52 protein-coding genes, 2 tRNA genes and 1 pseudogene (2 of these 55 only partly in view) are annotated in these 55,401 nt (G+C 67.7%); 35 read left to right on the top strand and 20 right to left on the bottom strand.

Translation table 11 applies throughout. From position 1 onward, the window contains the following. From xsc to CLV01_RS09270, 4 genes are all read left to right on the top strand, one after another. A protein-coding gene (gene xsc, locus CLV01_RS09285; RefSeq protein ID WP_099734480.1) for a sulfoacetaldehyde acetyltransferase crosses the window boundary here: on the top strand, positions 1-1,401 show its 3' portion. Its footprint begins 411 nt before the window's first position; 1,401 of the gene's 1,812 nt are visible here — the last part of the coding sequence; its start codon lies beyond the left edge, outside the window; its stop codon occupies positions 1,399-1,401. Between the two features lie 223 nt (positions 1,402-1,624). Beyond that, a complete protein-coding gene (locus CLV01_RS09280) occupies positions 1,625-2,599 on the top strand; it encodes a bifunctional enoyl-CoA hydratase/phosphate acetyltransferase (protein ID WP_099734481.1) in 975 nt (324 codons plus the stop codon). Then, positions 2,596-3,642, top strand: a complete 1,047-nt coding sequence (locus CLV01_RS09275) for a YeiH family protein (protein WP_013803832.1) — start codon at positions 2,596-2,598, stop codon at positions 3,640-3,642. Before CLV01_RS09280 ends, CLV01_RS09275 begins: the two co-directional genes overlap by 4 nt. A 242-nt stretch (positions 3,643-3,884) precedes the next feature. Continuing rightward, positions 3,885-4,094 (top strand): hypothetical protein, encoded by a 210-nt coding sequence (locus tag CLV01_RS09270; RefSeq protein ID WP_012203914.1) that lies wholly within the window; start codon positions 3,885-3,887, stop codon positions 4,092-4,094. 19 nt (positions 4,095-4,113) lie between these two features. Here CLV01_RS09270 and CLV01_RS09265 read toward each other — a convergent pair whose 3' ends face one another. Beyond that, positions 4,114-5,007 carry a LysR family transcriptional regulator gene (locus CLV01_RS09265; protein ID WP_099734482.1) on the bottom strand — a complete coding sequence of 298 codons (894 nt, stop codon included), beginning with the start codon at positions 5,005-5,007 and terminating at the stop codon, positions 4,114-4,116. A gap of 101 nt (positions 5,008-5,108) precedes the next feature. Here CLV01_RS09265 and CLV01_RS09260 point away from each other — a divergent pair, with 101 nt between their 5' ends. Further along, positions 5,109-6,095 carry an NAD-dependent epimerase/dehydratase family protein gene (locus tag CLV01_RS09260; protein WP_099734483.1) on the top strand — a complete coding sequence of 329 codons (987 nt, stop codon included), beginning with the start codon at positions 5,109-5,111 and terminating at the stop codon, positions 6,093-6,095. Between the two features lie 46 nt (positions 6,096-6,141). On the opposite strand, the gene CLV01_RS09255 is transcribed toward CLV01_RS09260, so the two are convergent. The 5 genes from CLV01_RS09255 to CLV01_RS09235 form a co-directional block, all read right to left on the bottom strand. Beyond that, a tRNA-Gln gene (locus CLV01_RS09255) sits at positions 6,142-6,218 on the bottom strand. 76 nt (positions 6,219-6,294) lie between these two features. After that, the gene (locus CLV01_RS09250) at positions 6,295-7,305 is read right to left on the bottom strand and encodes a CobW family GTP-binding protein (protein ID WP_099734484.1); all 1,011 of its coding nucleotides are present in this window, start codon (positions 7,303-7,305) and stop codon (positions 6,295-6,297) included. Beyond that, positions 7,302-8,966: an amidohydrolase gene (locus tag CLV01_RS09245; RefSeq protein ID WP_099734485.1), complete on the bottom strand. Its 1,665-nt coding sequence runs from the start codon at positions 8,964-8,966 to the stop codon at positions 7,302-7,304. Before CLV01_RS09245 ends, CLV01_RS09250 begins: the two co-directional genes overlap by 4 nt. A 13-nt stretch (positions 8,967-8,979) precedes the next feature. Next, positions 8,980-10,362 (bottom strand): sodium:solute symporter family protein, encoded by a 1,383-nt coding sequence (locus CLV01_RS09240; protein ID WP_013803838.1) that lies wholly within the window; start codon positions 10,360-10,362, stop codon positions 8,980-8,982. Between the two features lie 13 nt (positions 10,363-10,375). Further along, positions 10,376-10,582 carry a DUF3311 domain-containing protein gene (locus CLV01_RS09235; protein WP_034390877.1) on the bottom strand — a complete coding sequence of 69 codons (207 nt, stop codon included), beginning with the start codon at positions 10,580-10,582 and terminating at the stop codon, positions 10,376-10,378. A gap of 142 nt (positions 10,583-10,724) precedes the next feature. Between CLV01_RS09235 and CLV01_RS09230 the strand changes: the two genes are divergently transcribed. Further along, a complete protein-coding gene (locus tag CLV01_RS09230; RefSeq protein WP_012203907.1) occupies positions 10,725-11,636 on the top strand; it encodes a LysR family transcriptional regulator in 912 nt (303 codons plus the stop codon). Positions 11,637-11,653: 17 nt separating this feature from the next. On the opposite strand, the gene CLV01_RS09225 is transcribed toward CLV01_RS09230, so the two are convergent. After that, complete coding sequence (locus CLV01_RS09225; protein WP_063327993.1) at positions 11,654-12,556, bottom strand: LysR family transcriptional regulator; 903 nt, start codon at positions 12,554-12,556, stop codon at positions 11,654-11,656. 156 nt (positions 12,557-12,712) lie between these two features. Here CLV01_RS09225 and pdxA point away from each other — a divergent pair, with 156 nt between their 5' ends. Continuing rightward, the gene (pdxA, locus tag CLV01_RS09220) at positions 12,713-14,425 is read left to right on the top strand and encodes a 4-hydroxythreonine-4-phosphate dehydrogenase PdxA (protein WP_099734486.1); all 1,713 of its coding nucleotides are present in this window, start codon (positions 12,713-12,715) and stop codon (positions 14,423-14,425) included. A 410-nt stretch (positions 14,426-14,835) separates the two neighbouring features. Here the strand turns inward: pdxA and CLV01_RS28640 are convergent, their stop codons facing one another. After that, positions 14,836-15,135 carry a hypothetical protein gene (locus CLV01_RS28640; protein ID WP_143290084.1) on the bottom strand — a complete coding sequence of 100 codons (300 nt, stop codon included), beginning with the start codon at positions 15,133-15,135 and terminating at the stop codon, positions 14,836-14,838. Between the two features lie 408 nt (positions 15,136-15,543). Here CLV01_RS28640 and CLV01_RS09215 point away from each other — a divergent pair, with 408 nt between their 5' ends. From CLV01_RS09215 to CLV01_RS09190, 6 genes are all read left to right on the top strand, one after another. Further along, positions 15,544-17,724, top strand: coding sequence for an SdrD B-like domain-containing protein (locus tag CLV01_RS09215; RefSeq protein ID WP_257221240.1), 2,181 nt, complete (start codon positions 15,544-15,546; stop codon positions 17,722-17,724). Between the two features lie 93 nt (positions 17,725-17,817). Beyond that, positions 17,818-18,429, top strand: coding sequence for a hypothetical protein (locus CLV01_RS09210; RefSeq protein ID WP_099734488.1), 612 nt, complete (start codon positions 17,818-17,820; stop codon positions 18,427-18,429). Beyond that, positions 18,429-19,049 (top strand): hypothetical protein, encoded by a 621-nt coding sequence (locus tag CLV01_RS09205; protein ID WP_013803844.1) that lies wholly within the window; start codon positions 18,429-18,431, stop codon positions 19,047-19,049. Before CLV01_RS09210 ends, CLV01_RS09205 begins: the two co-directional genes overlap by 1 nt. 26 nt (positions 19,050-19,075) lie before the next feature. Beyond that, positions 19,076-19,531 carry a hypothetical protein gene (locus CLV01_RS09200; protein ID WP_012203901.1) on the top strand — a complete coding sequence of 152 codons (456 nt, stop codon included), beginning with the start codon at positions 19,076-19,078 and terminating at the stop codon, positions 19,529-19,531. Next, entirely contained in the window at positions 19,528-20,334 is an 807-nt protein-coding gene (locus tag CLV01_RS09195; RefSeq protein ID WP_099734489.1) for a hypothetical protein, read from the top strand. Before CLV01_RS09200 ends, CLV01_RS09195 begins: the two co-directional genes overlap by 4 nt. Further along, on the top strand, positions 20,334-20,975 hold the full coding sequence (locus CLV01_RS09190; protein ID WP_043824811.1) for a hypothetical protein: 642 nt from the start codon (positions 20,334-20,336) through the stop codon (positions 20,973-20,975). Before CLV01_RS09195 ends, CLV01_RS09190 begins: the two co-directional genes overlap by 1 nt. 24 nt (positions 20,976-20,999) lie before the next feature. On the opposite strand, the gene CLV01_RS09185 is transcribed toward CLV01_RS09190, so the two are convergent. After that, on the bottom strand, positions 21,000-21,350 hold the full coding sequence (locus CLV01_RS09185; protein WP_012203898.1) for a DUF1304 domain-containing protein: 351 nt from the start codon (positions 21,348-21,350) through the stop codon (positions 21,000-21,002). A gap of 100 nt (positions 21,351-21,450) precedes the next feature. After that, positions 21,451-21,828 carry a hypothetical protein gene (locus CLV01_RS09180; RefSeq protein ID WP_012203897.1) on the bottom strand — a complete coding sequence of 126 codons (378 nt, stop codon included), beginning with the start codon at positions 21,826-21,828 and terminating at the stop codon, positions 21,451-21,453. A 403-nt stretch (positions 21,829-22,231) separates the two neighbouring features. On the opposite strand from CLV01_RS09180, the gene CLV01_RS09175 reads away from it, so the two are divergent. From CLV01_RS09175 to CLV01_RS09150, 6 genes are all read left to right on the top strand, one after another. Beyond that, positions 22,232-22,588 carry a PRC-barrel domain-containing protein gene (locus tag CLV01_RS09175; protein ID WP_013803850.1) on the top strand — a complete coding sequence of 119 codons (357 nt, stop codon included), beginning with the start codon at positions 22,232-22,234 and terminating at the stop codon, positions 22,586-22,588. Positions 22,589-22,717: 129 nt separating this feature from the next. Then, a complete protein-coding gene (locus CLV01_RS09170; protein WP_013803851.1) occupies positions 22,718-23,068 on the top strand; it encodes a four-helix bundle copper-binding protein in 351 nt (116 codons plus the stop codon). A gap of 151 nt (positions 23,069-23,219) precedes the next feature. Beyond that, positions 23,220-23,579 (top strand): hypothetical protein, encoded by a 360-nt coding sequence (locus CLV01_RS09165; RefSeq protein WP_099734490.1) that lies wholly within the window; start codon positions 23,220-23,222, stop codon positions 23,577-23,579. Positions 23,580-23,713: 134 nt separating this feature from the next. Beyond that, positions 23,714-23,995, top strand: coding sequence for an H-NS histone family protein (locus CLV01_RS09160; protein WP_012203893.1), 282 nt, complete (start codon positions 23,714-23,716; stop codon positions 23,993-23,995). Positions 23,996-24,260: 265 nt separating this feature from the next. Beyond that, a complete protein-coding gene (locus tag CLV01_RS09155; protein WP_143290085.1) occupies positions 24,261-25,262 on the top strand; it encodes a hypothetical protein in 1,002 nt (333 codons plus the stop codon). Continuing rightward, positions 25,259-26,305, top strand: coding sequence for a hypothetical protein (locus tag CLV01_RS09150; protein ID WP_180288370.1), 1,047 nt, complete (start codon positions 25,259-25,261; stop codon positions 26,303-26,305). The genes CLV01_RS09155 and CLV01_RS09150 overlap by 4 nt, the downstream gene beginning before the upstream one ends. Positions 26,306-26,406: 101 nt before the next feature. On the opposite strand, the gene CLV01_RS09145 is transcribed toward CLV01_RS09150, so the two are convergent. Further along, positions 26,407-26,496, bottom strand: a tRNA-Ser gene (locus CLV01_RS09145). Between the two features lie 33 nt (positions 26,497-26,529). Beyond that, complete coding sequence (serS, locus tag CLV01_RS09140) at positions 26,530-27,846, bottom strand: serine--tRNA ligase (protein ID WP_012203833.1); 1,317 nt, start codon at positions 27,844-27,846, stop codon at positions 26,530-26,532. A 137-nt stretch (positions 27,847-27,983) separates the two neighbouring features. Between serS and CLV01_RS09135 the strand changes: the two genes are divergently transcribed. Next, on the top strand, positions 27,984-28,682 hold the full coding sequence (locus tag CLV01_RS09135; RefSeq protein WP_034390850.1) for a CBS domain-containing protein: 699 nt from the start codon (positions 27,984-27,986) through the stop codon (positions 28,680-28,682). Positions 28,683-28,758: 76 nt separating this feature from the next. On the opposite strand, the pseudogene ispH reads toward CLV01_RS09135, so the two are convergent. After that, positions 28,759-29,756: pseudogene (ispH, locus tag CLV01_RS09130) on the bottom strand (4-hydroxy-3-methylbut-2-enyl diphosphate reductase). Between the two features lies 1 nt (position 29,757). Continuing rightward, entirely contained in the window at positions 29,758-30,228 is a 471-nt protein-coding gene (locus CLV01_RS09125; RefSeq protein WP_012203830.1) for an FKBP-type peptidyl-prolyl cis-trans isomerase, read from the bottom strand. A gap of 97 nt (positions 30,229-30,325) precedes the next feature. Here CLV01_RS09125 and radC point away from each other — a divergent pair, with 97 nt between their 5' ends. From radC to CLV01_RS09100, 5 genes are all read left to right on the top strand, one after another. Continuing rightward, a complete protein-coding gene (gene radC, locus CLV01_RS09120; RefSeq protein ID WP_099734493.1) occupies positions 30,326-31,006 on the top strand; it encodes a RadC family protein in 681 nt (226 codons plus the stop codon). Between the two features lie 49 nt (positions 31,007-31,055). Then, positions 31,056-31,568: a sigma-70 family RNA polymerase sigma factor gene (locus tag CLV01_RS09115; RefSeq protein WP_099734494.1), complete on the top strand. Its 513-nt coding sequence runs from the start codon at positions 31,056-31,058 to the stop codon at positions 31,566-31,568. An 8-nt stretch (positions 31,569-31,576) separates the two neighbouring features. Beyond that, a complete protein-coding gene (locus CLV01_RS09110; RefSeq protein ID WP_099734495.1) occupies positions 31,577-32,569 on the top strand; it encodes a FecR family protein in 993 nt (330 codons plus the stop codon). A gap of 98 nt (positions 32,570-32,667) precedes the next feature. After that, on the top strand, positions 32,668-35,238 hold the full coding sequence (locus CLV01_RS09105; RefSeq protein ID WP_099734496.1) for a TonB-dependent siderophore receptor: 2,571 nt from the start codon (positions 32,668-32,670) through the stop codon (positions 35,236-35,238). Positions 35,239-35,306: 68 nt separating this feature from the next. Beyond that, positions 35,307-35,966 carry a Smr/MutS family protein gene (locus CLV01_RS09100; RefSeq protein ID WP_013803859.1) on the top strand — a complete coding sequence of 220 codons (660 nt, stop codon included), beginning with the start codon at positions 35,307-35,309 and terminating at the stop codon, positions 35,964-35,966. Between the two features lie 30 nt (positions 35,967-35,996). Here CLV01_RS09100 and CLV01_RS09095 read toward each other — a convergent pair whose 3' ends face one another. Further along, positions 35,997-37,280 carry an MFS transporter gene (locus CLV01_RS09095; RefSeq protein WP_099734497.1) on the bottom strand — a complete coding sequence of 428 codons (1,284 nt, stop codon included), beginning with the start codon at positions 37,278-37,280 and terminating at the stop codon, positions 35,997-35,999. A gap of 35 nt (positions 37,281-37,315) precedes the next feature. Continuing rightward, a complete protein-coding gene (locus CLV01_RS09090) occupies positions 37,316-37,789 on the bottom strand; it encodes a MarR family winged helix-turn-helix transcriptional regulator (protein WP_071954544.1) in 474 nt (157 codons plus the stop codon). Between the two features lie 105 nt (positions 37,790-37,894). Here CLV01_RS09090 and CLV01_RS09085 point away from each other — a divergent pair, with 105 nt between their 5' ends. Further along, on the top strand, positions 37,895-38,503 hold the full coding sequence (locus CLV01_RS09085) for a PaaI family thioesterase (protein ID WP_099734498.1): 609 nt from the start codon (positions 37,895-37,897) through the stop codon (positions 38,501-38,503). Positions 38,504-38,575: 72 nt separating this feature from the next. Here CLV01_RS09085 and CLV01_RS09080 read toward each other — a convergent pair whose 3' ends face one another. Next, positions 38,576-40,654: a bifunctional 2',3'-cyclic-nucleotide 2'-phosphodiesterase/3'-nucleotidase gene (locus CLV01_RS09080; RefSeq protein ID WP_043824823.1), complete on the bottom strand. Its 2,079-nt coding sequence runs from the start codon at positions 40,652-40,654 to the stop codon at positions 38,576-38,578. 303 nt (positions 40,655-40,957) lie between these two features. Between CLV01_RS09080 and CLV01_RS09075 the strand changes: the two genes are divergently transcribed. The 3 genes from CLV01_RS09075 (at position 40,958) to CLV01_RS09065 (ending at position 44,045) form a co-directional block, all read left to right on the top strand. Continuing rightward, positions 40,958-42,145 (top strand): IS481 family transposase, encoded by a 1,188-nt coding sequence (locus CLV01_RS09075; protein ID WP_012202886.1) that lies wholly within the window; start codon positions 40,958-40,960, stop codon positions 42,143-42,145. Positions 42,146-42,691: 546 nt separating this feature from the next. Continuing rightward, positions 42,692-43,090, top strand: coding sequence for a hypothetical protein (locus tag CLV01_RS09070; protein ID WP_047325991.1), 399 nt, complete (start codon positions 42,692-42,694; stop codon positions 43,088-43,090). 64 nt (positions 43,091-43,154) lie between these two features. Beyond that, positions 43,155-44,045, top strand: a complete 891-nt coding sequence (locus CLV01_RS09065) for a LysR substrate-binding domain-containing protein (RefSeq protein WP_016450106.1) — start codon at positions 43,155-43,157, stop codon at positions 44,043-44,045. A 364-nt stretch (positions 44,046-44,409) separates the two neighbouring features. Here the strand turns inward: CLV01_RS09065 and CLV01_RS09060 are convergent, their stop codons facing one another. Further along, positions 44,410-45,798, bottom strand: coding sequence for a hypothetical protein (locus CLV01_RS09060; RefSeq protein WP_099734499.1), 1,389 nt, complete (start codon positions 45,796-45,798; stop codon positions 44,410-44,412). A 145-nt stretch (positions 45,799-45,943) separates the two neighbouring features. Between CLV01_RS09060 and CLV01_RS09055 the strand changes: the two genes are divergently transcribed. Next, positions 45,944-46,873, top strand: coding sequence for a LysR family transcriptional regulator (locus tag CLV01_RS09055; RefSeq protein WP_099734500.1), 930 nt, complete (start codon positions 45,944-45,946; stop codon positions 46,871-46,873). A gap of 3 nt (positions 46,874-46,876) precedes the next feature. Beyond that, positions 46,877-47,806 carry a tripartite tricarboxylate transporter substrate binding protein gene (locus CLV01_RS09050; RefSeq protein WP_097203289.1) on the top strand — a complete coding sequence of 310 codons (930 nt, stop codon included), beginning with the start codon at positions 46,877-46,879 and terminating at the stop codon, positions 47,804-47,806. 45 nt (positions 47,807-47,851) lie between these two features. On the opposite strand, the gene CLV01_RS09045 is transcribed toward CLV01_RS09050, so the two are convergent. After that, positions 47,852-48,715 (bottom strand): DMT family transporter, encoded by an 864-nt coding sequence (locus CLV01_RS09045; RefSeq protein ID WP_043825296.1) that lies wholly within the window; start codon positions 48,713-48,715, stop codon positions 47,852-47,854. Positions 48,716-48,837: 122 nt separating this feature from the next. On the opposite strand from CLV01_RS09045, the gene CLV01_RS09040 reads away from it, so the two are divergent. Next, complete coding sequence (locus tag CLV01_RS09040; protein ID WP_099734501.1) at positions 48,838-50,217, top strand: aminotransferase-like domain-containing protein; 1,380 nt, start codon at positions 48,838-48,840, stop codon at positions 50,215-50,217. Here CLV01_RS09040 and CLV01_RS09035 read toward each other — a convergent pair. Further along, positions 50,214-50,801, bottom strand: a complete 588-nt coding sequence (locus CLV01_RS09035) for a TetR/AcrR family transcriptional regulator (RefSeq protein WP_012203814.1) — start codon at positions 50,799-50,801, stop codon at positions 50,214-50,216. The two genes, CLV01_RS09040 and CLV01_RS09035, sit on opposite strands and share 4 nt — an antisense overlap. 95 nt (positions 50,802-50,896) lie before the next feature. On the opposite strand from CLV01_RS09035, the gene CLV01_RS09030 reads away from it, so the two are divergent. The 3 genes from CLV01_RS09030 to CLV01_RS09020 all read left to right on the top strand — a co-directional run. Continuing rightward, positions 50,897-52,093 carry an MFS transporter gene (locus tag CLV01_RS09030; protein ID WP_013803871.1) on the top strand — a complete coding sequence of 399 codons (1,197 nt, stop codon included), beginning with the start codon at positions 50,897-50,899 and terminating at the stop codon, positions 52,091-52,093. A gap of 169 nt (positions 52,094-52,262) precedes the next feature. Then, positions 52,263-54,788 (top strand): TonB-dependent siderophore receptor, encoded by a 2,526-nt coding sequence (locus tag CLV01_RS09025; RefSeq protein WP_099734502.1) that lies wholly within the window; start codon positions 52,263-52,265, stop codon positions 54,786-54,788. A 75-nt stretch (positions 54,789-54,863) separates the two neighbouring features. Further along, on the top strand, positions 54,864-55,401 hold the 5' end (the start) of the coding sequence (locus CLV01_RS09020) for a TonB-dependent receptor (RefSeq protein WP_043796444.1). Its footprint extends 1,631 nt past the window's final position; only the first 538 of its 2,169 coding nucleotides appear in the window; it begins with the start codon at positions 54,864-54,866; its stop codon lies off the right edge, out of view.

Here is a 55,401-nt window from a genome sequence, read left to right as displayed (position 1 = left end):
AAGTACCAGGGCCATGTCTGCAACCCCAAGCGCATGGCCGAGTTCACGGCCCGCTGCTTCGACCGCGCCATCTCCGAGATGGGCCCCACCCAGCTGAACATTCCGCGCGACTATTTCTACGGCGAAGTGCAGTGCGAAATCCCCAAGCCCATGCGCGTGGAGCGCGGCTCGGGCGGCGAAAACAGCCTGCAGGCCGCCACGGAACTGCTGGCCACGGCCAAGTTCCCTGTCATCCTGGCCGGCGGCGGCGTGGTCATGGGCGATGCGGTCGAGGAATGCAGGCAGCTGGCCGAGCGCCTGGGCGCACCCGTGGTCACCGGCTACCTGCGCAATGACGCCTTCCCCGCCAAGCACCCGCTGTGGGCCGGCCCGCTGGGCTACCAGGGCTCCAAGGCCGCGATGAAGCTCATCGCCCAGGCCGACGTGGTGATCGCGCTGGGCTCGCGCATGGGCCCCTTCGGCACCCTGCCCCAGCACGGCATGGACTACTGGCCCAAGAACGCCAAGATCATCCAGGTCGAGGCCGACCACACCAACCTGGGCCTGGTCAAGAAGATCTCGGTGGGCATCCACGGCGACGCCAAGGCCGTGGCACGCGAGCTGGGCCGCCGCCTGCAGGGCCAGACCCTGGCCTGCGACGCCACCAAGGCCGCGCGCGCCGACACCATCGCCACCGAGAAGGCCGCATGGGAGAAGGAGCTGGACGAGTGGACGCATGAGCGCGACCCCTACAGCCTGGACATGATCGAAGAGGCCAGGGGCGAGCGCACGCCCACGGGCGGCCAGTACCTGCACCCGCGCCAGGTGCTGCGCGAGCTGGAGAAGGCCATGCCGCCGCGCGTGATGGTCTCCACCGACATCGGCAACATCAACTCCGTGGCCAACAGCTACCTGCGCTTCGACGAGCCGCGCAGCTTCTTCGCGCCCATGAGCTTCGGCAACTGCGGCTATGCCCTGCCCACCATCATCGGTGCCAAGTGCGCAGCGCCCGACCGTCCGGCCATCGCCTACGCGGGCGACGGCGCCTGGGGCATGAGCATGGTGGAGATCATGACCGCCGTGCGCCATGACATTCCCGTCACGGCCGTGGTCTTCCACAACCGCCAGTGGGGCGCGGAAAAGAAGAACCAGGTGGACTTCTACAACCGCCGCTTCGTGGCCGGCGAGCTGGAAAGCGAAAGCTTCGCGGCGATTGCCAGCGCCATGGGCGCCGAGAGCATCGTGGTCGACCAGATCGAGGACGTGGGCCCGGCGCTGCAAAAGGCCATCGACCTGCAGATGAACCACGGCAAGACCTGCGTGATCGAGGTGATGTGCACGCGCGAACTGGGCGACCCGTTCCGCCGCGATGCGCTGGCCAAGCCCGTGCGCTTCCTCGAAAAGTACAAAGATTTTGTCTGAAGCTGTCTGACACCCCCTGAGGCGCTGCGCGCCTTCCCCCTCTCTACCCGCTGCGCGGGGGAGGGGGACGACACCCTCGGTGCGGGGCGGCCCTTCCTCGGTGTCCCTGGGATGGGCCGCGCCGGTTTCATGCGCCTGGGTGAAGCGCAAGGCCCTCGAAAGCCGATTCCCAGATTCCCTGCGTTGCTCGCGCCGGGCCCTGTACTTTCCCGCAGGAGCTTTCATGGTCCCCCCACTTTCACTCGCCGTGGCCGCCGACGATGCGCCCGCCACGCACCGCCCCCATCTCCAGCACTTGCTCGACCAGGCCAAGGCGCAAGGCCCCATCCCGGTGGCCGTGGCCTATCCCTGTGATGCGGGCTCGCTGCAGGCCGCCATGCAGGCCGCGCAGGCGGGCCTGATCACGCCGCTGCTGGTGGGCCCCGAGGCACGCATCCGGGCGGCGGCCCATTCGGCCGGGCTGGATCTGGCGGGCGCGTCCATCCATTCCACCGCCGACGATCCACGCGCGGCGGCGGCCCAGGCGGCGGCGCTGTGCGGCAGCGGCCAGGCCCGCGCGCTGATGAAGGGCAGCCTGCACAGCGACGAGCTGCTGGGCGCTGCCGTGGCGCGCGAGGCCGGCCTGCGCGGCAGCCGCCGCGCCAGCCATGTGTTCGTGATGGACCTGCCGGGCTTCGAGCGCCCGCTGCTGATGACCGACTGCGTGGTCAACATCTTCCCCACGCTGATGGACAAGCGCGACATCGCGCAGAACGCCATCGACCTGGCCCGTGCCATCGGCATTGCCCGGCCGCGCGTGGCCGTGCTCTCGGCGGTGGAGACGGTCAACCCCGCCATCCCCGGCACCATCGACGCTGCCGCGCTGTGCAAGATGGCCGACCGGGGGCAGATCAGCGGCGCCATCCTCGACGGGCCGCTGGCCTACGACAACGCCATCTCGCTGCGCTCGGCGCATCACAAGGGCATCGTCTCCGATGTGGCCGGCCAGCCCGACGTGCTGTTGGTGCCCAGCCTGGAGGCCGGCAACATGATCTACAAGCAGCTGGTCTACATGGCCGACGCCGAATGCGCGGGCCTGGTGCTGGGCATGCGCGTGCCCATCGTGCTGACCAGCCGCTCGGACTCGGTGGCCAGCCGCATCGCCTCCTGCGCGCTGGCGGTTCTGGCCGATGCGGCGGGCGGCAAGGAGCAGCCATGAGCCAGGTTCAAGCCCCGTTGGCAGCGCAGCCGCCCGTGCCGCGCATGCTGCAATGGTTGAAGCTCCTGCCCGGCACAGGCCTGTCGGGCGTGATTGCGCTGGCAGCCACCTTCGTCTCCACGCTGCACGGCGGGCCGCAGCTGCTGTTCGCGCTGTTCTTCGGCGTGGCCTTCCACTTCCTGAGCCAGGACGCGCGCGCCAAGCCGGGCATCGAGTTCTGTGCACGCGGCGTGCTGCGCCTGGGCGTGGGCCTGCTGGGCGCGCGCATCACGGCCACGCAGATCGCGGGCCTGGGCTGGACCACGGCGCTGATCGTCATCGCCGCCGTGGTCACCACGCTGCTGTGCGGCACGCTGCTGGGCCGGCGCCTGGGCCTCACGCGCCCGCAGGGCGTGCTGTCGGGCGGCGCGGTGGCCATCTGCGGCGCCTCGGCGGCGCTGGCCATCTCGTCGGTGCTGCCGCGCGACAAGGACAGCGACCGCTTCACGCTGACCGTGGTGGTCACGGTCACGGTGCTGTCCACGGCCGCCATGGTGCTGTATCCGCTGGTGGCGCGCGCCCTGCATCTGCCGCCCGAGCTGGCGGGCCTGTTCATCGGCGGCACCATCCACGATGTGGCCCAGGTGGTGGGCGCGGGCTACACCATCGACCAGGCCACGGGGGACTACGCCACCATCGTCAAGCTGTTCCGCGTGTCCATGCTGGCCGTGGTGGTGGTCATGGTCTCGGCCCTGTTCAAGCGCCAGCGCGAGGCTGCGGCCGAGCAGCACCACGGCAAGAAGCCGGGCCTGGTGCCCTGGTTCCTGTGGGTGTTCGTAGCGCTGGTGGCCATCAACTCGCTGGGCTGGGTGCCGCCGGGCCTGCAGCACCAATTGAGCGACCTGTCGCGCAACTGCCTGGTGCTGGCCATTGCGGCCCTGGGCCTGAAGACCTCGTTCCAGCAACTGGCCCAGGCAGGCTGGCGGCCTTTTGCACTGCTGGTGGTGGAGACGCTGTGGATGGCGGCCTTCGTGCTGATAGCCATCGAGTTCGAGATGCGTTGAACCCAAGCGCAATACGGCAGTTTTCCAGGGCCCGCCATGCGCGGGCCCTTTTCATTTTTCATGGAGCCGGCGCATTTGATGTTCGCGCATTGAGGTGATACATTTGCACACAATTTTTTGACGCACATCAACGCCCGACACGAGCCGTGAACGTTCTTCGCAAGCAAGCCGGCAGATTCCGCAGACGCACTGCCATCCAGGTCCTCGCCCTCCTGCGCAGGCAGCAACCCCTGCAAGCTGCCTTGCTGCGGCTGCTTCCGTGCCTGCTGCTGCTGGCCGGCTGCGCCGTGCTGCTGGACTCCCTGGTGCCCATCCCGCTGTGGGCCGTCGCCGGCCTGACGGGGGTCATGGCGGGCTACATCGCCCACAACTGCCAGGCGTTTGTTGCATCCCAGCGCAGGAAATCCATGCTGCGCCATCTCGCGCGCTGCTGCCTGCTGCACGCCCAATGAAACACAGGCGCCCGGGTCTTCAGGCACCGCTGCTGGCATAGGCCGTCAGCGCCTGCGCGACCGCCTTGAACACCACGGCGCAGCGCTCGCTCTTGCGCAGGTCCTCATGCATGGCCACCCAGGTATCGAGCTTCCATGAGAATGCCTGCGGCAGCACCCGCACCAGGCCCGGGTCCCTGGCCGCCAGCGCCGACTGGCAGATGCCGATGCCAAATCCAGCGCGGATGGCGCCCAGCTGCGCCAGGTCGCTGTCCGAGCTCAGCGCCATGGCCTCGCGCGTGAACATCGGAAACTGCTGCTGAAACCTGCGGATGAAGACGTTCTCATGGTCGAAGCCGATCAGCGAATGCCCGGCCAGCTCCTGCAGCGAAGCCGGCACGCCATGCCTGGCCAGATAGCTCTCATGGGCATGCAGCCCCAGTTCGATGGCGCCGATATGGCGGGCCACCAGCGCCTCCTGCTGCGGCCGGAACATGCGCACGGCCACATCGGCCTCGCGGCGCAGCAGGTCATCGACCGCGTTGGACAGCACCAGTTCGATGCGCAGTTCAGGATGGGCCGCGCGCAATTGCGCCAGCACGGGCGGCAGCAGCTCCACGCCCACGACCTCGCTGGCCGTCAGGCGCACCGTGCCGCGCACGCCCGCGCCATGGCTGGCCGCCACGCGTCGCAGCGCGGCAGCCGTCGCGGCCATGCTGGCCGCATAGGGCTGCAATTCATAGGCCGCTTCGGTGGGTGCGAAGCCATCGGACGAACGGGTGAACAGTTGCAGGCCCAGCGCCGACTCCAGCCCGTCGATGTGCCGGCCCACGGTTGGCTGCGCCAAGCCCATGGCCCGGCCCGCCGCTGACAGCGACCCGGACTCCAGCACCTGCAAAAAGCTGCGATACCACTCCCAATGGGGTTCCGACATCACTGATCCATTCATTTATGCATGGACACCAGAAGATTCTAGGCAATTTTCCTTTTGCAGCGTGTTGCGGACACTGGCGTGGTCACCACAGGACCCGCACCATGCCATCCATTGCACTTTTCGGCGCCGCAGGCGCCATCGGCCAGAGCCTGGCCGCCGCGCTCAGACAACAGGGCCGCGCCTATCGCGTGGTCGGCCGCAACGCAGCCAGCCTGCGCCAGACCTTCGGCGCCGATCCCCTGGCCGAGATCGCCACCTGGAACCCGGATGTCGCCGGCTCCATCGAGGCTGCAGCCCACGGCGTGGACACGCTGATCTACCTGGTGGGCGTGAACTACTGGCAGTTTCAATTGCATCCCGAACTGATGCGCAAGACGCTGGAAGGCGCCATTTCCGCGGGCGTGCGCCGCATCGTGCTGATCGGCACCGTCTATCCCTACGGAAAGGCCCGCACCCTGCCCGTGGCGGAAGACCATCCGCGCGAGCCCCATACCTTCAAGGGCCGCATGCGCAAAGCCCAGGAGGACCTGCTGCTGCAAGCCCATGCACAGGGCCGCATCGAGGCCACCGTGCTGCGCCTGCCCGACTTCTACGGCCCCGGAGTGCACAACAGCCTGCTGCACGGCGCCTTCGAGGCGGCGGCCCACGGCGGCCGGGCCGACATGATCGGCCCGCTGGACCGGCCGCACGAGTTTGTCTATGTGCCTGATGTGGGCCCCGTCGTGGCGCGCCTCATCGACACGCCGCAGGCATTCGGCAGGGTCTGGCACCTGGCTGGCGCGGGGGCGACCACGCAGCGCGACATCGTCTCGGAGATCGAACGCCTGAGCGGCAGGCCGTTGAAACTGCGCGTTGCAGGCAAGACCGCGCTGCGCCTGGCCGGCCTGTTCAGCCCCTTGATGCGCGAACTGGCAGAGATGCACTACCTGCTGACCGATCCGCTGATCATGGATGACTCGGCCCTGCACGCCCTGCTGGGCCCCATTGCCAAGACCCCCTACGCCCAGGGCATACGCGCCACGCTGGATGCCGCCAAGGCGGGCGCGGGTTCAGCTGTGAACTCCAGCCCGCAGCAGGCCACGGCCTGAAAACAAAAAAGCCCTGACAGCAGAACTGTCAGGGCCTTTGTCTATCTGGCAGGGGAGGAAGGACTCGAACCCTCGCATGCCGGAATCAAAATCCGGTGCCTTTACCAACTTGGCGACTCCCCTAGAAGACGTAAATTCTAATACGTTTTTTTGGACCGAAATCCAAAATTCAGAAAATTTGGTCCAAAACGTTCTTCAATCATTCCGGCGCCAACGCGGCATCCAGCTGGCCACGAATCGCCTGCTGCCCCGCCGCCGTGAAGCAGCCGATGAAGACAAAGGCGGACCCGGCCACCTGCGCCGCGCCCAGATCCGCCACGCGCAGCCGGCCTCCCACCACATGGATTTCCTGCAAAGGCTGCTGCCCCCGCAGCCGCACGATGCCTTTGGCCCGCAGCAGCGGCACCGGCAGGGTGCGCAGTGCCTGCCTGAGGCGCTGCTTGTCGAATTGCCGGTGCGTGGTGTACGAGAAACTGGTGATTCCTGCCATCCCGGCGAGACCTGCCGTGCCATCCACGGCCCTCTTCCAGGCGCCACCTTCACCCGCAAGCGCACCCAGCAGGCGCTGCGGGTGCTGCGGTTGGCGTGGCAGGGGCACAGCGTCCAGGAAGACGGCCAGGGGAATCTCGCCGCACTGTGCGGTCAGCACCATGGTGTGCGGGGCGATCTCGGCCAGGCGCTGCCTTGCCTTGCCGATCATCGGCGCGCTGGCCAGGTCGGCCTTGGTCAGCACCAGCGCCGTCGCGCCGGCGATCTGGCGGCGGACCATGTCGCCGACCAGCGGGTCGCACAGTTGCTCATCGACGTCCTGGACATCCACCGCCACCAGGATGGCGTTGAGCTGCAGCGCGGGGTCGAGCATGCCGACCTGGGCGATGCGCACGGGGTCGGAGACGCCGCTGGCCTCGATGACCAGCAGGTCCGGGCGGTCGGGCCGCGCGCCCACGGCGGCCAGGGCCTCGGCCAGCCGCCCGCCGATGGAGCAGCAGATGCAGCCGTTTTCCAGCTGCAGCACGTCGCTGCTGCGTGTGCGGATCAGGGCGGCGTCGATGTTGATCTCGCCGAAGTCGTTGACCAGCACGGCCACGCGCAGGCCATCGGCGCGCTCCAGCAGCCGGTTGAGCAAGGTGGTCTTGCCCGCGCCCAGATAGCCGCCCACGACGACCATGGGAATGGGCGCCCGCTGCGCCGCGGCGGCCGGCGTGCTCATGGCTGGGACCCAGGCGCAGGGAAGATGCGCCCGCCCAGCACGGTGCCCCAGATCTTCACGTCCTTGAGGGCGGCGGGCGCCACCGTGCGGGGATCGTCCTCCAGCACGGCGAAGTCCGCCAGCTTGCCGGGCTCGATGCTGCCCACGCGCTGCTCCAGCTTGAGGGTACGGGCCGCGCCCATGGTGATGGCGTGCAGGGCATCGTCCACCGACAGTCGCTCGGCCTCGCCCAGCACGCGGCCTGACGCGGTTTCGCGCTGCACGGCGCACCAGGCGGTGAACAAGGGGTTGATGGGGGTGATGGGCGCATCGGAGTGCATGGAAAAGTCCATGCCCAGGCGTCGCGCCGTGCCCGCCGCATTCATGCGTGACGCCCACTCGATGCCCACGGTCTGCCCGGCATGCGCATCGCCCCAGTAATAGAGGTGGTTGGAGAAGAAGTTGACGCACATTCCCAGGCGCGCGGCGCGCTGCAGCTGGGCGCTGCTGGCCAACTGGCAGTGCTGCAGGGTGTGGCGATGGTCGGCGCGCGGGTGCCTGGCCAGCAGGTCCTCGATCACATCCAGCACCACCTCGGTGGCCTCGTCTCCGTTGGTGTGGATATGCAGTTGCAGCCCGGCCAGGTGGAAGGGCTCGAACAGCGCGGGCAGCTGCGACGGCGGAATCAGCCACAGGCCGTTGGGCTGCCCGCCCGCGTAGCCGGGAGCGCGCAGCCGCGCGGTGAAGCCCTGGATGGAGCCGTCCACGATGAACTTGACGGGGCCGAACTGCAGCTTGTCGCTGGCCGACGATGCGGCAGCGGTGTGCACGCGCGCGGCGCCACCTTCCGGGTTGCGCTGCGGCGCAAAGGCCGGGACGATGCGCAGCGGATAGGCCGCGTCGCCCGTCACTTCGCGCAGCGCGGCCAGGCCCTGGGGCGAGAGATCGCTGACCAGGTCGGTGGCCGTGGTTACGCCCGCGAGCTGGGCCACGCGGCCGAACTTCCAGATCGCCTCGCGCTGCTCGGCAGCGGCCAGCGACAGCGCGCTGCCGATCACCTTCTGCACCGGATACATGGCGGCGAATTCCTGCAGCTCGCCCGTGGGCTGGCCCTCGGCGTCCTTGTGGATGCCGTCGATGTCGGTGTCCTCGTCGATGCCGGCCAGCGCCAGCATGGCCGAGTTCACATTCATCAGGTGCACGCTGGCGTGCAGGATGACGATGGGCCGCGTGCGCGAGACGCGGTCCAGCTCGCGCACCGACAGCCGGCTGCTGCCAAAGAGGATGGGATCGAACCCCCAGGCCAGCAGCGTGGCCTGCGCGTCGGGCAGGGCACGCTCGGCCTCGGCCAGGCGGGCCAGCACGGCGTCCAGCGTGCGCAGGCCGGGCCACAGCCGCCCGTCGGGATCGCGGCGGTCAAAGTAGCCCAGGTAGACCGCATCCCACATGGCGCCTTCCATCAGGTGGCTGTGGGCCTCGATCAGGCCGGGCATGAGCACCTTGCCGCGCAGGTGGTCGATGCGTTCGGCATCGGGCCAGGCGGCCATGTCGGCCTCCCCGCCCACCGCCAGCACCGTGCTGCCCCGCACGGCCACGTGGGTGGCCTGTGGCTGGGCCGGGTTCATGGTGAGGATGGTGCGCGCCGCGAAGATGCGCACGCGCTCGCTGGTTTCGTGGTTCATGGGGATGTTTCCCTCAGGCGGTCTTGACGTGTGCCGCACGCGGCAGGCAGTGGACGATGGCCGTGACCAGCAGGTTCAGCGCCAGGCTGATGAAGCCCAGGTTGATGCCGCCGAAGTCCGGTTGCTGCAGGTACAGCACGATGGCCAGCGCCTGCCCGCAGACGATGCCCAGGGCAATGGCCAGGGGCCGGATGCGCCAGCCAAACAGGATGGCCATCATTCCCGGGAAGAACTGCGTCACGCCGTAGTAGGTGGTGTTGATCAGGGTCAGCATCAGGTTGGGCGTGAGCAGCGTCATCACGATGGACAGCAGCAAGTAGATGACGATCACCACCTTGGCGCCCTGCTTTTGCTTGGCCTCGGGCAGGCCGGGCAGCAGGTTGCGCGCCACGATGGGGCCGATGGCCAGGCAGATGCCCGCCAGCACCAGCAGGCCCGACAGCGCGGCGCCTGCGGCCACCAGCCCCAGCAGCCAGTCGGGCAGCAGGCGCACGGCAGCGGCGAAGAAAGCCTCGTTGGGCGATGCCAGTTCCAGGTTCTGGCTGATGGCGTAGTACGAGGCCAGCACCAGGAACGGGTACATCAGCATGTACAGCGGCATGGCGATCTGCGTGCGGCGGATGGTGTGCGAACTCTTGGCCGTGAAGAAGTTCTGCACGGCGAACGGCATCATGTAAAAGCCCAGCGCCTGGAACAGCATGGTGCTCATGGAAAAGCGCAGCTGCGTATCGGTCATGTGGTTGCTGACCTTGGCACTGGCGGCGGCGAACACATCGCCCACCCCGGCATGCCAGCCCACGGCCACGCCCGTGGCGATGATGGCCACCACCATGAGGATGTCCTTGAGGATGGCAATGTAGGCCGAGGCACGCACGCCCGAGATGGCGATATAGGTGAAGGCCAGGCCCGCCGAGATCAGCAGCAGGTGCAGCGGCTGGAAGTTCCAGCCCAGCCCCTTGAGCGCCGCCACCAGCCCCGTGAACTGCAGCTGGCCCCAGGGCAGCAGGAACAGGATGGCCGAGCCGGCCACGATCAGCTCCAGCGCGCGGCTGCCGAAGTGGCCCTTGAACAGGTCCGGCAGCGTGATGGCGTTGTGGCGCAGGCCGGCTTTCCAGATCATGGGGCCGAGGAAGTAGCCCAGCGGATAGGCCAGCAGGATGTAGCCCAGGAACCAGACGCCATAGGTCGGCCCCTTGGCGTAGATGCCGCCCGGAAAGCCGACCATGGTGCCGATGCTGTAGATCTCGCCGGCGGCGAGGAAGAACACCAGGTAGGCGCCGAACTGGCGCGAGGCGACGAAGAAGTCATGCACGCTTTGCGCGCCCTTGCCCGTGCGCGAGCGGATGGCCAGGTACAGGGACAGTGCGATGAAGCCCAGAAAGACTGCGGTGGTCATGGCGGTGCTCCGTTCAGGCCGACTGCACGTCGTCGGCTTCGTGGCGGTCGAACATCAGCCAGCACACGAGCATGCACAGCGACGTCAGCACGAACCACATGAAGATCCACAGGTAGATGAAGGGCACGCCGAACACGAAGCGATCGACGGACGCGACCCAGGGAAGCAGGCCGATCACCGCGATGTACGGGATGCCTATGCCGATGAACAGCTTGAGCATGATTTGTCTCCTTTTGCTCCGATGAAAGAGTTGGCGGTTGTGGCCGCTCTATAGGACGTTTCAATGTCCATGGATGCGATCTTAGGAAGTGCCTACCTATAATTCAAATGAGAAATTTGCCAACAAACCATGAGGATCACGCATGGATACCCAGAAGCTGCGGCACTTGCTGGCCATCGTCGAGCACGGCACTTTTTCAGACGCGGCGCGCGCCGTGCACCTGACCCAGCCGGCGCTGAGCCGCAGCATCCGCGCGCTGGAAGACGAGCTCCGGGCGCAGCTGTTCGACCGGGGCGCGCGGCGCGCCCGGCTGACGGTCTTCGGCGAACTGGTGGCCGAGCGCGCACGCCGCATGCGGCTGGAGGAAACCCAGCTGCGGCGCGACCTGGAGCTGCTGCGCGGCGGCCAGGAGGGCGCACTGGCCATAGGCGTGGCGCCGGCCCCGGCGGCACTGCTGCTCAAGCCCTTTCTGATCCACATGGCGCAGGCGCATCCGCGCATCAAGGTGCGCACCGAGATGGGTGCCACCAGCGCCCTGCTGGAGCTGCTGCGCAATGAGTCGATAGACGCCATCGTCGGCGACGCCTATGTGCTGCGCGCCGCCGATGACGTGGACATGGAGCTGCTGGGCGAGCTGCCCGCCGGCCTGGTCTGCCGCGCGGGCCACCCCGTGCTGCAAAACCCCGGCATGGACGAGATCCGCCGCTACCCCCTGGCCACCACCACGCTGAGCACGGCCATGGCGCGGCAGCTGGCCGAGCTGTGGGGCGAGGGCGCCGAGCCCGACAAGCTGTTCACCCTGCACTGCAACAACCTGGAACTGCTGCGCAGCGTGACCCTGGCCACGGATACCTTGCTGTTCGGCGTGCTGTCCATCACGCGCCAGGAGCGCGCCAGCGGCACCATGGCCGAAGTGCCCCTGCCCGCCGATCCCCGGCGCTGCGGCCGCTACGGCATGGCGCGCATGGGCGCGCGCAGCCTGTCACCGGCGCTGGAAACCGTCTATGCATTCACCCGCACGCACTGGCGGGAGCTGTCCGAGCACGACCAGTGAAGCCGGGCAGGCGCAAGTCATGCATCGGCCCGCGCCAGCGGCAATGTCTGCGTGCGCAGCCACTCCAGCACCAGGGCGAAGCGGGCCTCGTCATGCACCGGCCTGGGTGACATGAGCACGTAGTGCGAGCCGTCGGCCACAAAGCCGCGCGGCGCGCACAGGGTGCCGCTGGCCAGATCGTCGGCCACCAGCGCCAGCGGCCCGATGGCAATGCCCGCCCCGGCAACGGCGGCCTGCAGGCTCAGGTAGAAATGCTCGAAGCGGGCCTCGCGCCCGGGCTGCAGCGGCACGCCGGTCAGCTCGCTCCAATGCCGCCATGCGTCCGGGCGCGATGCCGTGTGCAGCAGCACGCCGCCCAGCGGCCCGGAGCGTGCCAGCGTCTTCGCAAGTGCAGGCCGGCAGACGGGACCCACGTGCTCCTGCAAAAAGGGCTCGGCAACCACATCGGCGCCCATGTCGAAATCCGCGCGGCGTATGGCCAGATCGATGCCCTCGCGCGCAAAAGGCACCGAGCCGCCGGCCGACACCAGGCGCAGCTCGCGCTGCGTGCCGATCGCTTCCTGCAAACCGCCCAGGCGGGGAATCAGCCAGCGCATCAGAAAGGTGGGCTCGCAGGACAGCACCAGCGGCCGGTCCGGCCCGGCGGCCTGCCGCGCTCGGCCCAGCGCGCCGCGCAGGCGCTCCAGCGCCAGGGCCACCTCCTCGGCCAGCACACGCGCCGTGGGGGTGGCAATGATGCTGCGGTTGCTGCGCTGGAACAGCGCGAAGCCCAGCGCCTCTTCCATGTCGCGCACGGCGCGGCTCACGGCGCCATCGGTCAGGTGCAGCTCGCGCGCGGCCTTGGAAACGCTGCCATGGCGCACCGTGGCCTCGAAGGCACGCAGGGCGGACAGCGGCGGCATATGGGTGGGTGGGGCCATGGGACTGGAGGGCGGCATCGGACACATCGGACACATCGAAGAAAGGGCGTGGGGAGAGATTTCAATTGACTTTTGATCAACTGAATACTGAATCCATATCGATTTTCTGCAGTGCGATTTTCATGCAAAGTACCTCCATCGATTGAGCTTTCAGCAATGACCATGAATGAAGCCCCCACCATCGCCCCCGCACCCCTGGCCATCACCATGGGCGATCCCGTGGGCATAGGCCCCGAGATCATCGTCAAGCTGGCCATGGACCCTGCCCGGCCCCATGCGCCTTTTTTCGTCATCGGCGACACGGGGCGGCTGCAGCGGGCAGCCGACATGCTGGGCGTGCACCCGCGCATCCAAGCCATCGATACGCCGGCCCAGGTTCCCGCCACCGTGCCACCCGCCACCCTCTTCGTGCTCCAGACCGGAGGCCCGCTGCCCGAGGACCTGGCCTGGGGACGCATCGATGCGCGCGCCGGGGCCGCCTGCCATGCCTACATACAGCGCGGCATCGACCTGGCCCTGGCCGGCGAAGTCGCAGGCCTGGTGACCGCCCCCATCCACAAGGAGGCGCTGCGCGCGGCGGGCTGCCCCCACCCCGGCCATACCGAGATGCTGGCCGAGCGCTCGGGCACGCGCGACTTCGCCATGATGCTCGCCAATGACGAGCTGCGGGTGCTGCTGGTCTCCATCCACGTGCCGCTGCAGCAGGCCATTGCCGCAGTCACGCCAGACAACGAACTGCGTGCCATCCGCCTTGCGCACCGGGCCTGCCGGGCGTTCGGCATCGCCCGGCCCCGTGTGGCCGTGGCGGGCCTCAATCCGCATGCCGGCGAGAACGGGCTGTTCGGGGACGAGGACCGCTCGGTGATCATCCCCGCCATTGCGGCCGCACGGGCCGAAGGCATAGACGCCAACGGCCCCTGGCCGGGCGACACGGTCTTCATGCGGGCACGCCGGGGCGAGTTCGACGTGGTGGTCGCCCAATACCATGACCAGGGGCTGATTCCCGTGAAGTACCTGGGCGTCGAGCAGGGCGTGAACATTACCGTGGGCCTGCCCTTCGTGCGCACATCGGTGGACCACGGCACGGCCTTCGACATCGCCGGCACGGGCCGTGCGGACCATGCCAGCCTGGCCTGCGCGCTGCGCCAGGCGGCGGCCATGGTGCAGGCGGGCCGCTCCGGCGCCAGCGGGCAGGCGCAGCGCCCGGACTTCATCTTCATGCTCACGCAGCAGGACAAGACCATTGCCGATGCGCGCGAGCGGCTGCGCGAAGTGCTGGCCCAGGGCGTGCGCCATGTGGGCTTCAAGGACATAGGCCTGCCCCTGCCACAGCTGCGCGAGCTGGCCCGGGACATCCGCGCGGGCGGTGCCAGGGTCTATCTGGAAGTCGTCAGCCTGGACGAGGCCAGCGAGGTGGCTTCGGCCCGCGCGGCGGTCGAGCTCGGTGTGGACGTTCTCATGGGCGGCACGCGCCCCGAGGCGGTGCTGCCCGTGCTGCGCGGCAGCGGCATTGCCTACTATCCGTTTCCCGGCAGGATCAGCGGGCATCCGAGCGTGCTTTCAGGGCCGGCCGAGGACATCGTGGCCAGCGCGCGCCGCATCGCGGGGCTGGAGGGCGTTCATGGCCTGGACCTGCTGGCCTACCGTTTCCGGGGCGACGTGCCGGCCCTGATCAAGGCGGTCTGCGATGCGGTGGACAAGCCCGTGGTCGTGGCCGGCTCCATTGATCGCAGCGAACGCATCGCGGCCGTGCTTGCCAGCGGTGCCGCGGGTTTCACGGTAGGCACCGCCGCCTTCGAGGAGACTTTTCCAGCCGCGCGGCCCGGGCTGGCGGCGCAGTTGCAGGCCATACAGGCGCTGGTGGACTGAGAGCGGGCCGGCCACCGCGCGCACCTCCCGCAACTCTCGCACCTCCCGTGCCTGCCACGCCTCCCGCACATTCCGCGCGCCGGTGTCACGGGCCAGCAACTGGCGCCGCTCGGCTTCGGCCAGGCGGTGGGTCTTCAGCCGCTGGACCACATGGAACTGGCGCTTCTTGGCCATGAGGGACGCGCCGCCTGCAAAGCCTTCCATGCGGCTTGCCGCCTTGCCATGCTGCGGGGCATTCCAGGGGTACAGGCCTGCCACCAGGGTCACAACGACAGCCAACGCCATGACCACGAGCGCCCTCCAGGGTGCCCGGGGTCCGCGTTGGCCTTGCCTGTGATGCGCCTGAGAGTTCATGAAGACAGGGCAAATGATTGCGGCAGCCTGCATTGGTGCAGGTGCTTTAGCCTGCATCAATGAACCTGGCCTGATACCAGTCCAAAACCAATCAGAACCTGGCGCACTTCAGTTGCGCCATTCCTTGATTCTCCAGCAGCCGGAATCTGATGAGAACCCTCGTTTTCCAACAGATGCATTGCCAGAATACGGAGATAACGCCCAGCAGCCTCTATTGCCGCATGAAAAGCAAATGATTCATTGCTATCAATAGAAAACCTGAAACCCATCCATGGCCAAAAAGCGAAGCCTGCCAACTGCCCCCTGGGCAATGGCAGCCAGGCACCGCAGCGCCACAGATGAACATCGAATGGCATCACCCTTTCCCCTACCATCCGGCAGCGTGTCGTCCTACTGGATAAACCATGCCATTTAGGGAACGATGATATTCACCCTGAATACCTCTCATTCGGCACACCATTGACAACGGCCGGTCTTTGAAGTGCAGCGCCGGTATTTGCAGGGCCCAATCGATGGCTGCACGCATTCAGCCATTTTCCGCGGTTTTGTGATCAGTTGTTTTGGCCAGATGGCTTGGCATCCGATGAATAAAGCAGGGATCTTGGTTGATGATTCGAACGCTGCCGCGGACCGTTGCCGGCCCCGCTGGAGTCTGGTCGCGCCTGTCGCTCGCGTGCCTTGGGTGGAGCCTGGCAGCCGCTCCCGCCTTTCTGTGCGGCGCACAGGCGCAAACACCTTCTTCGGCGGCCGTTGCCGGTACCTCCATGGCTGAGGCACGCATCGAATCCCTGGACCGCGACCAGGCCGAGCAGGCCCGGCTCAAGGCACTCTCCGAAGGGGCCGCCCCCGCCTACCAGGACCGTTTCATGGATCCGGACGAGATCGCACAGTCCGCTGCCGCCGAGCCTGAAGCCGAGCAGCCCGAGGGCTTTCGCGCCTGGGTGGTGGAAAGCCGCCTGGGCCTGGGCGAATCCCGCACCACCGGCCATGGCCGCCAGCGCGCCACCGAAATCGGCCAGCGCCTCGAATACCGCCGCGAGACACTGAACTACGGCGAGTTCACCCTGCAGGCCGAAGGCCGGCACCTGAGCGGCGACAACTTTGGCAATGGCCTGGGTATGGGCGGCCTGAGTATTGGCGGCCTGGGCTATGCCCGGCAAGCCACGAGCGAGCGCTTCACGCTGCGCAACCTTGGCTTTCCGCTGACCACGCAGACCTTCGCCGACACGGCCGTGGGCGACCTCTACAGCGAGCTGACCGATGGCCTGGCGCGCAACTACCGGCTGTCGCTGGGCTCGACCACGGTGCGCGGCGCCTCGGCGCGCATCTTCCGCCCGGACCTGGACCTGCGCGCGGGCTACGGCCAGCGCGGCCTACTCACGGGAGGGCCCTACCCCGGGTTCGAGAAAAACCAGGGCACGCTGGGCTGGCTGGGCGCCACCGTGCGGCTGGACGGCCCCTGGTTTGCCGCCTTCCAGCTGGACCAGGCCGACGATATTCCCGCCTACTACAGTTCCAGGCACTACCCCGGCGATGACACGCAATACGACCCCGGCTCCGCCCTGGGCCTGGGCAGCAAGCGCGTGACCAGCTGGGCCGCTTCGCTGGGCTACGGGCGCGGCGTGCTGCGCGATGGCGACTTCAGGCTTCGCACCACGCTGCTGGGCAGCCGTACCAGCGCGCCACTGTTTTCTCCAGCGGCAGGCACCGCCGGCACGGAGGGCCGCAGCGCCCAGGGCGTGTTCATCGAGGCCAGCGCGCGCGCGGGCGCCTACCGCCATGAATTCGGCCTGCATGCAGCCCAGCCCCAGCTGCACTTTGGCGACTACGCGCTGTCCAGCGCGGCGCGCGGCGCCTATTGGCGCGTGGACCGCCATGTCACCCGCCTGAGCTGGGGCATGGGGCTGGACTACGAACGCACGCCGCAAACCACGGCGCAGGATGCAGGCTTTCAACTGTCGGGCTACCGCCGCCTGGGAGCGAATGGCAATGCCCAATACCAGTTCGACCGGCACACGGCCGTGGGCGGCAGCTTCAGCGCCTACCAGACGCGCAACGATGCGGGCACCGCAGGCGGCGGCCAATCGCGCAGCCTTTATGGCAGCGCGTTCTACCAGACCCGCTTTTTCGACTGGCCGCGCAGCCGCTTCATGCTGACCGTGCGGCGCAACGAGCTCATCGTGCTGGGCGACTCCTCCGCCACGGGCCAGGAGGTGCAGTGGGAGCAGGACTGGGCCGGTGCACGCCAGGCAACGCTGCGGTCCGAGCTCACCACCACGCTGGGCTATGCGCGCGACCGCAGCGGCGGCATGTCGCGCAACTATCCAACGGCCGGGCTGCAATGGCGCTACTGGCTGGAAAGCGGGCTGCAGCTGGCCGGCAACCTGCGCTACACCTCGCAAAGCGGCAGTCTCTACACCAGCCGGGGCCTGTCGGGCTCGCTGTCGGCCGAGAAGGAACTGGGCCGGGGCTGGCGCATGGGCTTCATGGCGCACTTCAACCAGGCCCGGTCCTCGCTGCTGCCCACGCCCTCTTCCCTGCCCAACCTCTACCGCAGCGACGAGAAGACCGCCTATGTCTACCTGCGCTGGGAAGGCAGCGCGGGCACGGCCTATGCGGCCGCAGGCGCACCCGGTGAAGGCGTGGGCGGCGGCAGCCTGTCCGGCCGCGTGTTCTACGACGCCAACCGCGACGGCGAACAGCAGGCGGGCGAGGTGGGCGTGGCCGGCGTCGAGGTGGTGCTTGACGGCCGCTACCGCACGGTGACCGACCGCGATGGCCAGTTCGAATTCCCGGTGGTGCCCACGGGCCACCACCGGCTGTCGCTCACCCAGGAAAGCGTACCGCTGCCCTGGGGCGCCTCCGGCGACAACACCAGCAGCGTGCACGTGCCCCTGCGCGGCCAGGCCTCGGCGTCGATTGCCGTGGTCAAGGTGGGCGAGTGAGTGAATGAATGAATGAATGAATGAATGAGTGAATGAATGACTGATTAAGGCGCACAGGCTTCCCAGGCAACCCGTTCCATCCAAGGAGATTCCATGAACCGAACACCCATCGCCCAACGCCTGCTGGCCGCATCGCTCGGCGGCCTCGGCCTGGCCCTGACCACGTTGCCTGCCATGGCCGAGAGCCAGTACGGATCGGGCACCGGAACCATCACGGCCCAGGCCAAGGTCAACCTCAGCGTGACCGTGCCCAAGCTCATCTTGCTGCGCGTGGGCTCGACCAATACCACGGTGGACACGGTGACCTGGACCTCGACGCTGAGCATCCCCGGCGTGCCCACCACGCCGCTGGCCTCGGTCAACAACACCAACGTGGACTGGAACGGCGCCGCGCCCACCGTGGCCACCGCCTCGGCTGCCGCCACGCTCACGGTCTATGCCTGGACCAATGCCGGCGCCGGCACCATCAACTGCGCGGTCGGCGCCTGGAATGCCACGGGCGGCCCCGCCAACGCGGACTTCACCGTCACGACCACCGGCACCCTGCCCCACCCCGGGCCCAATCTGGGTGCCTGCGCATCCACCTCGTTCCCCTCCAACGTGGTTGCGACGGGAACCTGGGCGTATGCGCTGGGAGGTACGCCGGCCAGCTGGGCTGCCAATACCTATACCAACGTCATCACGTATACGGCCCAGGGCATCTGATGGACAAGGCATTGCCTCGCCTGCTGGCCGCAGCGGCCCTCTGCGTTGTGCAGCCGCCCGCGCAGGCCGTGTTCACCATCGTGACCGACACAGACCTGCTCAACTACAGCCTGACACTGCGCGTGGGCACGACCGGGGCAACCGTGGACACCGTGGCCTTCAGCGTGACGGGAGCCAACGCCGGCCTCACGCCCGTGGCCGTGACGGGCACGCCCAGCATCAGTGTCTCGGTGTCTCCCACACGTCCCGCGCTGGGCACCGCCGTGGCCCGGCCAGTCACCCTGGTCGTCGATTCATCCACCGCACTTTCCTGCCAGTCGGGTGGCTGCGGCAGCGCGACCATTCCGTTCAGCAAGATCAGTTGGGTGGCATCGAACAACGGCAATGCTGCGTCCGGCGACATACAGAACGGGCGCTTCACCGCCAGCGCCGGCCAGTCCATCGCCAGCTACAACGCGAACGCATCCGTCTGTTCTGGCGCGCTGTGCCCGGTCGCTGGCTGGACCGTCCAGTCACGGCAACTGACCGGCACCGTGCTGCAGTTCACCTACGACAACGACGTGGTCTACCCGGGCGGCAACTACAAGGGCACCGTGCGCTTCACGGCATCGATGGTATGAGGCGGTTGGCGTGGCCGCTCCTGTGCATGGCACTGGCCTGGGCCACGGCCCTCGCGGCGCATGCCGAAGTGGCGCGGCTGGACGACTCGGCTTCGCCCCGGTCCCAGGTGCGCAGCGACTTCGCCCGGGCCAGGGTCGTCGGCGAGCGGCTGCTGGAGCTGCCTATGGGACGCATCGAATACCGGCTGGCCACGGCGCCCCATGTCGGCCGCACGGCGCGCATCTTCTATGTGATTCCCGCCCTGGTCACGGGCCTGCGCTCGCCTGCGGGCATGCAGGTGCAGTGGCGCGGCAACGGCGTCTTTGCGGGCGGCACGGGCCGGCCCGGCGACCGGGTCCAGGTCTGGAACGGCGTGGTCCGCACGCCCTGGATGGCCGAGGTTTTCGACCTCACGCTGCACATCGACCCCGCCGAGCTGCGCCTGACCCGGGGCTCGGCACTGAGCTTCGAGTCCTACTTCGAGATCGAGACCCTGCCATGAAAGCTCCTCCCATCGCCGTTTCACTGGCCCTGCTGATCGCCTGCAGCGGCGCCGCCGCCGCACCGTTCGAGCTGGCCGTGGCGCCCTCGCGTTTCGAGCTGTCGGCCAAGCCGGGTGCGCGCACGGGCCAATCGCTGGACATCCACAACCTGGCCTCGGCACCCACCGAGGTGGCCATGCGCACCATCGACTGGACCTATTCCGACACGGGCGACATCACCTACCACGACGAACTGCTGCCCGGCAGTTGCCGGCCCTGGGTGCTGCTGGAGCGGCGCAGCGTCACCATTGCAGGCCGCAGCAAGAAGGCCTTCCGCTTCCAGGTGGAGCCGCCTGCCGATGCGCCGCGCGGCGAATGCCGCTTCATGATTGCCATCGAAGGCGTGGAGCCCGCGCAGCAGACCGTCATACGCAGCGGCGGCGCCAGCCTGAGCCTGCCTGTCACGGGCCGCATCGCGGTAGCCGTCTACGTGACGCTGGGAGGTGCTGCGCCCCAGCTGGACATTCGCCAGCTTTCCATGGCCGAAGACGGCAAGACGCGCCGCGCCCTGGTCACCGTCAGCAACGCCGGCGATGCCCATGGCCGGCTGGAAGGCAGCCTGGACGCCGTGGACAACAAGGGCCGCCGCTTCGAACTGGTGCCGGAAGGCACGCCCATACTGCCCGGCCAGACACGCACGCTGGCCCTCATGCCCAAGGGCGAAGACGGCCAGCCCGCCCCGCAGCCCGCGTATCCGGTCAAGGCCAAGGGCAGCCTGGACTGGGAAAAAGGCAGCTTCAAGATCGATGTGGAACTGAAGTGATGGCAACCAGGCCGATCGCGTGGCTGGCCCTGTCCATGGCGCTGGGCGGCCTGGGCCACACCGTGCATGCGGCGTCCAGCACCACAGGCCCCAGCCTGCTGGTGCCGCTGAGCACCTCGGTGAACCTGGACTTCACCATCGCCATCGACAAGTTCATCTTCTTTCGCATAGGCGACGGCACCTGGCCCACGCCCGGCGGCACGACCAGCAGCGTGGCCTTTGTGCTCGCCCCATCCATCCCTGGCGTGCCCACCACGCCCGTGGCGGGCAGCAACACCTCGGTGAACTGGAGCGGCGCGGCTCCCAGCTTCAGCATCACGCCCAGCGGCAATGTGCTGCCGGTGGAGGTGCGCAGCAACGCAGGCCAGGTCACGCTGCGCGCCACCGCCACCACGGCGCTGGCCAGCGGGGCCAATACCATCCCGCTGTCGGAGATCACCATCGCCACCAGCGACAGCAACCTGCCCGCACCGCTGATACCCAATACGGGAACGGGCGCAGCGGTCAACGTGGTGGCCACCGCCTTTGCGGGGCTGGTCACCCAGCGCACGGCGAACTGGACCCTGTCCTATGCCAACCTGGCCTCCCGCAGGGCAGGCACCTACACCGGGCAGGTCACCTTCACGGCCAGCTCGCCCTGAGCGCTTTGGGAGCTTTGGGCGCGCTCAAAGGCCCAGGTACAGCGCAATCAGCGACACAGCAGCCGGCACGGCCTGCACCCAGAGGATCTTGCGGCTGGCCGTGGCGGCGCCATACACGCCGGCCACCAGCACGCAGATCAGGAAGAAGTACTTGAAGCCCAGGCCATCGGCCCCCTGCGCCAGCCCCCAGATCAGCCCGGCGGCGAGAAAGCCGTTGTACAGGCCCTGGTTGGCGGCCAGTGTCCTGGTCTGCTGGGCAAATTCGGGCGTCAGGCCAAACGCGCGGCGTCCGGCCGGCTTGTCCCAGAGAAACATCTCCAGCACGAGGATGTAGACATGGATTGCGGCGACGATGCCGATGAGTACGTTGGCCATCTGGGGTGGGAAGAAAGTGGATAGGCCTCTGTATACGGGATGCACCCACACCCGTCCATGGCCGCTGCGCTACACAGGGCCTGCCACCACCCCTTCCCTGTCACCCGGAAGACTTGCTGCCGGGGTGCGACGGTTTTTCCGCGCCCTGCGCAGGTGCCACGGCGCCAGCGGCCGCACCGCCCAGCGCACCGGCCACGCTGCCTACCGTGCCGCCGACCACCACGCCCACCGGGCCGGCAATCGCAGCACCCGCCGCAGCGCCTGCAGCGGCTCCGGCCAGCACGCCGCCGCCGATGAATACCGAGCGCGACTCGCGCTCTGCATCCTCGGGCGACAGTTCGAACTGCGCAGACGCATCGGGGTCCTGCGAAGGAACACCGTGGCCGGGGCGTGCCTGCTCGGCAAGGTCTTCATCCTCGGGGGCATCCGTGGACACCGGCTGGATGGGCTGGATGGATGGCTTGTTGCTTGCATTCATGGGGCTCTCCTTCGGGGCATGCCACACGCATGCGGGACTGCCTGCGCTTCATTGCCCTGTCGTTTTCGTTGTACGCCTCGCCCTGCCGCGCCGCAGCCGGCCCAGGCTGCTGCCCCGCGTCAGCCAAGGCCCGCAGCCTCGCCGACCTTGACTACAGGGGCTCGTAGGAACTGGCCTCCGCCGCCCAAGGCACCTCCTACGCCCGTCGCGGCGGCCCGACTACCCGGTGCCCGCAGATGCCGTCCTAAGCTAGAACCCAGAAGCACACAGGCTTCGACTTCGCCAGGCGATGCACAGGTTTTCTTGACAGGCCGGCTACCGCGCCCCATTCAAAGCCGCATCGCTCAGCCGCCAGACGCACCGCGCTGGCGGGTCAGCACAAACCCACTCACTGGAGAACGTCATGGTCACACCCAACACCGCATCGAGCGTCATTTCTTCCGAAACCGTCAGCGGCACCAATGTCTACAACCCGGCAGGCGACAAGCTGGGGACCATAGACACGCTGATGATCGACAAGCTGTCCGGCAAGGTGCGCTATGCCGTCATGGAGTTCGGCGGCTTCCTGGGCATCGGCACGGATCGCTATCCGCTGCCCTGGGAATCCCTCAAGTACGAGCCCAACATGAATGGCTACGTGGTGTCGCTGACGCGCGAGCAACTGGACAACGCTCCACGCTACGAGCGCGATACGGCTCCGGCATACACCGATGAATATGGCCGCCGCGTGAACGATTACTACGGCGTGCCCTACCTGTAAATCCCGACCCTTGCGGTCTTTGACACAGCCCCGTTCGCGGGGCGTTTTCTTTGGTGCGGATAGCTGCCAGCGAATGGCCAAGGAAGAACGCCCTGCGCGACTTCACTCCCTCATTCTTGGAGAACTGCCATGAATACCACCCCACCTGCCATCGACTACAAGGCCTGCATGGACGCCTGCCAGGCCTGCGTCATTGCCTGCAATACCTGCGCCGCCGCCTGCCTGAAGGAGTCAGACGTCCAGATGATGGCCGCCTGCATTGCCCAGGACCTGGAATGCGCGCAGATCTGCGAACTGGCCGTGGCCGCAATGGCGCGCCAGAGCCCGCATGCGCCGGACATCTGCCGCCTGTGCGCCCAGATCTGCCAGGCCTGCGCCGACGAATGCAGCAAGCATTCCCACGACCATTGCCAGACCTGCGCGGCAGCCTGCCAGCAATGCGCCATGTCGTGCAATCTCATGGGCATGCAGTCGCACTGACACGGCTGGCATGGGCCATGACAGCCGCCCTGGCAGAAATCCTGCAAACACGCAGGAAAAAACGCCACCGGCGCTGTCGCCAAACGCCGCGCCTTCGCGGAACCGGGCCTGCCTACACTTTGATGCATATCCAGGCACACAGGAGGCAACCATGGCACTCGAAATCAGCGCAGAGGAACGGTTCTTCACCCTGCTGAACCAGTTGAAGCACATGCCTCCCTGCTCATCCCGCCAGGAGGCACACGACATGCTGTTGCTGCTCTGGATGCGCATCTGCGAAAGCGCCGGCGCTCGCCGTGAATTGCTCAACCGCATGCGGCAACGCACGCTGTGCGCAGAACATGGCTGGAAAAACCTCGACAAAAGCCCTTGCCATCTGGATTCGGACACCCTGCCGGGCATCCGCATCTATCTGCATTCCAACGGCACCATCGTCATTCAAAGACAGGGGGGAGCGCAGGATTCCGAAATCCTGCACTTCAGCGCCAGGCGCGAATTTGCCGAGGCCTAGGCCCGGTCCGCGCACAGCGCATGGGGGCAGTCGGAGCAGAGGCTAGGTGCAAACACCAACGATGTCCCACATGCGACATGGGCCCTGTCTCCATAGAATGCGTCATTGTGTAGCACACTATCCATGAGGAATACATGACAGCAGATTACAAAACCCTCCTCCAGCAGAAGGCCGAGCTTGAGGCAAAGATCGCCGCCACCCTGAAGGCGGAAAAAGGCGGAGTCATCGCCAAGGTCCGCGAACTCGTCGAGCAGTTCGGTCTGACCCAGGATGACATCTTCAGCACCGGCAAGGCCAAGTCCGCCAGCATTGGCGTGGCCAAATACCGCGACCCCGCCAGCGGAGCCACCTGGACCGGCCGGGGCAAACCGCCGCGCTGGATTGAAGGCAAGGACCGCAAGGCCCTCGAGATCTGAGCACGGCCCGCCAACGCGGGCCTTTTTTATGGCCGCAACTGCCTGCTGCGTCAGCACAGGCTGCAGTTGCACTACCATCATTGCGTTGTTCTGCAAAGGCAACAGAGCCTTGAGCAACTCACAGGGCCTTTGGCAAAGACGCTCCCCTGCCAGGAGTCTCCGCCGCAAGCCAAGATGCCTTTGCGCAGCACATCTGATCTCATGCAACTCGGCCCACGCCGCGCGGCTTCAGCGATCATTATTCATACTGCATCGAAAAGACATCATGCTTGATGGATCAAAAACACTGGTGATGATTGCTTTCTTTTGGATGACCATGGTCCATGGTGCACCAGGGCAAAACATCCAATCACCGATCTTGCTTCATGAAAGAACATCACCCACTGCTTTTCCAGTCGCCATTTATCGTGGCATCAAGGTGGATGATTTCAGAAAACTGGTGATCAGTGCTTTCGAAAGCGCCCGGTTTTCCCATACGGCCATTGAAAAATCGAAGGATGGAACGGCGCAATACAAATTCTTCTATTCCGTGGCGACGGGTGGAAAAATTCAGCGCGTTGATGTGGTCCTGCGGGTGGACGAGAACCTTGACAAGAGCAAGAGATGCGCGAGCTGCTTCTTGCGGCTGACCATGATTCCCGAGCTCCCCAGCCTTCAATCTTCTTCGTGGATGCTTCAGTACGATCTGAGTCGCCAGGTTTTTTTGGCCATCGATCAAGCCTATGCCAGCATTCACGATCTCGGGCGAAAATCCATGGACGCGGATTTCGGATTCAACTATAGAAACAAGTGGCGAGGAGAAAGAAATCTATACGAAAACTCATTTGTCGGCATTGATCCATCAAGTCTGAAGACCATGATCATCGACGCATACAGCGTTGCCGGCTTCAAGCTTGCAGGCGATACAATGAAGGATTCCATCCTTTCCGAATTGACCTTCTCTTTTCCCATCGCTCCAGATCAAACCGAAGGCGTTGTCTACAAGATTTCTCTAGCAAGCCAACTCGACGCAAGCAATCGCTGCTATCCCTGTGAGATCAGTGAGGTCTATGACCCTCACCAGCGACTGCCGGCAGCGGGCCTGTCTGGCATGTCCAGCCGGCTGACGCTCGAGTCACGCTTTACCGCTGCCCGCATGCAGGCGCTTGAAAAGCTCAAGAGTGGCACCGAGCACTATTTGCGCCCGGAAACCGTTTTCACCATCCCGCCAAAGCCCGCACCGCTCGGGTCGCCCCGGCCGCAGATCCAGCCACCCATCGTCACATGACTGCCCTGCCACACGCAAACGCCATGCGTGCCGGCCTGCTGGCACGGCATCCAGGGTTCGACGGCCTGTTCATTGCCGGCACGCTGGCATTGGCCCTCGGCATGGCGGCCATGGCTTCGATATCGCCTGCCATGCTGCTTGCCATCGTGCTGGTGGATACCTGGCTTTTCGCCAATCCTCATGTCATGGCCACCTTGACCCGGATCGGAGCCAGCATGGCCGATATCCGACGCCATCGCTTCCTGATCTTTGGCCTGCCCGTGATCGTGCTCGGCGGTGTGGTGGCGACCGTGCTGGCATTCGAGGTCGCCGGGCTGTTCACGCTCTATTTCTGCGCGCAGAGCTATCACGTGGCGAGGCAGTCCTTCGGCATCGCCAGGGCCTATCGGCGCTCGGGGATGCATCCCTTTCGCCAGGACCGGCTCGCAGAAGCCGTCATCTACCTCGTTGCCGCGTGGGGGCTGCTTGCCCGCTGCGCCCAGGCGCCCGAGACCTTTCTGGGCTATCCCATCCAACTGCCTGCCGTACCCGCCCAGGCGGCCAATGCGATGGGCGTTGCGGCCATCGCTTGCAGCGCCTGCTGGCTATGGCGACAGGCTCGCCTGGCTCTGACGGGAAACATCGATTGGCGTCACGATGGCTTTGTGGCCTCGCATGCATTCACCTGCTTCGTGGCCTACATCTGGATCACCGACATCACGCTCGGATGGCTCCTGATCAATCTGTGGCACAACCTGCAATACCTGCTATTCGTCTGGGTGCAGAACATCCGCCGCGAGCGACAGACACAAGCCGACAAAGCGTCGGAGACCGGCTTGTGGAAGAACGCGGCCCGGTATGGTGGTGTGTGCCTGGCACTGGGCTCAATGCTCTACCTGGCCATCGACTGGGCAGGCACACAACTGCTCTGGCTGGGGCTGCCCACTGTGCTGATAGCGCACTTCACCCTTGGTTTTCATCACTACCTGGTGGACGGGGTGATTTGGAAGCGGCGTGCTGCCTCAGCGGAGCATGGCTCACTTGTCAGGCGCGATTGCAAGTAAGCAACCGGGCAAGGCCTTCCCATTCCCATTGCAGGCGGCCACCGGCACGCCAGAAACAGAAAAACCCAGTGCCGTTTTCACAGCACTGGGTTTCATGTTTCTGGCGGAGAGGGAGGGATTCGAACCCTCGGTACGTTCGCACGTACGCCTGATTTCGAGTCAGGTACAATCGACCACTCTGCCACCTCTCCGCAGCGTCGAAGCTGAAATTATAGCCTAAAAATTCAGGCCTTCAGCAAAGTCTGTCCGCCCATGTAAGGACGCAGCGCCTCGGGGATGGTCACCGAGCCGTCGGCGTTCTGGTAGTTCTCCAGCACAGCCACCAGCGTGCGGCCCACGGCCAGGCCGGAACCGTTGAGCGTGTGCACCAGCTCGTTCTTGCCCTGGGCATTCTTGAAGCGTGCCTGCAGGCGGCGCGCCTGGAAGGCCTCGCAGTTGGAGACCGAGCTGATCTCGCGGTAGGTGTTCTGCGCAGGCAGCCAGACTTCCAGGTCATAGGTCTTGGCCGCGCCAAAGCCCATGTCGCCCGTGCACAGGCTCATCACGCGGTAAGGCAGGCCCAGCTTCTGCAGCACGGCCTCGGCGTGGCCGGTCATCTCTTCCAGCGCCTCGTAGCTCTTTTCCGGATGCACGATCTGCACCATCTCGACCTTGTCGAACTGGTGCTGGCGGATCATGCCGCGCGTATCGCGGCCGTAGCTGCCGGCCTCGGAACGGAAGCAGGGGCTGTGGGCCGTGAGCTTGATGGGCAGCTGGTCCTCGGCCACGACCACGTCGCGCACGAAGTTGGTCAGCGGCACCTCGGCCGTGGGAATCAGGTAGAGCGCCGCGTTGTCGGGCACGGGTTCGCCGTCCTGGCCGCCCTTCTTGGCGGCGAACAGGTCGCCCTCGAACTTGGGCAACTGGCCCGTGCCCTTGAGCGAGTCGGCATTGACGGCGTAGGGCACATAGCACTCGGTGTAGCCATGCGAGTCGGTCTGCAGGTCGATCATGAACTGCGCCAGGGCGCGGTGCAGGCGGGCGATGGGGCCCTTCATCACGGTGAAGCGCGAGCCCGACAGCTTGACGCCCATGTCGAAATCCAGGCCCAGCGGCTGGCCCACGTCCACATGGTCCTTGACCTCGAAATCAAAGGTCTTGGGCGTGCCCCAGCGGCGCGCCTCCACATTGCCGCTTTCGTCCGCACCGACGGGCACGCTGTCGTGCGGCAGGTTGGGCACGGCCAGCAGCATGGTCTGCAGCTCGCCCTGGATCTGCTCCAGGCGCGTGGCCGACTGGTCCAGCTCGGTCTTGAGGCTGCCGACTTCGGCCTTGGCGGCCTCGGCAGCGTCCTTCTCGCCCTTGCCCATCAGCATGCCGATCTGCTTGGACAGCTGGTTGCGCTTGGACTGCAGCTCCTCGGTCCGCGTCTGCAGGGACTTGCGCTCTGCTTCCAGGGACTGGAAGGCCTCCACATTCAGGAAGGCCTGGGGCTTTTTGCGGGTCTCCAGCCGTGCGACGGCCGAGTCAAGGTCTTTGCGAAGAAGAAGGATATCGAGCATAGCCGGCAATTTTAGGCGGTATCGCCATGGCAGCGCCCGCCCCTGGGCGTTGGGGGTCTTGCCGCTACAGAAATCCCGCGCCAGCGCCGATACTTCCAATATGCCGCCCACAGCGGTTTGCGCACCCGGGAGCACCCATGTTTTTTGTCTTCGGTCCCAACGGACAGATGTTTCGCGGTCCCGCCGAGCGGCTGGGCCAGGTGGCGCCCGTGCGCCGCGTACAACGCCCGCAGGCCCTGCGCACGCGCTCGGCCGATGTGATGGCGGGCGACGCCGCCGCCTCGTTCCCCGCCATCCTGGCCGACCTCGCGGGCCAGCCTGCCGGCGCGCCGGAGCCCGCGCCGCGGCTGCGCGGAGCGGTCGATGCCTACCTTTCCACGGAAAAAGGCCCCAGCCAGCCACGCCAGCCCCTGCAGACCGTGGCCGACGTGATGAGCCACGAAGCCGTGACGGTATCGCCCGAGGCCGGTGTCAACGACGCCTGGCGCGTGCTGGCCGAGCATGGCGTGGCCCAGGCCCCCGTGCTGGATGCCGGTGGCCGCGTGGTCGGGCTGCTGCTGCGTGCCGACATGGCGCCGCTGGACCTGCTGCCCGAGCCCGGTGCGATCAAGGACGCCATTGCCCTGGCGCGACGGCCCGTGAACGAGGTCATGATCTCCCCCATTCCCACGGTGGCCACCACCACCGACCTGCGCCGCGTGGCCGGCGTGCTGCTGGAGACCGGCCTGCCGGGCCTGCCCGTGACCGATGAGCAGGGCCTGCTGGCCGGCTTCATCAGCCGCACCGACATCCTGCGCGCCGTGGCCTCCGATCCGCCGCTGGATCTGTGGAGTTGAGGCTTTCGGCCCCACCATGCAAAACGGGCGCCAGGCGCCCGTTTGCTTTTTGGCCGATGTCCGCTGCGCCTGCGGTTCAGCCGCCCGTCTCGGGCTGCTTGCCCACGGAGATCTCCAGCCCCGTGGCCGCGTCGATCTTCAGGCCCTTGGGCAGCGGGAACTTGACCGTCTCCTCGATGCCATCCATCTTGCGCACCGACAGCGCGCCCAGCTGGCGCAGGCGCTGGATGACCTCGTCCACCAGCACCTCGGGGGCGGAGGCCCCAGCCGTCAGGCCCACGCGCCCGGCATTGGCAAACCATTCCTCGCACAGCTCGCCCGCGTTGTCCACCATGTAGGCGGGCGTTCCCAGGCGCGCGGCCAGCTCGCGCAGGCGGTTGCTGTTGGAGCTGGTGGGGCTGCCCACCACGATGAGCACATCCACCTGCGGCGCCAGCACCTTGACGGCGTCCTGGCGGTTTTGCGTGGCGTAGCAGATGTCCTGCTGCTTGGGCTCGCGCACCTGCGGAAAGCGGGCTCGGATGGCCGCCGTGATGCCGGCGGCATCGTCCACCGACAGCGTGGTCTGCGTGACCACGGCCAGCTTCTCGGTCTGGCGGGGGTGACACGGGCCACATCGGCCTCGTCCTCGACCAGGTGGATGCCCTCGGACAGCTGGCCCATGGTGCCCTCGACCTCGGGGTGCCCCTTGTGCCCGATCATCAGGAACTCGTAGCCTTCCTTGGCGAGCTTGGCCACTTCCACATGCACCTTGGTCACCAGCGGGCAGGTGGCGTCGAAGATGGAGAAACCGCGCCGCCGCGCCTCTTCCTGCACCGCCCGGCTCACGCCGTGGGCGCTGAACACCAGGGTGGAGCCGGGCGGCACGTCGTCCAGCTCCTCGATGAAGATCGCTCCCTTGGCCTTGAGATCGTTGACCACGAAGGTGTTGTGCACGATCTCGTGGCGCACGTAGATGGGCGCACCGAACTTGGCCAGCGCACGCTCCACGATCTCGATGGCGCGGTCCACGCCGGCACAGAAGCCCCGGGGCTCGGCCAGCAGGATTTCCTGGGGCGAGGTCGAATCCAGCACCTCAGAGCACCCCGATGATCTGCACTTCGAACGTCACCGGCTGGCCCGCCAGCGGGTGGTTGAAGTCGAACAGCACGGCGCCGTCCTCGCGCACCTGCACCACGGCGCCCGCGTAGCTGCCCAGGCCGTCGGGCGTGGGGAACTGCACCACGTCGCCGGGCGCGTACTGCTCGTGCGGGTCGCCCAGCTCGTTCATCAGCTTGCGCGCCACCCACTGCATCATGTCGCCGTTGCGCTCGCCGAAGGCTTCGCCGGCCGGCATCTCGAATGTGGTGCGCGTGCCTTCGGCCAGGCCCAGCAGGCGCTGCTCGACGGCGGGCGACAGCTCGCCCGCGCCCAGGGACAGCGTGGCGGGCTTGTCGTTGAAGGTGTTGATCACATCGCCTGCAGGCCCGGACAGGCGGTAGTGCAGCGTGAGGAACGAGCCGGTCTGGACCGTGGGGAGGGCCGAGGAAGAAGCGCTAGAGGTCATGGAAGTCCCGATAAACTGGCCCGTATTGTAGAAAAACATCCATGCCCCCACGCCCCGTGCAACGGTGTCCCTGCGGCGCCCCCCACCTGGCTGAACCATGGCTCTCAAAGACCTGCCTGCCCAGGCCCAGCCGCGCGAAAAGCTCGCGGCGCGCGGCCCCTCGGCGCTTTCCGATATCGAACTGCTGGCCATCGTGCTGCGCACCGGCATGGCCGGCAAGGGCGTGCTGCAGCTGGCCCGGGAACTGCTGCAGCTGCCCGGCCGGGCCGGCCTGTCCGGGCTGCTGCAGGCCGGGCACGCGGACCTGAAGGCCATCAAGGGGCTGGGGCCTTCCAAGTGCGCGCAACTCCTGGCCGTGCTCGAACTGGCGCGCCGCGCCATGGCCGAGCAACTGCGCGAGCGCCCGGCCCTGGCCTCGCCCGAGGCCGTGGCGCGCTACCTGCAGCTGCACCTGGCGGCACGCCAGCACGAGGTGTTCGCCGTGCTGTTCCTGGACGGCCAGCACCGGCTGATCGCGCTGGAAGAAATGTTCCGTGGCACGCTCACGCGCACCAGCGTCTACCCGCGGGAGGTGGTGCTGCGCGCCCTGCACCACCATGCGGGCGCCGTCATCCTGGCCCACAACCATCCCAGCGGACAGGTCCAGGCCAGCGCTGCCGACAAGGCCGTCACGCAGAGCCTGCAGGCCGCCCTGGGCCTGGTGGACATCCAGGTGCTGGACCATGTGATCGTGGCGCCCGGTGCCTCGCTGTCCATGGCCAGCGAGGGGCTGATGTAGGCAGACTCTGTAAAATGAGAAAAATTCTCATTTGCAAAACCGCTGCACCATGCCCTCCCCGTCCACCGCCGACCCGGTGCACACGCTCTACGTCGCCCACCATGACTGGCTGCACGGCTGGCTGCGGCGCAAGCTGGGCAATTCCCACCAGGCCGAGGACCTGGCGCACGACACCTTCGAGCGCGTGGTGGCGTCCCGGCAGGCCCATGCCATCCAGGAGCCGCGTGCCTACCTGACCACGCTGGCCCAGCGGGTGCTCTACAACTTCTGGCGCAGGCGCGAACTGGAGCAGGCCTGGCTCGATGCGCTGGCCACGCTGCCCGAGGAAGTGGCGCCCTCCCCCGAGGACTATGTCCTGGTGCGCGAAGCCATCGAGGCCCTGGACCAATGGCTGGACGGCCTGCCCCCGAAGGTGCGGCAGGCCTTCTTGCTGCGCCGGCTCGACGGCCTCAGGCATGCCGAGATCGCCGAAGCCATGGGCGTGTCCATTGCCACGGTGGAGCGCTACATGAAGCAGGCCCTGGTGCACCTGTACCTCTCGCCGCTGGCATCCCACGGCTGATCGCCTGCATGGATGCCGCCACCGATCAGGCCATCGACTGGCTGGTGCGCCTGGACTCGGGCCACGCCAGCGATGACGACCGCCGCGCCTTCGCCCACTGGCTGCGCCAGTCGCCCGGCCATGCCCAGGCCTGGGCCATGGTGCAGCAACGCCTGTCCGCCGGGGTGGAGCCCGCCCTTGTGCAGTTGCGCCGGCAGGGCGGGGGCACGGCGGCCCTGGGCCTGCAGGCGCTGGTGGCGCCCATCCCGAAGGCCGCGCGCAGGCGCGGCCTGTTGCGCGGTGGGTTGGCCGCCCTGCTGGCCAGCACCGCCACGGCCTGGCTGGTGCACCGGCAAACACCGCTGACCACGCTGGCCGCCGACCTGCGCACGGGCACCGGCCAGCGCAGCCACCACCGGCTGCCGGACGGCAGCGAGATCGAACTGGACGCCCGCTCGGCCGCCGACATTGCCTACAGCGACACCCGCCGCCTGGTGCGCCTGCGCGAAGGCGCGCTGCTGGCGCAGGTGGCTGCCAGCGCGCCGGGCCAGCCCCTGCGCCCGTTTGTCGTGCAAAGCGCCCAGGGCACGGCCCAGGCGCTGGGCACGCGCTTCATGGTGCGCCAGGCAGAAGGCAGCACCCTGGTGCATGTGCTGGAGCACAGCGTGCTGCTCACCAGCCTGAACGGCCGGCAGCACCGGCTGCAGGAGGGCCGCAGCGCCTGGATCGACGCCGACGGCATCCGCACGCAGGACACCGCCCACCTGGCGCCGGCCGCCTGGGCCGACGGCGTCATCGACGTGCGCGACCAGCCGCTGGGCGAGGTGATCGACGCGCTGCGGCCCTACCAGGCCGGCATCATCCGCATCAGCCCCGAGGCCGCGCGCCTGCGGATCTTCGGCGTGTTCCAGCTGGCCCGGCCCGACCAGGTGCTGCAGGACCTGGTGGACACCCATCCCGTCAGCGTGCGCCGCTGGGGGGACTGGCTGACGGTGATCGACGTGCGAGACCGGCCCGCTTGAATCTTTTTTTGCGCCGCGTGAGGGGTTTTGCCGCCCTTGTCGCACATACGGAATGAAAGCCCTTCATTTCCACCGCAACGACAAGGACCTCCGACTCCATGGCCTCCGCACGCCGCCCTCTCCGTACCCCGCAGCCTGGCAGCACGCCCGCACACCGCAGGCCGAGCCCGCCCTCGCTGCTGCTGCCCGTGGCCGCCGCGCTGGCCTGGTCGCTGTCCGCACCGCCGCAGGCCTGGGCACAGCCGGCGGCGGCCAGCACATCGCAGGCAGCCGCCACGCTGGAATGGAACCTGCCCGCCGGCGCGCTGGACGACTCGCTGGCGCGCATCGCCCGCCAGGCTCAGCGCAGCATCAGCGCCGATCCGGCCCTGCTGGCTGGCAAGCGCGCGCCCGCCATCCGGGGCAGCTACAGCGTGGAGCAGGCCGCCCAACTGGCGCTGGGCGACAGCGGGCTGCGGCTGGCACGCACGCCCCAGGGCACGCTCACGGTGCTGGCCTCCGTCGCCGCGCCCGCGGCGTCACCGGCCACGGCAGCGCCGGGCCGCGCCCAGGACCATGCGCTGGCCGAGGTCAAGGTGGTCGCCCAGGCCGACCGGGCAGGCACGACCGAAGGCACGGGCAGCTACACCGCGCGCGGCCCCAGCGGCGTGGCCACGGGCCTGGCGCTGAGCGTGCGCGACACGCCGCAGTCGGTCAGCGTGATGACCCAGCAGCGCATGGAGGACGAAAACCTCACCAGCATCAGCGACGTGCTGGCGCGCGTGCCGGGCATCTCCACCTCGGCGCTGGGCACCGAGCGCAGCAACGCCAATGCGCGCGGCTACCCCATCACCAACTACCAGCTCGACGGCGTCAGCACGCACACCGAATTCCTGGGCCTGGACGCGCTGCCCACCCAAAGCATTGCCGACATGGCGCTGTACGACCGCATCGAGGTGCTGCGCGGCGCCTCGGGCCTGACTACGGGCGCGGGCGATCCGTCCGGCATCGTCAACATGGTGCGCAAAAAGCCCACGGCGCAGTTCCAGGGCTCGGCCGAGGCCAGCGTGGGCTCCTGGGGCAACCGGCGCGGCGTGCTGGACCTGTCCTCGCCGCTCAACGCCTCGGGCAGCGTGCGCGGCCGCCTGGTCGCCGTGCACCAGGAGGGCGACAGCCACATCGACTTCTACAGCAAGAAAAAAGACGTGCTCTATGGCGTGATCGTGGCCGACCTCACCTCCACGCTCAAGCTCACCGCCGGGCTGGACCACCAGCGCGGCCGCTCGCGCGGCTCCATGGCCTACCTGGGCTTTCCGCTGTTCAGCAGCGACGGGCGGCAGACCGACTTCCCCGTCTCCTTCAACCCGGCCAGCCGCGACAACCGCTTCAACACCGACTCCACCAGCGCCTTCGTCACGCTGGAGCAGGCGCTGGCCAACCGGTGGCAGCTCAAGCTCTCGGCCAACTACCTGCGCTCCAACCAGCGCGAAGACGCGGTCTACCTGGCCGTCAACAACAGCCTGTTCGACCGGGAGACCGGCGATGGCCTGTCGCTCAACGCCGAGCGGCGTGACTACCGGCTGCGCAACAAATCCGTGGACATCAACCTGCGCGGCCCCTTCAACCTGGGCGGGCGCGAGCACGAGGCGGTGCTGGGCTTCGACTACACCGACTTCCAGAGCCTGACCGACGGCAGCTTCGACGTCACGGGCCTGCGCAACAAGCCCGTCAACATCTACCAGTGGGACAGCAGCGGCAGCCCGGTGTTCGGCGACCGCTTCGTGGTCTTCGACAGCACGCGCCGCCAGACGAGCCTGTACGGCGCCGGCCGCTTCGCGCTGGCCGACGACCTCAAGCTCATCGTGGGCGGCAAGCTGTTCAACTACGACAGCGACTACCGCACCGACACCACGGCCGGATACCACGAGACCGCGCCCTCGTCCGAACGCCGCGTGTTCACGCCCTACGCAGGCCTGGTCTACACGCTGAACCCGCAGCACACGCTGTACGCCAGCTTTGCCACCATCTACAGCCCGCAGACCTCGCGCGACCGCAACGGCTCCTTCCTGGACCCGCAGGAAGGCAACACCTACGAGGCCGGCATCAAGAGCGAATTCCTGGACGGGCGCCTGGCCACCAGCGCCGCCGTCTACCTCATCCGCCAGGACAACCTGGCCGAGTCCGATCCCGGCCAGTTCATCCCGGGCACCACCACCACCGCCTCGCGCGCCATCAAGGGCGCCAAGACGCGGGGCCTGGACCTGGAAGTCAACGGCGCCATCAACCGCCAATGGTCGATTGCCGCCTCCTACAACTTCAGCGCCTCCGAAGACGCCACGGGCCAGCGCATCAACACCACCTTCCCGCGCCAGATGGCCCGCCTGTGGACCACCTACCGCATGCCCGGCGAATGGCGCCGCCTCACCGTGGGCGGTGGCGTCAACTGGAGCAGCGGCATCGAGTACAGCGGCGAAGCCTGGCAGGTCGGCAAGCAGGTCAGCGTACGCCAGGCCTCCTACGCCGTGGCCGGGCTCATGGCCCGCTATGACGTGAGCGACCAGCTGTCGCTGACGCTGAACGTCAACAACCTGTTCGACCGCAAGTACATCGCGGCCATGTCCGGCTGGTGGTACTCGGGCATGTACGGCGCGCCGCGCAACGTCCAGGTCAGCGCCCGCTATCGTTTCTAGGGCCACCAGGCCTTGAGAGGGCGCCATGGCCGCCGGGGTGCCGAAATTGCGGTACAACCGGCGTCACCATGACTTTGAAAGCCACCAGCCTGCAGGACCTCGCGCCAGTGCGCCGCGCACTGGCCGAAGCCGCCGCCCAAGAGGCCCTGCTCCAGCAGCAGCGCGCCGAGGCGGCGCGCCGCCTCCTGGCCGAGCAAAAGCTGTTCGAAAACACCGTGGGCCCGGTGCATGCGCTCAAGTCCGCGCACGCCCGCCACCTCCATGCCCCCGAGCCCCCCGAGCCGCTGCCCCTGCAGTTGGAGCTGGACGAGCAGCGCGTGCTGCAGGAGGCCATGAGCGACGAGTTCGACGTCAGCACCCTGCTGGACACCGACGACCAGCTCAGCTTCCGGCGCCCCGGCATCGGCCTGGACGTGACGCACAAGCTGCGCGCCGGGCAGTGGAGCATCCAGCGCCAGCTGGACCTGCACGGCCTGCGCGTGGACGAGGCGCGCGAGGCGCTGGGCCAGTTCATCCGCCTGTCCCACCGCACCGGCATACGCTGCGTGCGCGTGGTGCACGGCAAGGGCCTGGGCTCGCCGGGCAAGACCCCCGTGCTCAAGGGCCGCGTGCTGCGCTGGCTGGTGCAGAAAAAGGAAGTGCTGGCCTTTGTGCAGGCCCGCCCGGCCGAAGGTGGCGCGGGCGCCCTGGTCGTCCTGCTGCAGCCGGGCAAGCGCCAGCTGTACTGAAGGCGTGGATGGCGTGAACGGTGATGGGGTTCAGGCCGCGGCCACCGCCGCCGCCTTGCGCGCCCGCCCTATCACCAGCGCCATCACCGCAGCCACCAGGCAGGCCAGGCCGGCCGCATACAGCGCGGGCGTATAGGTCAGCAGCAGGGTGCGCGTCAGGCCCGCGCCCCAGGCAGCGGTGGCCGCGCCCAGCTGGTGGGCCGCGAAGATCCAGCCGAACACCAGCCCCACCTTCTGCGGCCCGAAATGCTGGGCCGTGAGCTTGACCGTGGGCGGCACCGTGGCGATCCAGTCCAGCCCGTAGAACATGGCGAACAGGCCCAGGCCGTAGAAGGTGAACTCCGAATGCGGCAGCCAGAACAGCGACAGGCCGCGCAGCCCGTAGTACCAGAACAGCAGCTTGCGGTTGTCGTAGCGGTCCGACAGCCAGCCCGACAGCACGGTGCCCACGAAGTCGAAGGCCCCCATCATGGCCAGCACCGACGCGGCGGGCACCGCGCCCATGCCATTGTCGCCGCACAGCGAGATGAAGTGCGTCTGCACCAGGCCGTTGGTGGACAGGCCGCAGATGAAGAAGGTGCCCGCCAGCAGCCAGAAGGTGCGGTTGCGCGCGGCCTCGGCCAGCACCTTGAAGGGCGTGCCGAAGTTCATGGCCATGGCCGGCGGCGGCGGGGCCGAGGCATCGCCGCCAAAGGGCGCCAGGCCCAGGTCCGAAGGCCGGTCCCGCACGAACAGCAGGGCCAGCACGGCAATCAAGGCGCTGGCCGCGAACACCGGCACCGTGGCCGAGCGCCAGCCCCAGTGCTCGATCATCCAGGCGGCCAGCGGCAGGAAAGCCAGCTGCCCCGTGGCCGCACTGGCCGTGAGCACGCCGATGACCAGGCCCCGCCGCGCCGCAAACCAGCGGTTGGCCACCACGGCGCCCAGCACCAGCGCCGTCAGGCCGGTGCCCATGCCCAGCAGCAGGCTCCACAGCAAAAACAGATGCCACAGCTGCGTGGCCTGCGTCACCATCGCCATGGCGCCGCCCACCAGGGCCAGGCCCATGCACATCACGGCACGCAGGCCGAAGCGCTCCATCATCACGGCCGCAAACGGCCCCAGCAGGCCGAACAGCGCAAAGCGCAGCGCCAGGCTGCTCGAAATCTGCTCCGTACTCCAGCCGAACTCGCGCGACAGCGGCTGCAGCATGGCGCCCGGCAGGCCCAGCGCGGCCGACATGGTCAGCATGGTGAGGAAAGTGATGGCCGCGACCAGCCAGCCGTAGTGGATGCCGCGCCGCTGCAGCCAGCGCGCCGTGGAGTTGGAGAGCATGGAAGTCTCTTCGGGGGTTGGGAATTCGGTAGGGCCTACGCCTGCGGGCCGTCTGCAGCGTTGCCATCGCCATCGAGCAGCACCAGGCATTCGTCGATCAGCGCATGCAGGGCCGCCACGCGCTCCAGGCCCACGCGGGCGTTGAGCTCGTTCTGTGCGGTCTTCCAGCTTTGCTTGGCCTCTTCGCGCTTGGCCTGGCCCGCGTCGGTGATGTGCACCAGGCGGCTGCGCTGGTCCTCGCCCTGGCCCATGCGCACCCAGCCGGCGTCGATCAGCGGCTTGAGGTTGCGCGTCAGCGTCGAGGCGTCCATGCGCATGCGCCGCGCCAGGTCCGAGGGCCGCACCGGACCGGCGGCCAGCACGTGGCTGAGCAGCGAATACTGCGTGATGCGCAGCCCCGTCTCGTTCAGATGGGCGTCATACACCTGGCCCACGCTGCGCATGAGCTGGCGCACGCGGTGGTTGGTGCAGCCCTGGGGCACGGCGAGGATGTCTGGATTCACTGGCATGGCGCAGATTATTGCATATACAACTGTTGTAGATACAATAATATCCACACCGCCATCCCAGACAGCCTGGCGCCCGCATTTTTCCCAATGAAAGAGAGACATTCCATGGACACCCGCACCCACTCCCCGGAGCAGGCCGCCCACAGCCTCACCTCCGGCGCCACCTCCAGCGCCATCTCCCCTGCCCTGCAAGCCTGGCTGGACGAGGAACAGGCGGTCACCCTCCGGCTGGACGCCGGCCCCGGCGCAGGCGTATCGCGCCCCGACCAGGTCGCAGGCCGCAGCGGGCTGGAGCTGATGCAGGCCATGCTGCGCGGCGAACTGCCCTACCCTCCCATTGCACGCACGCTGGACTTCATGCTGATTTCCGTGGGCGAAGGCAGCGCCGTCTTCCAGGGCCGCCCCGGCGCCAACCACCTCAACCCCATGGGCACGGTGCACGGCGGCTGGTTCGCCACCTTGCTGGACTCGGCGCTGGGCTGCGCCGTCCACACCTGCATGCCGCCGGGCCGGGGCTACACCACGGCCGAGCTGGGGGTGAACCTGGTCAAGGCCCTGACCCCGCGCGTGCCGCGCGTGCGCGCCGAAGGCCGCGTGCTGCACTGCGGCCGCCAGCTGGCCACGGCCGAGGCGCGCCTGGTCGGCCCCGATGGCACGCTCTACGCCCACGCCACGACCACCTGCCTGGTCTTCGAGCTGCCGCCTGCGCGCTGAAGCCCGTTCGGCACAAGCAAAAAAGCCCCGTGCCAGATGCACGGGGCTTTTTTGTTGCTTGCCTGCCGGAACTTACTTCGACAGATCCAGGCGGTACTTGGACGTGCCCTTGCCCGAGCCGTCATCGGCCGCCACCAGCGAGATGTTGGCCAGGCCCGCCGCCTGCGCCACCGGCAGCGCGTTGGCGCCGGAGCTGAACACCACGTTGGCCGAGGTGGCCACCTTGGTGAAGCGCCAGCTCTTGGCCGCGCCATTGGCAGCGCGCGTGATGCTGCCCTTCTTGCGCACGTAGCCGATCACCACGTCGCGGTTGGCGTCCGGCGAGGCCCAGATGGCGCTGGAGCCGTCGAGCTTGGCGATGAAGCTCTTGCCGCTGGTGGCGCGGTAGTTGTTCGTGGCGATCACGAACTCCTGCGCCGGGTCGATGGCCTTGCCCAGGTACTGCAGGTTCTTGATGCGGCTGCCCACGGGCTGGGTCACGTCGATCTCGTACTGCACATCGGCCGTGGTGAACATGTCGAAGTTGTAGCCCGGGAAGGTGCTGATCAGCTGCTGCTCACCCGTCTTGGCCGGATCGATCTGGTTGAAGCGCTTGGCAGCGGCCTCCAGCCAGTCCTTGATGTCGGCGCCATTCACCTTCACCGCATACACGGTGTTGGGGTACAGGTACAGGTCGGCCGCGTTGTAGATGGCCAGAGGGCCCACGGCCACGTCGGTGTAGTCGGCGCCGCCCTGGAAGCCCGACTTGAACGGCGCGCTCACCGACAGCACGGGCAGCTGCGCGTACTGCGGCAGGCTGGCCTTCACATAGTCGGCCACATAGTCGCGCTGCGCCTGGTTGACGATCTGGATGGCGCCCGGGTCGCCCACATCGGCGAACAGCGTGCTCATGCGGAAGTCCGTGCTGCCGATGGGCGTCTTCACGTACTGGATGGCGGCCTGGTGTTGGCTCTCGATCAGCGGCGCCACCGTCGGGTCCACGGCCACGTAGGTGGCCTTGCCTGCGGCGTCCTTGCCGGTCTGGATATTGCGCAGCTCGCTCTTGCCCGCGCTCTTGTCCACGCTCCACTGCTTGCCGTCCCACTTCAGCGCCAGCTGGATCACGCCCAGCGCCTTGCCCCAGGAACTGGCCATCACCGACTGCACGCCGTTGATGGTGCCCGCCTTGTTGTCCACGCCCGCCTGCGTGAACGCCGGCGTGGCCGCCGCATCGGGGAACACGCTGTGCTGGTGGCCCATGACCATGGCGTCGATGCCGGCCACCTTGCTCAGGTGCAGGCCGGGGTTCTCCATCGTCGGCGAGTAGGCCGCGCCATCCAGGCCGCCGTGCAGCATGGCCACCACCACATCGGCGCCCTTGGCGCGCATCTCGGGCAGGTACTTCTGGGCGGACTCCACGGCGCCTTCGGTGTAGAGCTTGCCCTCCAGATAGCGCTTGTCCCAGTTCATGATGCCCGGCGTGGTGAAGCCGATCACGCCGATCTTGATGGGCAGCTCCACCGCCTTGCCATCCTTGTCCTTGGCCGCGATCTTGCGCTCCAGAATCACGTAGGGCTGCACCAGCGGCTGCTTGGTCTTGCTGCTGTAGACATTCGACAGCGCCATGGGAAAGCCATTGCCCGCGCACTTGAGCGCCTTGTCCACGCCGTCCACGTCCAGGCCGCCGCCCAGCACCTGGTTCAGGAAGGGCAGGCCGTAGTTGAACTCATGGTTGCCCAGCGTGCCTGCATCGAAGCCCAGCGCGCCCATGGCCTTGTACATGGACAGCTGCTGCGTGCAGGGGATCTTGGCCACCTCGGCCTCGTAATCGGCCAGGGCCGTTCCCTGAATGGTGTCGCCGTTGTCCACCAGCAGCGTATTGGCAAACTCCTTGCGCGCCGCACGCACCAGCGTGGCCGTGCGCTCGAAGCCGTAGGAGGCATCCTCGGCCAGCTTGAAATAGTCATAGCTGCGCACGTTGAAGTGCAGATCCGTGGTCTCCAGCACCGCCAGCGTGGCCGTCGCGGGCTGGCTGGCCACCGGGGGCGTCGTGCTGTCGTTGCTGTCGCTGCCACCGCAGGCGGCTACCAGCGCGGCGCTGGCCAGGACGCTCAGCGCCAGGCGGCGGGACAGGAGCAGGGATTGCAATGTGGGGAGGTTGCTCAGCGGCATGTGGTTTTTGTGGGGGTGGTGAAGGGGGGAGTTTGTTGGTGGGGGTTTACAGGGGTGTGACAGGTGGGGGGCTTGTTCTGGTCTTGGTCAGGTGCTGTTTTTTGTCCCTGCCGGGGGGTTTCTTTTCGAGGCCGGGTTTCGGCCCGGCGGCCGACCTACCTTCTTTTGCTTCGCCAAAAGAACGTAGGCCAAGAAAAGGCGACCGGTACGACTCACACTCATAGGTGACACATCAGTACAAGGACATGGGTAACAGATCCAAGCTTGGCAGCTGGAGCCAACAGCAGCCAAGGAGCGATCACCATGCCCTGGAAGGAGTGCGCACCCATGGACGAGAAACTGCTCTTCATAGCCGACCACCTGCGCGGTGGTGCGCCGCTGAGCGAGCTGTGCAGGCGCTACGGCATCAGCCGCAAGACGGCCTACAAGTGGGTTGAGCGTTACCGCCAACTGGGCATGGATGGATTGCAAGAACGCAGTCGCAGGCCCCACGGGAACAATCAGGCGATCAGCTATGCACAGCGCCGGGCCATCATTGAGCTGCGCACGCAGCAAAGGTCACAGATGGGGCCCAAGAAGCTGCACGCTTTGCTCCTGCAGCGCTGGGGCCCACAGGAGACACCCAGCAAAACCACCATCTACAACGTGCTGAAGGCTGAGGGGCTTGTTTGCAGCAGGCGTGTACGCAGACGCTCGGTGCCGACGGCCCAGCCCTTGCGAACGAGCAAGCAGCCCAATGGGGTGTGGAGTGCAGACTACAAAGGCCAGTTCAAGACAGCCGATGGTCACTGGTGCTATCCATTGACCATCATGGACCACGCCAGCCGCTATTTGCTGGCCGTGCATGTCTACGACAGCCCCAACTACGAGGATGCCAAACGCAGCTTCGAACAGGTGTTTCGGCAATACGGACTGCCCGAGCGCATACGCAGTGACAACGGTCCGCCGTTCGCGACTACTGGCGTGGCGGGCCTGTCACGCCTGGCGATATGGTGGATAAGGCTGGGCATCAGGCCGGAGCGCATCGAGAGGGGCAAGCCACAGCAAAACGGTCGCCACGAGCGGATGCACCGCACGCTCAAGCATGCCCTGGGCAAAGAGCCTGCGGCGGACAAAGCGGCATTGCAGATGCAGCTCGATGCCTTTGTGGAGCACTACAACCAGCAGCGCCCGCATGAGGCCTTGCAGCAAAGCATGCCGGCCCAGCATTACAGCGACTCGGCCAGGCCATACCCCTCAAAGCTACCGGAGCTGCAGTACCCGAAGCATTGGGAACGAGTTCGAGTCAGCCACAACGGCCTGATTTACTGGCGAGCGCTGCGGGTCTACATCGGCTACCTGCTGGCGGGGCAGTGGATCGGGATGCAGGAGGTGGCCGCTGGCCAGTGGGATGTGTATCTGGGGCCGGTGCGACTGGGCTGCTTCAACGAAGAGGATGTGCGAGGACCCCAGAAGGACTATGTGAGCTTGAAGTGTTACCCATGTCTGTGAGCTGAGTTGTTACCCATGTCCTTGACACGTACAGACCCGGATGTCCGCGACCCCTTCGCTTCGCTGCGGGGCAACCTGCGTCGGGCCACCTGCGGGGTTCGCTGCGGAACTCGCTGCGTTCACTGCGTGAACTCCGCTCAGACAACCGCAGCAAGTCAGATCACGAAGCAGTCCTGTCCTTCGGCAGGACTGCAACCCCGCAGGCGGCCCGACGCAGGCGCTGACATACGGGGAGTTTGCTCGGGCCTTCGCTGCGCTCGGCCTGGTTTCTTGATACGCAGCCGTTAAACTTGCGGCGAGCCGAAAGGCTTGGTGTGTCGTAACACCAAACACGTAGAGGTGCAGCCCCCACCTTAAAGGGGCTTTGTCATGTCCAGATACCTGGGGCGGGTGCGTCAGCACGCATTCGCTTCGATCGGTTTTGGACGGGATGGGCCTACCCGCAAGGATGGCCGCACGTCTGCGTGCGTGTTACGAACATCCCGTCCACCCGTCGCCTGTCGTAGGGTAGCGAGTGGTTCTCTTGATTCACGCAGGAACCAAGTTATGCACCCTCTCATCGCCGCACAGGCGTCTTCTCCCCAACCACCTTTTCTTCCCACCTGGCGGCAGGCCATGCACGCCTCGCTGGGCCTGGTGCACAGCACGCTGCAGCAGTTGATCGAACTGATGGTCGACGATCCCGACAGGGACGACAGCGAAGTCGATGTGGACTGCGCCGTGGAGCTGGCGCTGGAGCACATCAAGCGCATGAGTGTCCAGCAGCACGCGGACCGCTATGCCTTCGAGGTGGAGTGGATCAAGGCAACGGCGGCGCTGCGGCTGGCGCAGGGCGCCTTCGGGCGGCCGGAATCACGCTTCGGCCTGCGGCTCAAGGATGCCATCCAGCAGCTGGAGATGCTGCCGGAGCTGGTGGAGTTCGTGGACCAGGACGACGGCGAGTGAACTGTGCGGCGTGCCCGTATCTCTGTGAGAAACTGGCCCGCCGAACACCCCCTTGCCTTCACCCATGGAACTGCGCCAGCTGCGCTACTTTGTCGATATCGCCAAGACCGAGCACCTGACGACATCGGCCAGAAACCTCTATGTCACGCAGTCCACGCTCTCGCATGGGCTGCGCCAGCTGGAGGAGGAGCTGGGCATGGCGCTGTTCGAGCGCATTGGCCGGGGGCTGAAGCTGTCGCAGGCCGGCGTGGTGTTCCGCAACTATGCGGAGCGTGCGCTGCATGAGGTGGAGGCCGGGCGCATGGCGCTGGCCGACCTCAGCGAGCTGCAGACCGGCACGCTGACCATCGGCGTGATTCCCACCTTCCTCAACACCCTGGTCGCCCCGGCCGTGGCGGCTTTCATGCGCGCCTATCCCAAGGTCAACGTGGTGGTGATCGAGCTGCTGGCCCCGCCCGTGGAGCAGGGATTGCTGGACGGCAGCCTGGACCTGGGCGTGAGCTTTCACCCGCCCCAGCGCGCCGAGCTGGACGCGCTGCCGCTGTTCGACGAACGCATGATGCTGCTGGTCAACCCATCGCACCCGCTGGCCGGGCGCCGCACGCTGTCCGTCAAGTCGCTGGCCGGCGTGCCGCTTGCCCTGCTGCCGCGCACGTTCTACACGCGCAGCCTGATCGAGGACGGGCTGCGCACCGCAGGCGTCACGCCCTTGCTGCGCGCGGAAATGGGCTCGGTGGAATCGCTGATCGCGCTGTGCCGCTGGGGCGACATGGCCACCATCGTCCCCGAACGCGCCGCCCAGCAGGCCACGGACATGGTGGCCATCCACCTGGTCGCCCCCCAACTCATCCGCACGGCAGGCCTTCTGTGGCGCCGAGGCGCCAGCTACAGTGCAGCGGCGCGCGAGTTCGCGGCGCAACTGGCCCCCGCCACCAGAACCAACATGCCCCGCTAAAAAACCCCAGGCCGAGCGCAGCGAAGGCCCGAGCAAACTCCCCGTATGTCAGCGCCTGCGTCGGGCCGCCTGCGGGGTTGCAGTCCTGCCGAAGGACAGGACTGCTTCGTCATCTGACTCGCCGCAGTTGTCTGAACGGAGCGCGCAGCGCGCAGTGAGTTCTGCGGCGAACCCCGCAGGCGGCCCGACGCAGGTTGCCCCGCAGCGCAGCGAAGGGGTCGCGGACATCCGGGTCGTCTTTCTTTGGCCTACCTTTCTTTGACGAATCAAAGAAAGGTAGGTCGGCCGCCGGGCCGAGACCCGGCCCCGAAAAACAACCACCCGGCAGGGTCAAAAACTAACCCGTTGCAGGGAAAAAACCCGCTCACTGCAAAGAAGGCCGCTGCCTCTCAGGCACCCGAGTACTCAAAGAAGCCGGCACATAAGCCGCATCAAAACTACACCCCACCCCAAACTTGGCCTCATTAGCAGAACAGGCCGTAGCAATCCCCGCAGCAGTCGGCTTCACCCCCGCCTCCACCCACTGCATCAACGCAGTCATCAACGTGGGATAGGTCGCATCGCTGATATAGCTGTGCGTCCCCTGCCGCGTAAAGGTCTGCACCAGCCGGTCCCCACTGCCGCCCTGCTGCATCACCGCACGAAACCGCGCATCCAGCTCCACGAAGGCCGTGGGGTCGCTGATCCACTTGGCCGAGAGGACCGGCACGCCAATCTTGCCCAAGGGGTCGGTGTCATCGGCGAACTTGCGGTAGGCCGCAGGGTCGGCGCGGTAGCGCAGCACGCCGGCATTGAGCGCGGCATCGTCGGCCGAGCCGGCATAGACCGCACCCTCGTTGCCGAAGGGGCTGGCGCCGCCCGTGCGCTTGGCCGAGATGTCCTGGAAGTGCATGGTGCCCCAGTTCATGTGCGACTGGATGGCGCTTTCGGGGATCTTGATGACCTTGGTGATGGTGTCGATCTTCGCCTGCTGCGCGGCCGTGCGCTGGGCGGCGGGCTTGTCCAGCGCCAGGCATTCGTTCACGCGCAGGGCCACGTCGGCCTGGCGCATCTTGGCGTCTGCGGGCAGGCCCAGGTTGAGCGCGTACTGCGGCTCATTGGGGCGCGGGTGGTTGCCGCACAGGTACTGGTAGACCACGCGCAGATCGGTGCGGAAGTCATAGGCATGGGTGCCGCCGCCCAGCACGCCGCTGGTGAGCAGCACGCCGTCGTAGGGGCGCTCGCCCACGGTCTGCTCGTTGAACATTTCCGCGCCCTTGGCCGCCACGCCCGCACCCCAGGACTGGCCGTGCAGGATGGTGCGCTGCGGCTTGGCCACATGCTGGCGGAAGATGCCGCGCAGGCGCTCGGTGTCCTCTGCGGCGGCGCGCACTTCCACGCCGCCCTGGCGGTAGGTGGAGCCGGCCCAGGCGTAGCCTGCGCGCACCATGATGGACCAGCGCACCAGGTCTTCGGCCGCACGGTCGGCGGTGGGCGCGGCCAGGTCCGGGCCGCCGTGGGCGTGCAGCACAAGGGTGCCGTTCCACTGCGCGGGCTTGGCGATCAGGTAGTAGGCGCCCTTGGAGTCCTGCCCGGCCCAGCAGCTGACGCCTGCAGGAATCTCGGCAGGGCAGGCCGTGCTCTTGGGCGCGGTCTCGATGGAGGTGACCGGCCCGTGCAGCACGGCCGAGCCGCCGCCGCAGCCGGCCAGGGCGAGCGCGGCCAGCAGCGAGGCGCTGGCGGGACGCAGGGGGAAATACGCGGATGCTTGCATGTCTTGTCTCCTGTCTTGGCTTCTTGTTGGAAGTCACCTGCCGCGCCGCGTCAAGCGGTCGCATCGGTGACTGGACCGGATTCTGTAGAGGCTTGTCCAATATTTCAAAGATTTTTAGGATATCGGCTGGATACTTTTCACATATATGGAACTGCGCCATCTCCGTTACTTCCTGGCCGTGGCCGATACCGGCCACATCACGCGCGCGGCCGAACTGCTGGGCATGCAGCAGCCGCCGCTGTCGCAGCAGATCCGCGCGCTGGAGGAGGAGCTGGGCATTGCCCTGTTCCGGCGCCACCACAAGGGCGTGGACCTGACCGACGCGGGCCTGGAGCTGCAGGGCGAGGCCACGCGGCTGCTGGCCGACTTCACCGCCATGCGCGACCGCATGCAGGCCTTTGCGCGCGGCGAGCGCGGGCGCATCCATGTGGGCTTCACCAGCTCGGCGGCGGCCCATGCCTTCACGCCCGAGGTGCTGCGCCTGTGCCGTGGCCGCCATCCCGACATTGCGCTGGATGTGAGCGAGAACAATGCCGCCGAGATCACCGAGGCCGTGCAGGCCGGGCGCATGCACTGCGGCTTTCTGCGCGTGCCGGTGGCCCGGCCCGAAGGCCTGGTGTTCGAGACGCTGCTGCAGGAGCCCGCGCTGCTGGCCATTCCCGTGGACCACCGGCTGGCGCGCGATGCATCGCGGCCCGTGGCGCTCAGGCAGCTCGATGGCGAGCGCCTGATCCTTGTGCGGCGCACGGGCGCGCCGGGGCTGTATGCGAACCTGCTGGCGCTGTGCGCCCGGCACAAGGTACAGGTGGAGGTGGCCGCCGAGGTGGAACGCATGATGACCAATGTGAACCTGGTGGCGGCGGGCGTGGGCCTGTCCATCGTGCCGGCCTCGGTGCGCGGCGCCCATCCCGAGGCCGTGGTCTACCGCGCCTTCGAGCCCGCCGTGCGGCTGAGCGCCCCGCTCACCCTGGTGCATCGCGAGGCCGGCACGGAAACCGGCGGCGCAGGACCCGCGGCCACCTTCATCGCCCTGGCGCGCGAGCTGGCGCAGCGCCACCAGGCGCCGGGCGGCTGAGGCATGCGGGCACCGCAAGGCACCGATACCGGCCGGCGCGCCCTGCTGGCGGCGGGCGCCTGCGCGCTGGCCTGGCCCGCCCAGGCATTGCCGGCCCGGCCTGCCTGGCCGGGCGCCAGCGTGCGGATCGTGGTGGCCTACCCCGCAGGCGGTGTCAGCGACATGGTGGCCCGCGCCCTGGCCGAGCAACTGGCGCAGCAATGGGGCACGCCCGTGATCGTGGACAACCGCCCCGGCGCCAGCGGCACCGTGGCGCTGGAGCTGCTGGCGCGCAGCGCGCCCGACGGCCGCACCCTGGTCTTTGCCGCCGCCACCGCCGTGGGCCTGGCCGCAGCCTCCGTGACCCCCGTGGCCGGCGTGATGCGCACGCCCATGCTGCTGGTGGGCACGCCGGCGCTGAAGGCCGCAGATTTCGAGGGCATGCTGGCCGAGGCGCGCGGCATGCCCGGCGGCATACGCTGGGCCACCACGGGCGAGGGCACGACGGGCCACGCCGTGCTGCAGCGCATAGAGCAGGCCACGCGCATTCCCATCGTGCATGTGCCCTACAAGGGCGGGGGCCAGCAGCTCAACGATGCGCTGGCCGGGCATTTCGAGCTGCTGTCCACCAATGTGGCGCCGCTGCAGCTGCAGGCGCTGCGCGCGGGCCGCCTCAAGGCCCTGGCCGTGGGCGCGCCGCAGCGGCTGGCAGCCCTGCCCGATGTGCCCACGCTGGCGCAGCTGGGCCATGCGCAGGCCAACCTGGATTCGCTGTTCGGCCTGTTCGCGCCGCCGCAGATGGCGCCAGCGCTGGCCCAGCGCATCAATGCTGCGGTGGCCCAGGCGCTGCGCGCGCCGGCCATCCGCAGCCGGCTGGAGGCGGCCAGCAACCAGCCGTTCGAGGGTTCGGCCGCAGAGTTCGCGCAGCAGGTGATGCGCGAGGCCGGGCGCTGACCGCCCTGCATCGCTCCCCCGCACCACGCCCCGCACCGGACGGGCTCAGCGCGCGTACTTCTTCGCCCCGGCCACGCAGACCACGGCCGCCATGGTGACCAGCACCATGCCCCAGCTCACCTGCTCGTGCAGCAGCAGGGCCGCCAGGCCCAGGCCCATGAAGGGCTGCAGCAGCTGGATCTGGCCCACGGCCGCAATGCCGCCCTGGGCCAGGCCCCGGTACCAGAACACAAAGCCGATGAGCATGCTGAACAACGAGACATAGGCCAGGCCCAGCCATGCGGGCCGGCCCACATCGGCCAGCGATGCCGGCATGCTGATCAGGGCGGCCGGCAGCATGACGGGCAGGGCCAGCACCAGCGACCAGCTGATGACCTGCCAGCCGCCCAGCGTGCGCGACAGGCGCGCGCCCTCGGCATAGCCCAGGCCGCAGACGATGATGGCGGCCAGCATCAGCAGGTCGCCGCGCAGCGAGCCCCCGGCCCCGCCCACGGCCGCATAGCCGGCCACGAAGGCCGCGCCCGCCAGCGAGAACAGCCAGAAGGCCGGGCGCGGGCGCTCGCCGCCGCGCAGCACGGCGAACACGGCCGTGGACAGGGGCAGCAGGCCCACGAAGACGATGGAATGCGCCGAGGTGACGTACTGCAGCGCCAGCGCGGTCAGCAGCGGAAAGCCCACCACGCCGCCCAGCGCGCTCAGCGCCAGCGAAGGCATGTCGGCACGCGCGGGCCGGGGCTGGCGCAGCGCCAGCAGCATGGCCAGGGCCAGCAATGCCGCGATGCTGGCGCGCGCACAGGTCAGGAAGGTGGGGTCCAGGTCGGCGACCGCCACGCGGGTGGCCGGCAGCGATCCCGCAAAGATCGCCACGCCGATGAATCCGTTGATCCACCCGCTGCTTGTCTTGTCCATCAAAAGCTCCTTGGTTTGCAGCAGGCAGTGGGCCATTGCACGGCCGGATCTTCCATAGACAGTCCAATACAATTCAAAAGAACTGTTATGCACAAAAATCCACTACAGGAGAGAGAACAGCCATGCGCAGCGGCACACGCATCCAGGCGGTGATGGAAGAGATCCAGTCGCGCATCGCCGCGCGCACCTACCTGCCCGGCACGCGCCTGCCCTCGGTGCGCGCGCAGGCGCAGGCCATGCAGGTGTCGGTGTCCACGGTGGTGGAGGCCTATGAGCGGCTGGCGGCCGAGGGGGTGATCGCCTCGCGCCCGGGCTCGGGCTTTTATGTGGCGGGGCCGGTGGCGCCGCTGGCGCTGGGCGGTATCGGTCCGCGCGTGGACAGGGAGGTCGACCCCCTGTGGCTGGCCCGCCAGTCGCTGCAGGCAGATGCCCACGCGCTCAAGCCGGGCTGCGGCTGGCTGCCTCCTTCATGGCTGTACGAGGAAGGCGTGCGCCGCGCGCTGCGCTCCCTGGCGCGCTCGGGCACGCTGGAGCTGACGGAGTACGCAACGCCGCTGGGCCACCCGGCACTGCGCCGCCTGCTGGCGCGGCGCATGGCCGCCATGGGGCTGGAGACCTCGCCCGAGCAGATCCTGCTGACGGAGTCGGGCACGCACTCCATCGACCTGGTCTGCCGTTTCCTGCTGGAGCCCGGCGATACGGTGCTGATCGACGACCCCTGCTATTTCAATTTCCATGCGCTGCTCAAGGCGCACCGCGTGCAGGCCGTGAGCGTGCCCTACACGCCGCAGGGGCCCGACGTGGCCCGGTTCGCCGACGCGCTGCAGGCCCACTCGCCACGCCTGTACATCACCAATTCGGCCATCCACAACCCGACGGGCGCCACGCTGTCGCCACTGGTGGCGCACCGCATCCTGAAGCTGGCCGACAGCTCGGACCTGGTGATCGTGGAGGACGACATCTTCTGCGACCTGGAGACCCATGCGGCGCCCCGGCTGGCGGCCTTCGACGGCCTGTCGCGCGTGATCCAGATCGGCAGCTTCTCCAAGACGGTGTCGGCCTCGCTGCGCTGCGGCTTCATCGCGGCACGGCCCGACTGGACGCAGGACCTGGCGGACCTGAAGATCGCCACCAACTTCGGCGGCGGGCGCATGGCCGCCGACATCGTGCTGCGCACGCTGACCGACAGCGGCTACCGCAGGCACATGGAGTCCGTGCGGCTGCGGCTGGCGCAGGAGATGGAACGCACGGCCGCGCGGCTGCAGGCCCTGGGCATGAAGCCCTGGCTGGTGCCGCAGGCCGGCATGTTCCTGTGGTGCCAGTTGCCCGGGGGCATGGATGCCACGGCGCTTGCGCGCACCTGCCTGGAAGATGGCGTGGTGCTGGCGCCCGGCAATGCCTTCAGCCAGTCGCAGAGCGCGGGCGATTTCCTGCGCTTCAATGTGGCGCAGTGCGCGGATGCGCGGATCTTCGAGGTGCTGGCGCGGGCGCTGAAGGGCTAGGCCGTTTCAGCCTGCAGCAGGCCGCGCACCCGTGCCTGCACGTGTTCCAGGGACGGCGGCAGGTCGAACAGCACGCGGTAGACGATGGGTGCGGCCAGCGCGTCGATCAGGGTGTCCGCAGCGGGCATCGCCTCGCCACGCCGCGCTGCGCGCTCGCCGATCTGCGCCAGTTGCCCGCGCAGGATTTCCACGCACGCGCAGGGCGTGTGCTCGTTGCCCGCTGCGGCGGCCATGTCGCGCAGCATGGTGCGGCCCAGCGGCGAGGCCGATTCCTCCAGGAACTGCTCGGCCCAGGCCAGCAGGTCGCCCTCCAGCGTGCCCGTGTCCAGCGGCGGCGCCGTGGGCCGGATGATTTCCACGGCCACATCGGCCAGCAGTTGCTGTATGTCGCCCCAGCGCCGGTAGAGGGTGGACGGCGTCACGCCCGCCTGGGCGGCGATGAGCGGAAAGCTCAGTTCCTCGCGCGGCATGGTTTCCAGCAGGCCCTTGACGGTCTGGTAGACCGTGGCCTGGATGCGCGCGCTGCGTCCGCCGGGACGGGCGGGACCGCCTGTTTTGGAAAGGGATGGGACTTGCGTGCTCATGGTTATTAAAGCTAAAAATTTGCGTTAGCAGCGCACAAGCGCAGAATTCGCTAACGCAAAAACTTTGCATTAATTGTGCAGCAGGGCTCTTAACCATGTCGGTACTGCAACCATCCAACTCCACTCCCGCTGCCCGGCCCGGCCGCAGCCTGGCCGTCCTGGCCTTCGGCCTGGGCAGCTTCTTCGCCGCCTCCAGCGCGCCCACGCCGCTGTACCGGCTCTACCAGCAGGACTGGGGCTTTTCCTCCGGCATGCTGACCCTGGTCTTCGCGGTCTATGCGCTGAGCCTGCTGCTGGCCCTGCTCACCACGGGCGCGCTGTCGGACCACCTGGGCCGCAAGCCCGTGATCCTGGCGGCGCTGGTGCTGGAGATCGTCTCGCTGGCGGTGTTCGCCCGCGCGGGCGACGTGCAGGCCCTGGTGCTGGCGCGCGTGCTGCAGGGCTTTGCCACCGGCATGGCCAGTGCGGCCATGGGCGCGGCGCTGCTGGACCTGCACCGCGAGCGCGGCACGCTGGTGAGCACCATGGCGCCCATGGTCGGCATGGCGGCGGGCATTGTCGTGGCGGGCGAGTTCGCGCAGCTGTGGCGCCAGCAGCTGGGCCTGGTGTTCTGGCTCATGGCGCTGATCTTCGTGGCCGTGGCCGCCGCCATGGCCGTGCTGCCCGAGACGGGCGCGCGCCGCCCCGGCGCACTGGCCGCCATGCGCCCGCGCGTGCGGATTCCGGGCCAGGCCCGGGCCGACTTCATGCGCGTGCTGCCCATGAGCATCACGGTGTGGGCGCTGGGGGGCTTTTACCTGTCGCTGGGCCCGTCGATGATCCGCTCGGTCACGGGCTCGGAGGTCGCCGCCAGCTTTGCCGTGTGCATCAACACGCTGAGCGCCGCCGCCGCCATCTGGACGCTGCGCAGCCGTGCGCCGCGCGCCATGCTGCAGTTCGGCGGCAGCGGCCTGCTGGCCGGGGTGGCCCTGTTGCTGGTCGGCGCCCATCTGCAAAGCCTGCCCCTGGTGCTGGGCGCCTCGGTGGTGGCGGGCGCGGGCTTCGGCGTGGGCTTCCAGGGCGCGCTGCGCAGCGTGATCCCGCTGGCCGAGCCGCACGAGCGCGGCGCCCTGATCTCGGCCATCTACATCGCCAGCTACCTGGCGTTCAGCGTGCCGGCCATCGCAGCGGGCATGGCCGCCGCGCGCTTCGGCCTGTTGCCGGTCACCTATGCCTACGGCCTGATGCTGATGCTGTTCGCGGGCCTGGCGCTGGCGGGGACGCGCCAGCCCAGGCCGGTGGTGGTGTCCTGAGGCATTGATTGAAAAATAAAACCATAGCAATCCAGCCTTAATCCACCTGGTGATCAACGGAAAGTAACGGAGAAAATCTCAGCAGCGGCGCAAAAAAAGTCCAGCCGAACTTGCAGGATGGGCAGGGCTTGTTCGGCATACGGGGAGTCACACCACTTTTCCCAGCCCCATGCCCCGCCCCCTCCCCCACCAGCCCCAGGACGGCCTTGCAGCCGCCCGGGGCTGGCCTGCGTCCATGGGGATGGCTGGGGTGGCAGCGGTGCTGGGGGTGGCGATGCTGGTTGCCACGGCAGCGGACTGCGTCCATGCGGCGCCGTCCGCCCAGGCCGGCCAGGCAGCCCAGCGCAGCTTTTCGATTGCGGCCGGCCCGCTCACGCATGTGATCGCGCAGTACGCCAACCAGGCTGGCGTTGCGCTGTCGTTTGATGCCGCGCAGCTGGGCCGGCTGCAGTCCCCGGGGCTGCAGGGCAGCTATGGCGTGGAAGACGGTTTTGCCAGGCTGCTGCAGGGCACGGCGCTGCAGGCCGTGCGCGAGTCCAGCGGCGTCTATACGCTGCGGCCGCTGCCAGCGGCGGCCTCGGGCATCGGCGGGCAGACGCTGGGCACGGTCACGGTCCGGGCCACGGCGCCGGCCAGTGCCACGACCGAGGCATCGGACAGCTACGCGGCCAGCCTGGTCACGGGCTACAAGGGGCTTCAGTCGGTGCGCGACATCCCGCAGCCCGTGACCGTGCTCACACGCCAGTGGCTGGACGAGCAGGCCCTGCCCGACCTGCATGCCGTGCTGCAGCACACGCCGGGCGTGACGGTGGAGTACATCGACAGCGAGCGCATCGCCTATTACTCGCGCGGCTACCAGATCGATTCGCTGCAGGTGGACGGGCTCAATGTGAACCAGGTGGCCTCGGCCTCCACCTTCATCCAGCCCGACATGGCCATGCTGGACCGCGTGGAGGTGCTGCGCGGCGCCACGGGCCTGCTGCGTGGCGCGGGCTCGCCCTCGGCCATGGTGAACATGGTGCGCAAGCGGCCCACGGCGCAATGGCAGGGCTCGGCCGCGCTGACGCTGGGTTCCTGGGACCGCCAGCGCATGGAGGCCGACCTGTCCGGCCCTCTGAACGCAGCCGGCACGCTGCGCGGCCGGCTGGTGGCGCTGGCGGACGACAAGGCATCGTTCCAGACCGCGCGCAAGGAAAAGCGCCTGGGCCTGTACGGCGTGCTGGAGGCGGACCTGGGGCCGCGCACCACGCTCACGGCCGGCCTGCAGCACACGGACCTGCAAGCCACGGGCTCCTGGGGCGGCCTGCCTGCCGCCGCCGACGGCAGCCAGCTCGGCCTGCCGCGCAGCACCTACCTGGGCACGCCCTGGAATACCTGGGACCGCCACAACCAGCAGGCCTTTGCCGAGCTGGAGCACCGGATGGACAGCGGCTGGCAACTGAAGGCCCAGGCGGCGCACACGCGGTTTCGGTCGGACGGGTTCAAGCAGACCTCGTTTTCCAGGGCCAGCGACAGCAATCCCTACCTGTTCGACGTGAGCACCTCCATCTATGGCGGCGACGGCAGCACGCAGAACGCGCTGAGCCTGCTGGCCAGCGGCCCCTTCGAGGCCCTGGGCCGCAGGCACGAGCTGTCGCTGGGCGCCGACCTGCAGCGCATCCGCAGCACGGGGGCCACGGGCTACTGGGGCGTGAGCCCGCTGCGCAATGTGGACATCCGCGGCTGGAATCCGTACACCAGCTACCCCGAGCCCTTCTACAGCGAGGGCAACGGCAACACCTATTCATCGCCCGTGTCCCACATCCACCAGTACGGCGGATTCGCGCGGGCCCGGCTGTCGCTGACCGACTCGCTCACCGCCATTGCCGGTGCGCGCCTGAGCTGGTGGAGCTATCTCGAACCCGGCAATGCCCAAAGCGGCTACAGCGTGCGCCGCGAGCTGACGCCCTATGCGGGCCTGGTGCATGCGCTGTCGGACACGCTCGACGCCTATGCCAGCTACAGCGAGATCTTCAGCCCCCAGGACAAGAAGACCGCCGACGGCAGCATCCTGGCGCCCGCCCGGGGCGAGGACCTGGAGGCCGGGCTCAAGGGCAGTTTCATGAACGGCCGGCTGCAGGCCAGCGTGTCGGTGTTCCGCATCCAGCGCGTGGGCAGCGCCATGCAGGACACGGCATCGGCCATGCCCTGCCTGCCGTACTACCCGACCAGCCACTGCTTCATGGCCGGCGGCAAGAGCCGCAGCCAGGGCTGGGAGCTGGAGCTGTCCGGCGAGCCCGCGCCGGGCTGGCAGGTGCTGGCCGGCTACACCTACACCCAGGCCAGGTACCTGCGCGACGCCTCCGAGGCCAACGTGGGCCAGCCGCTGCGGCCCGTGGACCCGCGCCATGCGCTGCGCCTGTTTGCCAGCCACCGCTTCAAGGGGCCCTTGCAGGGATGGACCGCAGGCGCCGGCGTGCGGCTGCAAAGCGATGCCTACGCCAGCGTGGGCGATGTCACCACCCGCCAGGGTGGCTATGCGCTTTTTGACGCGCTGCTGGCCTACCGCCTGGACGACACCTACTCGCTGCAGCTGAACGTGAGCAACCTGCTGGACAAGCGCTACTACGCCAAGTTCTCGCCCAACAGCACCTACTTCAACAACTACTACGGCGATCCGCGCAACGTCACGGTGTCGCTGCGCGCGCGCTTCTAGGGCCACGGCCGGCCTGCCCTCCTTTCCCTGTTTTTCTTCCCCGGTTTTTCTTCACGGTTTTTCCAACCTTTGCACATGACTGCCATGACGCACCACAGCACTCCTGCGGACTTCCGCTTCGCTCCCCATCCCCTCACGCGCCTGATCCGCCAATGCCTGGGCGCCGGCCTGGCCCTGGCCGCCGTGGGCGTGGCGGCCCAGACGGCCGAGGGCCCGGCCCTCAAGGAGGTGACGGTGAGCGACCAGGCCGAGGCCATTGGCGGACTGCAAAAGACCTATGCCGGCGGCCAGATCGCGCGCGGCGGCGACCTGGGCATTCTGGGCAAGACCGACCAGATGAACGTGCCCTTCAGCACGACCAACTACACCTCGGAGCTGATCGAGAACCAGCAGGCGCTGACCATCGCCGACGTGGTGATGAACGACGCCTCGGTGCGCACCCTGCAGGCGCGCGGCGGCTATGGCGATGACTTCCAGGTGCGGGGCTTTTCCCTGTCCATGCGCGATGTGTCGGTGAACGGCCTGTACGGCCTGTCGCCCTCCACGCGCCTGCCGCTGGAGGTGATCGAGCGCGTGGAAGTGCTCAAGGGCCCCGGCTCGCTGACCAATGGCG

The organism is Delftia sp. 60 (assembly GCF_002754395.1).
Classification (GTDB): domain Bacteria; phylum Pseudomonadota; class Gammaproteobacteria; order Burkholderiales; family Burkholderiaceae_C; genus Comamonas; species Comamonas acidovorans.
The sequence above is the reverse complement of the archived record's forward strand: the minus strand, read 5'-3'. Positions and strand labels throughout refer to the sequence as shown.

Excerpts from the sequence above, each read along its gene's own strand:
- CLV01_RS09085 (WP_099734498.1), top strand. The coding sequence starts at position 37,895 with ATGGACACCCGCACCCACTCCCCGGAGCAGGCCGCCCACAGCCTCACC.
- CLV01_RS09055 (WP_099734500.1), top strand. The coding sequence starts at position 45,944 with ATGGAACTGCGCCATCTCCGTTACTTCCTGGCCGTGGCCGATACCGGC.
- CLV01_RS09235 (WP_034390877.1), bottom strand. The coding sequence starts at position 10,582 with ATGCTCAAGCTGTTCATCGGCATAGGCATCCCGTACATCGCGGTGATC.
- CLV01_RS09050 (WP_097203289.1), top strand. The coding sequence starts at position 46,877 with ATGCGGGCACCGCAAGGCACCGATACCGGCCGGCGCGCCCTGCTGGCG.
- CLV01_RS09195 (WP_099734489.1), top strand. The coding sequence starts at position 19,528 with ATGAAAGCTCCTCCCATCGCCGTTTCACTGGCCCTGCTGATCGCCTGC.
- CLV01_RS09040 (WP_099734501.1), top strand. The coding sequence starts at position 48,838 with ATGCGCAGCGGCACACGCATCCAGGCGGTGATGGAAGAGATCCAGTCG.
- CLV01_RS09045 (WP_043825296.1), bottom strand. The coding sequence starts at position 48,715 with ATGGACAAGACAAGCAGCGGGTGGATCAACGGATTCATCGGCGTGGCG.
- CLV01_RS09205 (WP_013803844.1), top strand. The coding sequence starts at position 18,429 with ATGGACAAGGCATTGCCTCGCCTGCTGGCCGCAGCGGCCCTCTGCGTT.
- CLV01_RS09030 (WP_013803871.1), top strand. The coding sequence starts at position 50,897 with ATGTCGGTACTGCAACCATCCAACTCCACTCCCGCTGCCCGGCCCGGC.
- CLV01_RS09190 (WP_043824811.1), top strand. The coding sequence starts at position 20,334 with ATGGCAACCAGGCCGATCGCGTGGCTGGCCCTGTCCATGGCGCTGGGC.
- CLV01_RS09215 (WP_257221240.1), top strand. The coding sequence starts at position 15,544 with ATGGCTGAGGCACGCATCGAATCCCTGGACCGCGACCAGGCCGAGCAG.
- CLV01_RS09100 (WP_013803859.1), top strand. The coding sequence starts at position 35,307 with ATGACTTTGAAAGCCACCAGCCTGCAGGACCTCGCGCCAGTGCGCCGC.
- CLV01_RS09200 (WP_012203901.1), top strand. The coding sequence starts at position 19,076 with ATGGCACTGGCCTGGGCCACGGCCCTCGCGGCGCATGCCGAAGTGGCG.
- CLV01_RS09035 (WP_012203814.1), bottom strand. The coding sequence starts at position 50,801 with ATGAGCACGCAAGTCCCATCCCTTTCCAAAACAGGCGGTCCCGCCCGT.
- CLV01_RS09225 (WP_063327993.1), bottom strand. The coding sequence starts at position 12,556 with ATGGCCCCACCCACCCATATGCCGCCGCTGTCCGCCCTGCGTGCCTTC.
- CLV01_RS09240 (WP_013803838.1), bottom strand. The coding sequence starts at position 10,362 with ATGACCACCGCAGTCTTTCTGGGCTTCATCGCACTGTCCCTGTACCTG.
- CLV01_RS09265 (WP_099734482.1), bottom strand. The coding sequence starts at position 5,007 with ATGTCGGAACCCCATTGGGAGTGGTATCGCAGCTTTTTGCAGGTGCTG.
- CLV01_RS09210 (WP_099734488.1), top strand. The coding sequence starts at position 17,818 with ATGAACCGAACACCCATCGCCCAACGCCTGCTGGCCGCATCGCTCGGC.
- CLV01_RS09025 (WP_099734502.1), top strand. The coding sequence starts at position 52,263 with ATGCCCCGCCCCCTCCCCCACCAGCCCCAGGACGGCCTTGCAGCCGCC.
- CLV01_RS09150 (WP_180288370.1), top strand. The coding sequence starts at position 25,259 with ATGACTGCCCTGCCACACGCAAACGCCATGCGTGCCGGCCTGCTGGCA.
- pdxA (WP_099734486.1), top strand. The coding sequence starts at position 12,713 with ATGACCATGAATGAAGCCCCCACCATCGCCCCCGCACCCCTGGCCATC.
- CLV01_RS09115 (WP_099734494.1), top strand. The coding sequence starts at position 31,056 with ATGCCCTCCCCGTCCACCGCCGACCCGGTGCACACGCTCTACGTCGCC.
- CLV01_RS09245 (WP_099734485.1), bottom strand. The coding sequence starts at position 8,966 with ATGAACCACGAAACCAGCGAGCGCGTGCGCATCTTCGCGGCGCGCACC.
- CLV01_RS09280 (WP_099734481.1), top strand. The coding sequence starts at position 1,625 with ATGGTCCCCCCACTTTCACTCGCCGTGGCCGCCGACGATGCGCCCGCC.
- CLV01_RS28640 (WP_143290084.1), bottom strand. The coding sequence starts at position 15,135 with ATGCCATTCGATGTTCATCTGTGGCGCTGCGGTGCCTGGCTGCCATTG.
- CLV01_RS09090 (WP_071954544.1), bottom strand. The coding sequence starts at position 37,789 with ATGCCAGTGAATCCAGACATCCTCGCCGTGCCCCAGGGCTGCACCAAC.
- CLV01_RS09250 (WP_099734484.1), bottom strand. The coding sequence starts at position 7,305 with ATGAGCACGCCGGCCGCCGCGGCGCAGCGGGCGCCCATTCCCATGGTC.
- CLV01_RS09070 (WP_047325991.1), top strand. The coding sequence starts at position 42,692 with ATGCACCCTCTCATCGCCGCACAGGCGTCTTCTCCCCAACCACCTTTT.
- CLV01_RS09080 (WP_043824823.1), bottom strand. The coding sequence starts at position 40,654 with ATGCCGCTGAGCAACCTCCCCACATTGCAATCCCTGCTCCTGTCCCGC.
- CLV01_RS09095 (WP_099734497.1), bottom strand. The coding sequence starts at position 37,280 with ATGCTCTCCAACTCCACGGCGCGCTGGCTGCAGCGGCGCGGCATCCAC.
- CLV01_RS09135 (WP_034390850.1), top strand. The coding sequence starts at position 27,984 with ATGTTTTTTGTCTTCGGTCCCAACGGACAGATGTTTCGCGGTCCCGCC.
- CLV01_RS09155 (WP_143290085.1), top strand. The coding sequence starts at position 24,261 with ATGCTTGATGGATCAAAAACACTGGTGATGATTGCTTTCTTTTGGATG.
- CLV01_RS09185 (WP_012203898.1), bottom strand. The coding sequence starts at position 21,350 with ATGGCCAACGTACTCATCGGCATCGTCGCCGCAATCCATGTCTACATC.
- CLV01_RS09125 (WP_012203830.1), bottom strand. The coding sequence starts at position 30,228 with ATGACCTCTAGCGCTTCTTCCTCGGCCCTCCCCACGGTCCAGACCGGC.
- CLV01_RS09230 (WP_012203907.1), top strand. The coding sequence starts at position 10,725 with ATGGATACCCAGAAGCTGCGGCACTTGCTGGCCATCGTCGAGCACGGC.
- CLV01_RS09105 (WP_099734496.1), top strand. The coding sequence starts at position 32,668 with ATGGCCTCCGCACGCCGCCCTCTCCGTACCCCGCAGCCTGGCAGCACG.
- CLV01_RS09175 (WP_013803850.1), top strand. The coding sequence starts at position 22,232 with ATGGTCACACCCAACACCGCATCGAGCGTCATTTCTTCCGAAACCGTC.
- radC (WP_099734493.1), top strand. The coding sequence starts at position 30,326 with ATGGCTCTCAAAGACCTGCCTGCCCAGGCCCAGCCGCGCGAAAAGCTC.
- CLV01_RS09075 (WP_012202886.1), top strand. The coding sequence starts at position 40,958 with ATGCCCTGGAAGGAGTGCGCACCCATGGACGAGAAACTGCTCTTCATA.
- CLV01_RS09260 (WP_099734483.1), top strand. The coding sequence starts at position 5,109 with ATGCCATCCATTGCACTTTTCGGCGCCGCAGGCGCCATCGGCCAGAGC.
- CLV01_RS09275 (WP_013803832.1), top strand. The coding sequence starts at position 2,596 with ATGAGCCAGGTTCAAGCCCCGTTGGCAGCGCAGCCGCCCGTGCCGCGC.
- CLV01_RS09060 (WP_099734499.1), bottom strand. The coding sequence starts at position 45,798 with ATGCAAGCATCCGCGTATTTCCCCCTGCGTCCCGCCAGCGCCTCGCTG.
- CLV01_RS09165 (WP_099734490.1), top strand. The coding sequence starts at position 23,220 with ATGGCACTCGAAATCAGCGCAGAGGAACGGTTCTTCACCCTGCTGAAC.
- CLV01_RS09180 (WP_012203897.1), bottom strand. The coding sequence starts at position 21,828 with ATGAATGCAAGCAACAAGCCATCCATCCAGCCCATCCAGCCGGTGTCC.
- CLV01_RS09110 (WP_099734495.1), top strand. The coding sequence starts at position 31,577 with ATGGATGCCGCCACCGATCAGGCCATCGACTGGCTGGTGCGCCTGGAC.
- serS (WP_012203833.1), bottom strand. The coding sequence starts at position 27,846 with ATGCTCGATATCCTTCTTCTTCGCAAAGACCTTGACTCGGCCGTCGCA.
- CLV01_RS09065 (WP_016450106.1), top strand. The coding sequence starts at position 43,155 with ATGGAACTGCGCCAGCTGCGCTACTTTGTCGATATCGCCAAGACCGAG.
- CLV01_RS09160 (WP_012203893.1), top strand. The coding sequence starts at position 23,714 with ATGACAGCAGATTACAAAACCCTCCTCCAGCAGAAGGCCGAGCTTGAG.
- CLV01_RS09170 (WP_013803851.1), top strand. The coding sequence starts at position 22,718 with ATGAATACCACCCCACCTGCCATCGACTACAAGGCCTGCATGGACGCC.